Origin of the sequence: Mycobacterium liflandii (assembly GCF_022354805.1) — a bacterium.
Lineage (GTDB): Bacteria > Actinomycetota > Actinomycetes > Mycobacteriales > Mycobacteriaceae > Mycobacterium > Mycobacterium marinum.
This window is the reverse complement of record NZ_CP023138.1, coordinates 4322815-4380485: the sequence shown is the minus strand read 5'-3', so window position 1 is coordinate 4380485 and position 57671 is coordinate 4322815. Positions and strand designations below refer to the sequence as shown.

Below are 57671 nucleotides of genomic sequence, written 5' to 3'. Positions count from 1 at the left end.
CCGCGCGCAACAGCTGCACACCCAGGTTGCCCACCTCGTCGCGCATCCAGGGCCGGTGGTCGGCGCCGACGGCGTGGTGGTGCGTGATGGTTGCGCCGGTGGCCATCATCGCATCGGATGCGGCCTTCTTGGCGGCCATCCATTGCTCGATCGGATTACCCCGCTGCCCGGCGACGACGGTGAAGTACAGCGATGCACCGGTGGGGTAGACGTGCGAGACGTGGCACATCACCAGCGCCGGGGTGCCCGACTCCGCCAACGATGTGGTGAGTGCCTCGGTAACCGCGGCTTTGACCGCGGCAATGTTGGACCAGTCGGTGGCCGTCTCGAGGGTTTCGCAGAGCGCACCGGCGGCCAGCAATGAATCGCGCAGGTAGGGAGCGCTGAACCGGCCATGCTCCCAGCTCTGGGCCGGGCCTTTACCCAGCGACTTGCCGCCATGGGCCTCCAGCGACGCGCGGGTCTCGGCGTGCCTGCTTTCGGTGTGTTCCTTGGTGCCCTCGAACAGGGTCAGCCCCAGACATCCGCCGGTTACCTGGTTTTCGCCGATCGACTCGTGGGTGGCCAGGTTGATCCCGGTTTCGGCCTCATCGGAAAGGCGCACCACGGTCGGGCCGGTGCCGGTCTGGGTGATCGCGCGCAGGGCTGCGACCCCGGTGCTGAAGTCCGGAAACGACCACGCCTCATATCGGGTGGTTTCGGGCACCGGGTGCACCCGCAGCCGCACCTTGGTGATGACACCGAAAACACCTTCCGAGCCGATCGCCAGCTGACGCAGGTCCGGACCGGCGGCGGAGGCGGCCACCCGACCAAGATCCAGCACGCCTGCCGGAGTGATCATGCGCAATCCGATGATCATGTCGTTGAAGCGGCCATACCCGGCCGAGTCCTGGCCTGAGGACCGGGTCGCCGCGAAGCCGCCGATGGTTGCGTATTCGAAGCTCTGCGGGAAGTGCCCGAGAGAGAAGCCGCGCTCGCCGAGCAGCCGTTCGGCGTCCGGGCCGGCGACGCCGGCGCCCAGTTCGGCGATGCCCGAGACTTCGTCGAGGGAGTGCAGTTCGTTGAACCGGCGTAGGTCCAGCGAGATCACGGCGCTGAACTGGCCGCGGTTGGGGTCCAGCGCACCGGTCACGTTGGTGCCGCCCCCGAACGGGACGATCGCAATGCCCTGATCCGAGCAGTACCGCAGGATCTCGGCAACGGCCTGGTCGTCGCCGGGCAGCAGGACCGCGTCTGGCGCATCCTGGATGCCGGTGTCCTTCCGTCGCAGCATGTCGGGGGTGGACTTGCCGCCAGCGCGCAGCAGCCGGTCGCGGTCGGCGGTGCGCATGTATTCGGGCCCGACAATCTTGGCCAGCGCATCCTGATCGCTTTGCGACAACGCGCACGGGCGCAGCTTGACCTGGTCGGCGCCGAGTTCGGCTTCGCCTGAATCCTCAAGGCCCACAACCTGCTTCAGGAGGGCCCGGATGCCGTCGGAGAGCGGCTTGGCTGCGGCGGGATCTCCCCACGCGTTCCATTTCATCGGTGGAAGGAGTTCCTCAGGATGCGCCATGCGTTACAATATTACACATGCTGTCAATGAGTAATGCTCCCGAAGATATTGGGGACCGCATACTTCAGGCGGCCGCGAGCTGCGTTCGCGACTACGGTGTCGACCGCGTGACCCTCGCCGAGATCGCGCGGCGTGCGGGCGTGAGCCGCCCCACCGTGTACCGCCGCTGGCCGGATACGCGGTCGATCATTTCGGCGCTGCTGACCAGCCATGTCACCGACGTGGTGCGCGCGGTGTCCCTCGACAGCCATGACCGACAGACCGTGGTACGGCAAGTGGTCGCCGTGGCCGATCGGCTCCGGGGCGACGAATTAGTCAAGGCACTCATGCACTCGGACCTGGCCCGGGTGTACATCACCGAGCGTCTCGGCGCCAGCCAGCACTTCCTGCTCGAAGGACTTGCGGCGCGGCTGCAAGTCGCCCAAGGAACGGGCAGCGTCCGTGCCGGCGATCCCCGCAAACTTGCGGCCATGGTCTTGCTGATCACCCAGTCGACCATCCAGTCGGTGGACATCATCGATCCGATCCTCGACTCCGAGGCCCTGGCCGCAGAACTCACCTACTCACTGAACGGATACCTGGCCTAATGCCTGACTCGACCGCACTCAACGCCGCTCGCCGCAGCACCGAACTCACCGCACTCGCTGACGGCGAAGCGCTGGACGTCCTCGTCATCGGCGGCGGCATCACCGGTGTCGGTATCGCCTTGGATGCCGCGTCGCGGGGCCTGCAAGTGGCCCTGGTAGAAAAGCATGACCTGGCCTTCGGCACCAGCCGGTGGAGCTCGAAACTGGTGCACGGCGGGCTGCGGTATCTGGCGAGCGGGAACGTCGGCATCGCCCGCCGCAGCGCCATCGAGCGCGGAATTCTGATGACGCGCAATGCCCCGCATCTTGTTCACGCGATGCCGCAACTGGTCCCGTTGCTGCCGTCGATGGATCATCTCAAGCGTGCCCTGGTGCGGACTGGGTTCCTGGCCGGTGACGCGTTGCGGATGCTTGCGGGCACGCCATCCTCGACATTGCCCCGGTCGCGGCGAGTTTCAGCGCAGCGTGTGGTGGAGCTGGCGCCGACCGTGCGGCGTGACGGGTTGGCCGGCGGCCTTCTCGCCTACGACGGGCAATTGATCGATGACGCCCGGCTGGTTACCGCGGTCGCGCGCACCGCGGCCCAGCACGGTGCGCGCATCCTGACATATGTTGGGGCGTCCGAGGCCACCGGTACGTCGGCTCGGTTGACCGACCAACGTAGCGGAGAGTCGTTCGACGTGTCTGCGCGCGCGGTGATCAACGCCGCTGGAGTGTGGGGTGGCCAGATCGACCCCGCGCTGAAGCTGCGTCCGAGCCGCGGCACCCATCTTGTGTTCGATGCGAACGCCTTCGGCAATCCGACTGCGGCGCTGACTATTCCGATTCCAGGTGAACTCAACCGGTTCGTGTTCGCCATGCCCGAGCAGTTGGGCCGCGTCTATCTCGGGCTTACCGACGAAGACGCCCCAGGTCCGATTCCCGATGTGCCAGAACCTTCTTCGGAAGAAATCATGTTCCTGCTCGATACGGTCAACACCGCGCTGGGCACCGCGTTGCAGACTTCTGACGTCATCGGAGCCTACGCCGGTCTGCGACCGCTGATCGACACCGGCGAAGGTCGCACCGCTGACGTCTCGCGCGACCACGCGGTCATCGAGTCGCCATCGGGTGTGATCAGCGTGGTCGGTGGCAAGCTGACCGAATACCGTTACATGGCAGAGGATGTGCTCAATCGCGCCATCAGCTTGCGGCAGTTGCAGGCCAACCAGTGCCGAACGCGAGACCTGCCGCTGATCGGGGCGCCGGCCACCCCCGGGCCGGCCGCCGGTCCGGGTGGCCTGCCCGAGTCTCTGGTCGCGCGCTTCGGAGCGGAGGCGGCCAACGTCGTCGTGACCGCAACATGTGAGCGGCCTACCGACCCGGTCGCCGAAGGCATCGACGTGACCAGGGCCGAGTTCGAGTACGCGGTCACCCACGAGGGCGCACTGGACGCCGAGGACATTCTCGATCGCCGGACCCGCATTGGGTTGGTGCCCCATGATCGGCAGCGCGTGGTCGGCATCGCCGAGGATTTTCTGGCGGGGGTCTGCTCGCGGGGGAGTGCGGGGCCGTCAGCTGGCTGCGCGCAGGCGATCGAGGTGGTTGCCGATTCTCTGCACGAGACGGCCGCGCTCGCGTCTGACGTCATCGACGACAATCGGGATGATCGTCCACCCGAGGTCTTGGATCTTGGCCCAGCGGGTCTTGTCCCGCAGCATTTCCACTCGTCCGGCGTGCCAGTCGATGCTGTCGTATTCGGCGGCCAGGCGCAGGTCGGGCCAGGCGAAGTCCACTCGCCACAGCTCGCCATCGGAACCGTGGATCAGATACTGCAGCTCCGGACGCGCCAACCCGCCATCAATCATGACCAGCCGGGTCTCACTTTCCATGGCCGACTCCGCGCGTGGGTCGGCAAGTGGCAGGAGTTCGCGTACCGCAACGATCCCGCGCCGGCCGTGCTGCTCGGCAACCGCGGATTCGATTTGATCGCGAGTGCACTGTATTGACCGCAGCGCGGCATCAAGTGTTGCCAGTGCTCGCGGACGGCGCAGCGCTCTGGCGACCTCCACGGCCGTCCATGCCGGGGCGGTCGCCAGCCGCCCGGCCACCCGCTGCAACCGCGCGCCAATGCGTTGATGAACCATCAGGCCGATCGTGGGGCGCATCCGGACGCCGGGGTCCAGTACGTGGACGGCGGAGCTGCACTCGGTGTCGAACCCGTACAAAGTGGCTGCCGTACCCATGCACGCCACGACCGGCCGGCCCATGAATACGTCGAGTGCGGTCAAGCGGCCCAACAGATTCGGTTCCTCGGCCGCGTAGACGCCATGCCATACCCGCACCAGGCTGCCGTTTCTGACCCGAACATCGAGCTGTTGGCGGGTCATGACCGTCAACAGCTGCGCGGTCGTGGCGAACCCGCCGGATTTCTGCAACAGCGCCTGGGCATCTGTGGGCACTGACCGAGGATGCGAGCAGGGCCTCGGCTTGGCCAGTCAGGCTGGGGATAACTGCGGCGAGCAGACGCAAAATCGCACTGCGCGAAGCACGCGCAGTGCGATTCCGCGTCTGCTCGCGGGAGAAATCAGAGCGGGATGTTCTTGTGGCGACCGCGGCGTGCGGGTGCCTGCGCCAGCGCCTCGGTGAGCCTGCTGCGAGTGTGCGCGGGGTCGATCTTCTCGTCGACCACACCGATGTCGACGGCGCTATCCACACCACCGGCGATCCGCTCGTGCTCGGCGGCCAGCTCGTCGTGCAGAGCCTCACGCTCGTGCTCGGCCGCAGCGGCCAGCTTCTTCTTGTGCAGGATGCCGACCGCGGCCTTGGCGCCCATCACCGCCACCTCGGCGTCCGGCCAAGCGAACACCTTGGTCGCGTTGAGCGAACGCGAGTTCATGGCGATGTAGGCCCCGCCGTAGGTCTTCCGGGTGACCAGCGTGACACGCGGAACGGTGCACTCGCCGAAGGCGTGCAGCAGTTTGGCGCCGCGGCGCACCACGCCGCCCCACTCCTGGTCGACGCCGGGCAGATAACCCGGAACATCCACAACCACCACCAGCGGGATGCCGAACGCGTCGCACAGGCGCACGAAACGTGCTGCCTTCTCGGCGCTTTCGGAGTTCAGGCAGCCGCCCAGTCGCAGCGGATTGTTGGCCAGTACCCCGACGGTGCGGCCGGACAGCCGTCCCAGGCCGACCACCATCGACGGCGCCCAGTTGGCCTGGAACTCGTCGAAAGGCGTGTCCGCATCAAGGATCGCGGTCACGATCGGATGCACGTCGTAGGCCCGCCGAGCCGACTCGGGCAGCAGCGCGTGGATGTCGGTGTCGCCGCCCTCTGCCTTGCTGCGGTCGAAATGCCCCTGCTGGCAGAACAAGCCGACCAGGCGGCGGCCCCGCTCGTAGGCGTCGAGCTCGTCGTCAGCGACGATGTGGCACACCCCGGACTTCTTGTGGTGGGTCTCCGGGCCGCCCAGCGAGGCCATGTCGACGTCCTCGCCGGTAACACTGCGCACCACGTCGGGCCCGGTGACGAACACCCGGCTTTCCGGTGCCATGACGACGACGTCGGTCAGCGCCGGCCCGTAGGCGGCGCCGCCGGCGGCGAAGCCCACGACCACCGAAACCTGCGGGACATAGCCCGACGCGCGGATCATGGCTTCGAATACCTGACCGACCGCGTGCAGTGCCCGCACGCCCTCGGCCAGACGGGCGCCGCCCGAGTGCCAGATACCCACAATCGGGCTCTGCTCGTCGATCGCCGTGTCATAGGCGTTGACGATGTGCGCGCAGCCTTCGACACCCATCGCGCCACCCATTACGGTGCCGTCGGTGCAGAAAGCAATGGTGCGCACACCGTTCACGGTGCCCGATGCGGCCAGCACTCCGGACCGGTCACGCTCGTGCAAAAGCACCACGGTGCCGTCGTCGAAGAAGTTGCTCAGTCGCAACAGCGGGTCGCGGGGGTCGAGCGACTCGCCAACCGCCTCGGGGGCCATGATTGTCATCGCAGGTCTCCTGTAGTTAACGGGTGTTGCTTGGGTGTTAATACCGCCCAAACGTGATTGCCACGTTGTGTCCGCCGAATCCGAACGAGTTGTTGACCGCGTACCTGTAATTGCCAGGCCGCGGCTTACCCGCTACCACGTCTAGGTCGATTTCTGGATCGAGGTTGACAAGGTTCAGTGTCGGCGGAACGACCTGGTCCCGCAACGCGAGGACGGTCAAGATCGATTCCACCGCACCGACTGCACCAACCGAGTGGCCCAGAGCGGACTTGGGCGCGTACACCGCCGGCTTGTGGGAGCCGAGGGCGTTGTTGATGGCCCTGCCTTCGGCGACGTCACCGACCTGGGTGCCGGTCGCGTGGGCATTGACATGATCGATGTCGCTGGGCTGCAGGCCCGCGAGCTGGACGGCCCGGGTGATCGCATGTCCGGCGCGTTCCCCGTTGGGGTCCGGCGCGACCATGTGGAAGCCATCCGAGGTGATGCTGGCGCCCATGATGCGGGCCAGGATGTTGGCGCCGCGAGCCTTCGCATGCTCCTCGGTCTCGATCACCATCAAGGCGCCGCCCTCGCCGAACACGAAGCCGTCGCGGTCCTTGTCGAATGGCCGACAGGCACCGGCGGGGTCGTCGTTGTTGGTGGACATCACGATCCGCATGTTGGCGAATCCGGCGATCGGCACCGCCTCGATCCGGGTTTCCACACCACCGCAGATGGCGATGTCGGCCTCACCGAGCACGACTTGCTGCCAGGCGCGGGCGATGGCCTCGGAACCGGACGCACACGCCGACACCGGTGTCATCACACCCGCTTTGGCGTGGCGTTCGAGACCGACGGCCGCCGCGGCTCCGTTGGGCATGTATTTCTGCACGGCCAATGGGGAGATCGCGCGAAACCCACGCACCCGCATTTCGTCGTACCCGAAGACGAGCTCCTCAGCTGAGCCCAACCCGGTGCCGATCGATACCGCCAAACGGTTGGTGTCGACCTCGGGGGATCCGGCGTTCTCCCAAACTCGGCGGCCGATGACGGTGGACATTCTTTGCAGGTAAGCCGTCCGACGCAGTTCGACCCGGGTGAGTTGGTGGTCGAACTCTTCGAGCAGGTGCCCGCCGATGCGAACCGGCAGGTTGAACTCCTCAACGAACGGGTCGTCGAGCGTGCGAATCCCGCTTTGGCTGTCCAACAACAGCTTCCACGTGGTTTCAGCGTCGGTTGCGAGTGCAGTAGTCATGGCAATGCCGGTGACGACTACATGCGGGAACGCTTTCCCGGTAACCAGCTCTGTCATGGGTGTTGCGAAGATTCCTTCCGTATCTGTCCGGCTCCTCTTCGGGCCGTTAGGGGCCTGCTTCGTTGCCGGACACCGTGCTTAGTAGCGCCCGAAAGCGAGCGCCACGTTGTGGCCGCCGAAGCCGAACGAGTTGTTGATGGCGTACTGGAATTCGCCGTAACGCGGTTCGCCTGCCACAACATCTAGATCGATCTCGGGATCGGGTGTCTCGTAGTTCAAGGTGGGTGGGATGACTCCGTCACGCAGCGACAGCACGGTGAGCGCCGACTCGAGCGCGCCGACCGCGCCAATGGAGTGACCCAGTGCCGACTTCGGCGCGTAGATCGCCGCGTTCTCGCACCCCGCCACCCGGATGGCGTTGGCTTCGGCGGAATCACCGATCGGTGTCGCCGTTCCATGCGCGTTGACGTGGTCGATGTCCTTGGGGACAAACCGGCCAACTCCATGGACCGCTGCATCGCCCGGCCGGCACGCACACCGTCGGCGGCAGGAGCCACCATGTGGAACGCGTCGGAGGTGATACCTGCACCCATCAGCCGGGCCAGCGGCTTGGCGCCACGGGCCTTGGCGTGCTCCTCGGTCTCGATGAGCAGGAGCGCACCGGCCTCGCCGAACACGAAACCATCACGGTCCTTATCGAACGGCCGCGAGGCGCGCTCGGGTTCGGCGTTGCGGGTGGACATGGCCCGCATCATGGAGAACGCCGCGATGGGCAGCGCCTCGATGGGGCCTTCGACGCCACCGCAGACGGCGACGTCGGCATCACCCATGACGATCTGACGCCATGCGTGGGCGATGGCCTCCGAACCCGACGAACACGCCGACACCGGAGTGATCACCCCGGCGCGGGCGCCCAGCTGCAGACCAACGACCGCCGCGGCACCGTTGGGCATGATCATCTGAACGGCCAGCGGGGACACCTTACGGGGCCCGCCCTCGTTCATCAGGTCGTAGCTCTCAACGATGCGCTCGGCGCCACCCAGACCGGTACCAACCACGACGGTAAACCGGTCCGGATCGACCTCGGGGCTGCCGGCGGACTCCCAGAGTTGCCCGCTCAGGAACTTGGCCATGCGCTGGACATACGACATCCGTCGCATGTCCAGCCGGCCCATGTGGTTGTCCACCGGATCCTTGAGGTGCCCACCGATCTTGACCGGCAGGTCCCACTTGGTGAGGTATTCGTCATCAAGGACGTGGATGCCGCTCTCGCCGGCCAACAGGCCCTTCCACGTGCTTTCGATGTCCGGCGAGATCGACGTCGTCGCTGTGACGGCGGTTACCACAACGCTGGGGTAACCGCCATTAGCAGTGGAAGGCTTGGTCACTTGCTCTCTGCTTCCAGCCTCGCCTTGACGTTGGCGGCAGCCTCGGGGTTCTCGGTCTCGAGCTTGGCGCGCAGGGCCTCGGCAGCCTCGGGGTTCTCTTCCTCGAGCTTCTGGATGTAGGAGACGACGTCACCGACGGTACGCAGACCGGCGAGGTCCTCGTCGGGGATCTTCACGCCGTACTTGTCCTCGGTCTGCACGGCGATCTCAACCATCGACAGCGAGTCGATGTCCAGGTCGTCGACGAACGACTTCTCCGGGGTAACTTCCGACGGATCGATACCGGTGACCTCTTCGATGATCTCGGCGATACCGGCGATGATTTCTTCCTGACTGACGGCCACGACTTGTTTCCCTTCGTAATATGTTGTGTGTAAATCGAATTGACGTGCTTTGGTTCTGGACGTAACCGGTGGCTAGAGGTTTGCCAATTCGTCCAGATCTGCGGGTGACTTGACGGCGTGCGTCGGAACCCCCCGAAGTTCGCGTTTGGCGATGCCGGTGAGGGTGCCCGCGGGGGGAACTCCACGATCGCCGTGACACTGTGCTCGCGGATGGTCGCGGTACACAGGTCCCATCGGACCGGCTGAGTGAGCTGCGAGACCAGAGGCTGCATCGCCGCAGCCGCAGATGTGACCGGCTTGCCGTCGCGGTTGGACAGCAGCGTCGCGGTGGGCTCAGCGGTGGCGATGGCCTCGGCCGCCGCGGCGTACCCCTCGAGCGCGGGAGCCATGAACTGGGTGTGGAACGCTCCGGCGACCCCCAGGGCGCGTACTCGGGCCCTCGCTGGTGGGTCCTCGGCGAGCTTCTCCAACGCGGTTAGGCGACCGGCGGCAACGATCTGGCCGGCGGCGTTGCGGTTGGCGGGGACCAAGTCGAGTTGTTCGAGGCGGCTCAGCACCTCGTCCTCGGTGCCGCTCAGCAGGGCGGACATGCCGGTCGGCTCGGTGGCGCACGCCTTGGCCATCTCCGCGCCGCGGGTGGCGGCAAGCGAGACAGCATCGTTGGCGGCCATCACGCCGGCGATCGCGTAGGCCGCGATTTCGCCGACCGAGTGCCCGGCCACGATCACTTCTTGGTCGTTGAGCAAGCCCCGCCTGATCAGCTCTTGGTGGGCCAGCAGGGTGGCCGCAACGATCAAGGGCTGAGCAACCGCGGTGTCGGTGATCTCCTCCGTCGTCGCGGTGGTGCCCAAGCGGGCGAGGTCCAGGCCGCTGGCCTGCGACCAGGAGGCGATCTGGTCCGCCGCGCCTGGCAGTTCCAGCCACGGCGACAGCATTCCCTGGGTCTGGGAGCCTTGTCCGGGCGCAAGCAACGCAATCACGTGTCTAAGAGAACACTGTGAAGACGGTTTTGCGCGGTGTAACAGATTATGAACCTCGTCTTAGGTTTTTGTGGGAACCCTACAAAACAGCTCGGTAAGCTACATGTTTGAGATCGCCCCGCGACTTGTGCTCTAGGTCACTATTGGCTCAGGTCGGGTCTTTATGGCCCTTCCGTACCCCTTCTGACCGGGAGTGGAACCGGCGTGATGGTGTTGTTGGCGGCGCCCGACGGCGGCGTTGGGTAGTTCAGTTGGCCCACCGTCGCGGCCACTCGAAGGACATAGGCATCGCGTGGCTGAGTCGGATCACGCCCGGTGAAATCGGTGATCCGCTTGAGTCGGTAGCGGATGGTGTTTGGATGAACGAACAACTTCCTGGCACAGGCCTCAATAGCACCGCCACAATCTAAGTAAGCGTCCAGTGTCTCGATCAGCGTTGGACCGGCATCGGCCAGCGGTCGCATCACGTCGGTGTGCAGCGCCACGATGGCCGACGCGTCACCCATCAGGGCTCGTTCGGGCAGCAATTCCCGGGCCAGCACGGGGCGCGGGGCTCCGCGCCAGCCGGCCACCGCATTCATGCCGGAAATTGCCTCGCTGGCGCTGTGATAGGCCGCCGTCAGCATGGGGGCGGTGGGGCCGATCACCACGGGCCCGTCGGAAAAGGCCTCCAATAGGTCTTTAAAGACCTTGTCGGTGGGGGACAGGTGGCCGGACACGATCGCCACCAACCAGGTGCCGTGCACGTCGGTCAGCGCCGCTCGGCCGTGCTGGGCGGCGGCGTCCCGGACGTCCTGGATGGCCCGTTCGCTGCCGTCGGAGCCGTCGCGCGCCGATGCCGGCGTGCCCACGACCACCGTCGCCGGAGCGGTCGTGTCCCAGTTCAGTGCCGCCGCCCGCGACAGTAGTTCGGGACCCGTGTCGCCGCGTACCACCGCGTCGACCACGCTGGCCTCCATCCGGCTGTCCCAGGTGCCGCGCGCTTCGGCGGCGTCGGCATAGGCCGAGGCGGCGGTGAAGGCCAGATCCCGGCTGTATTTCAGGATGCCCACCGTCAGGGCGGTCAGCTGCTCTTCGGATCGAGCCAGCAGCGGCACCACTTCCTCGAAGAACTCCATGGTGACGCGCACCATGTCCACGGTGTGGCGCAGCGCGATGCGTCGGGTCAGGTCCTGGGGTACCAGTTCGAACGCCTGCGCTGTGTAGCTGACGTCGCTGCGCGGATTCTGCATCCACTCGGCGAAGTTCACTACTGCCGTCTGCACCACCAGTGCCACGCTGGCGCGCTGGGAGGCTTCCAGGTCAGCGAAGAACGGCAGCCGCTCCTGCATGGCCGAGACCGCCTCGGTGGCCAGCCGGCCGGAGTACTGCTTCAACCGCCGCAGCAGGGAATCGGGCACGGTTTCCAGGAGTTCCAGCGGCGATCTTGCAGACCCAAGTCGCGCGATCGCGGAAAACTGGTTGTCGTTCACGCCTAAAAGCTACGCCTGATTTCTAGAAGAACCTGCTAAAAGTTTTGCGAGCCGGGCGTCGATCGTCACGCCAGCGTGGCGGTCGCCGCCGTGCGTCACACTGGCGTGACGCACGGCGACGAACGGCCGGGGGTTATGCGACGCCGGAATCCGAGGTCTGCTTCGGCGCGGCCTGCACATCATCGATCCGGTACTGACGGGCGGCGGTGACGGCCACCGACTCATCGATCTCACCGTCGCGGGCCAGCGCCTCGAGCACCGCGACCACCTGTGACTCGGCATCGGTGTTGAAGTAGCGGCGGGCGGCGGGCCGGGTGTCGGAGAAACCGAACCCGTCGGTGCCCAGGGTGACGTAGGTCCCGGGCACCCAGGGCCGGATCTGCTCGGGCACCGCGCGCATCCAGTCCGATACCGCGACCACCGGGCCGCTGGTGCCTTCCAGCGCCGTCGTCACGTAGGCGACACCGGCGGGTTCACCGGGGTGACGCAGCCGGTGACGTTCGACGGACACCCCGTCGCGGTTCAGCTCGCTCCAACTGGTCACCGACCACACGTCAGTCGCGACGTCCCACTCGTCGGCCAGCATCTGCGCCGCCTTCAGCGCGTCGGGCATCGACACCCCGGAGGCCAGCAGCTGAGCCTTGTGCGCGCACTGTTTGGTCGCCGCGCGGTAGCGGTACATGCCGCGCAGCACGCCCTCGGGATCGAAGTTCTCCGGCTCGGCCGGCTGCACATACGGCTCGTTGTAAACGGTGATGTAGAAGTAGATGTTCTCCGGGTTCTCCCCGAACATCCGAGACAGGCCATTTTCGATGATGTAGGCGAGCTCGTAGGCAAACGCCGGGTCGTAGGAGACCACCGCCGGATTGGTCGCGGCCAGCAGCAGCGAGTGGCCATCGGCATGTTGCAGACCCTCACCGGTCAGCGTGGTGCGTCCAGCGGTCGCACCCAGCACGAACCCGCGTGCCATCTGGTCGGCGGCGGCCCAAAAGCTGTCGCCGGTGCGCTGGAACCCGAACATCGAATAGAAGATGTAGATCGGGATCATCGGCTCGTTGTGGGTCGCATACGAGGTGCCGGCCGCGGTGAAGGAGCCCACCGACCCGGCTTCGTTGATGCCCTCGTGCAGGATCTGGCCGACGTGGCTTTCCTTGTACGCCAGCATCAGTTCCGCGTCGACGGCGGTGTACAGCTGCCCATTGCGGTTGTAGATCTTGAGCGACGGGAACCAGGAGTCCATCCCGAAGGTGCGGGCCTCGTCGGGAATGATCGGGACGATCCGATTCCCAATGTTCTTGTCGCGCAACAGTTCTTTGAAGGTACGGACCAGGGCCATGGTGGTGGCGACCTCTTGTTGTCCGGACCCCTTCTTGAGCACCTTGTAGGCGTCGGGGCCGGGCAGGGTCAGGGTCTTGGCCTTGGTCGGGCGCTCGGGCAGGAACCCGCCCAGGGTGCGGCGCCGGTCAAGCATGTACCGGATCTCCGGGGCGTCCGAGCCCGGGTGGTAGTAGGGCGGCAGGTAGGGGTCCTCGTCGAGCTGGGCATCGCTGACCGGGATGCGCATCGAATCCCGGAACCGCTTGAGGTCGGCGAGGGCAAGCTTTTTCATCTGGTGCGTGGCATTGCGGCCCTGGAAGTGCGCGCCAAGCGAATAGCCCTTGATGGTCTTGGCCAGGATCACCGTCGGCTGACCCTTGTGGTCGACGGCGGCGCGGTAGGCGGCATAGACCTTGCGGTAGTCGTGGCCGCCACGCTTGAGGTTCCAGATCTCCTGGTCGCTCATGTTGGCCACCAGGGCCTTGGTCCGGGGGTCGCGGCCAAAGAAGTGGTCGCGCACGTAGGCGCCGTCGTTGGCCTTGTAGGTCTGGTAGTCGCCGTCGGGGGTGCTGTTCATCAGGTTCACCAGCGCGCCGTCGCGGTCGGCGTGCAGCAGCGCATCCCATTCGCGGCCCCAGACCACCTTGATCACGTTCCAGCCCGCGCCGCGGAAGAAGGACTCCAGCTCCTGGATGATCTTGCCGTTGCCGCGGACCGGGCCGTCCAGGCGTTGCAGATTGCAGTTGATCACGAAGGTCAGGTTGTCCAGGCCTTCCAGCGCGCCCATGTGGGCCAGTCCGCGGCTTTCCGGCTCGTCCATCTCGCCGTCACCCAGGAAGCACCACACGTGCTGATCGGAGGTGTCCTTGATGCCGCGGTCGTGCAGGTAGTGGTTGAACCGCGCCTGGTAGATGGCGTTGAGCGGACCCAGGCCCATCGACACGGTCGGGAATTCCCAGAAGTCGGGCATCAGCCGTGGGTGCGGGTAGGAAGGCAACCCGCCACCGGGGTGGCTGTGCTCCTGCCGGAAGCCGTCAAGCTGATCCGCGCTGAGTCGTCCCTCCAGGAACGCGCGGGCATAAATGCCGGGGGAGGCATGGCCCTGGATGAACACCTGGTCTCCGCCGCCGGGATGCGATTTGCCGCGGAAGAAGTGGTTGAAGCCGACCTCGTAGAGGGCCGCGGACGAAGCGTAGGTCGAGATGTGGCCACCGACGCCGACGCCCGGGCGTTGTGCGCGGTGCACCATGATTGCCGCGTTCCACCTGATCCAGGTCCGGTAGCGGCGCTCGACATCCTCATCGCCGGGAAACCATGGCTCCAACTCGGTGGGGATGGTGTTGACGTAATCCGTTGAGGTCAATGACGGGATGGCGACGCGTTGTTCGCCCGCCCGCTCGAGCAGTCGCAGCATCAAATAGCGCGCCCGCGCCGGTCCGGAGTGCTCCAAGAGTGCGTCGAATGACTCCAGCCATTCCGAAGTTTCCTCGGGGTCAATATTGGGCAGGTAGGACGCCACGCCTTCGCGAATGACCCGAACGCGGTCGGGTTCGCTTGCGCTGCTTGAGGTTTTGGCAAGATCGTGGCGGACGAACTCGGTGGTCAAACTTCCGCTCCTGTAGTCGGCGGGCTATCGGGTGGGGTGATCGTCTTCCTATCGTGCCGCACCGACGTTTCGAGTAGATAGCCGCCGTCCGGTCGATGCCGTGAGATGGCTCCGATGGCCGCTGTGACAACGAATTGGATGCGTTGAAGCCAGTCCGAGCCCCGACCCGGTAACGTCACTAGCCGTGCTCATCGGATGGCGTGCCGTTCCTCGCCGGCACGGGGGGCTTTCTCTGGTTCGCGCGCCCGGCGAGGTGCCCAGGCACTCGGTTGCATCGCGGTGCTGCTGATGGGCATCGTGGGATGCACCAGCGTCACCGACGGCACGGCCACCCCGGACACCAAGGTGGCTCCGGCCTACCGCTCATCGGTATCGCTGTCGATTTCGGCCTCCGCGGCGACTTCGAGCGTGCGCGAGTCCCAGCGGCAACAGTCGCTGACCACCAAGGCGATTCGCACCTCGTGCGAAACCCTCGCCACCACCAGCAAGGAAGCCATCGACAAGGTGAACGAGTTCGTCGGCGCGTTCAATGCCGGACGCAGCACCGGCCCGACCGAAGGCCCGGCCATCGAAGCGCTCAACAACAGCGCTTCTTCGGTTTCCAGCGCACTCAACGAGGCGCTGTCACCGGATATGCGCGACGCGTTCAACGCCTACACGGACGCGGCGCGTTCGGTGGCCAACGCGATCGGCACGCATGCGCCGACGGGGGAGTTCAACAGAAGAGTCGATCAGCTCAACGACACCAAGACCAAGGCTTTGAAGCTTTGCATGGCTTCCTACTGAGGTAGCCGTATTGGTTCGATCATGTTTGTGCGACGATAGTGCGAATCGCACTTTGTGTGAAGGAAAAGGGAGGTTCCACGGTGGTCGCGGCGGATCACGCCCCGAGCTACGCTCGCAAACTGGACATCCAACGAGACCAAGTCGTCCAGGAGTGGGGCTGGGACGAAGATACCGACGATGAGATCCGCGCTGCCGTCGAGGAAGCCTGCGGCAGCGAAATGCTCGATGAAGACACCGATGAGGTGGTCGACGTCGTGCTGCTGTGGTGGCGAGACAGCGACGGGGATCTGGTCGACACTCTGATGGACGCAATCAGCCCGCTTGCCGAGGATGGCGTGATCTGGGTGTTGACACCCAAGACCGGCCAGCCCGGCCACGTGCTGCCGGCCGACATCGCGGAGTCGGCCCCCACCGCGGGGCTGATGCCGACGTCCTCGGTCAACCTGGGTAACTGGGCTGCCAGTCGGCTGGTCCAGCCCAAGTCGCGGGCCGGGAAGCGCTGATGCTTGAAGTCGGAGCCACCGCTCCGGACTTCACGCTGCGCGACCAGAATCAGCAGCCGGTCACGCTCAGCGACTACCGCGGCGCCAAGAACGTGCTGCTGGTGTTCTTCCCGCTGGCCTTCACCGGGATCTGTCAGGGCGAGTTGGACCAGATACGTGACCATCTGCCGCAGTTCGAGAACGACGACACCGCGGCGGTCGCGATTTCGGTGGGGCCACCACCCACCCACAAGATCTGGGCCACCCAAAGCGGATTCACCTTCCCGGTGCTGTCGGATTTCTGGCCGCACGGCGCGGTCAGCCAGGCCTACGGTGTGTTCAACGACACAGCCGGCATCTCCAACCGCGGGACTTTCGTGGTCGACCGGGTGGGGATCATTCGGTTCGCCGAGATGAAGCAGCCCGGTGAGGCCCGCGATCAGCGGCTGTGGACGGATGCGTTGGCGGCATTACAGGCCTGAGCGGGCCAAGATTTTTGGGTGTTGACGTCTCGGGCGTGTATCCTGCGGCGTGCATAGGGCGCGTAGCTCAGTGGTAGAGCTCTGGTTTTACACACCAGCGGTCGGCGGTTCGATACCGTCCGCGCCCACCAAGTTCGTTCAGCGGGGGATCGCACCGGGTTTGGCCGTTGGCCGGCCCGTCGTACCCGTGGGTGCACCATCGGCCACCGGATTCCTCGGCGCGCCAACCTCGGCGGCCAGGGCACTCAGTTCGGCCGCCAGTTCGTCGGCGAGGTGCCAGACGTCGGGCAGCAATTCGCGATCGGCGGTGAGCCCGAAGTCAAGCCGGTCCTGGTAGCTGAGCAGGGTGATGCTCAGGCCCATCCCGTCGAGCAGGACGTTCACCGGGTGTTGGGACACCACCCGGGCTCCCGCGCAGTACAGCGGGTCCGGCGATCCCGGGATGTTCGAGATCGTCACGTTGAATGGCGGCCTTATCCAACCCGAGCCGGTGGTCATCGAGATCACCCGGGCGGCCCGGGTCAGCAGCGCCGGGGGAACGGTGTGGTTCGCCTCGGTGAGCAGCTTGGCGGGGATGGCGCGGTGCCGTTCCTTGGCCGCCCGCATGACCTGGTGGGCGGAGATCAGCCGGGCGCGGGCATCGGCCTGGTCGGTGGGAATCGGCACGATCATCGAGGAGATCTGGTTGCCGTACTGTCGCTCGCCGGTGCGCACCGACACCGGCACCATGGCAACCAGGGGAGTCGCCACGTCGTCGCCCCGAGCGATCATGCGTCGCCGTAAGGCCCCGGCGCACACGGCGACCACGACATCGTTGACGGTTGCGCCGGGCACGGCGAACTTGGCGGCCTTGATCTGGTCTAGCGGCAACGACCCGAATGCGAATCGCCGTTGTGCCGAAATCCTGCCGCCGAAGGAGACTTTCGGGGCAGCGGCCCGAGGGTGCTGCAGATTGCGACCGTCTTTGTTGCGGGTGGCGAGCCGTTCGGCGCGGTCGGCGACTTTGGCGATCACGGCGGCACCGGGCAGGTGGCGCATGGTGGGGAGTTGATCGATATGGCGCAGCATGGGCGGCAGACCCCGCACCATTCGCGCGGGCTGAACGGGCAACGAGGCGAGCGCGCGCGCCAGCAGCCCGGCGTCACTGGGTGCGTCGCCGATCGCGGTGCCGGTCGGGGGTTTTTCGAGGTCCGGCCCGGCGTCCGGGAAGGGAACGGTGTCCAGCAACGCGCCCAGCAACTCCATGCCCGAGACCCCGTCGATCACGCTGTGGTGCAACTTGGTCACCAGCGCGACGCGGTCGCCGGCCAGGCCGTGGATCACGTGGAGTTCCCACAGCGGTCGAGCCCGATCCAGCGGCCTCGACGCGATATCGGCGACGGCCCGGCCGAGTTGTTCGTCATCCCCGGGTGCGGGGAGCGCGCTTTCCCAGAGATGCGAATCCAGATCGAATGTGTCGTCCTGCACCAGCACGGGATAGTCGATGCCGAACGGGACCTCACGCACCCGCCAGCGCAACGGCGGCATCAGGTCGATGCGCTGGGCCAACAGGCCGCGGATCCGCTGCCCGTCCAGTCGCAGGCCATCCGTGGTGGTGGCCTCGACGATGGTGAGCTGACAGACGTGAGAATGGTTGCGGCCGTCCTCCATCGCGAAGAATTGGGCATCAACGCTGCTGAGCCGTCTCATTTGCGGCCTCCTCGGGGCTTGCGCACGCTCTGCTCGAGCACAGCGAGTTTCGCGCCGAACGCATCGGCGAGGCGGTCCAGGTCCTTGACCAGATAGCGGTCACCCACCAAGCCGATTTCCAAACGATCGGTGTAGCTGAAGACCGTGACGTTCAGGCCTAGGCTGTCGCTGATCGTGGACACCGGGTAGTGCTCGCAAACCCGTCGGCCCGCGCAGTAGAGCGGCGACCGGGGGCCCGGCACATTGGAGATGACGAGGTTGGCGACCGGAGAGAGCGCGTCGCTGGCCGCGACGGCCGTCATCGCGCGCATCGCCGGCCCGAACAGCACCGGCGGGACCAGATCATTGGCATCGCGCATCAACGAGGCCGGCACCGCCTCATTGCGGCGTTTGGCCGCACGCAGCTCCTTGCGGCACCGCTGCAGGCGAATCGCCGGATCGGTCACGTCGGTCGGCAATGCCGCCAGCATGGTGCCCACCTTGTTGCCATACGTTCCGAACTCGGCTTCGGCGCGAACCGACACCGGGATCGCCGCCACCAGCGGCTGTTCGGGAAGTTCACCGCGATCGGCGAGCCAGCGGCGCAGGGCACCGGCGCACAGGGTGACGACGACATCGTTGACCGTCGCCTCGAAGTGGGTCTTGATCTCCTTGACGTCCTCGAGCGGCAAGCTGGTCAGCGCCACCCGTCGATGCGGGGAGATCTTGCCGTTGAAACCCAGTCTGGGCGCGGTCACCGTCGCGGGGCTGGGTGCCGATGGCCCCCTGCGGATGGGTGCTTGGGCTCGTCGCATCGCGCTCCCCACCGCCGCCACGCCGGGTATCGAGCGCAGGGTTGCGATCTGATCCAAATGGGTCAGCGTGCGCCGAGCCGCGCCCGCGGACTGCCATTGGCGGCGTGGCATGCCCACGATGGTGCGCGCCAACATCCCGAGTTGGTCGGGCTCTTTCTCAGGTCGGTACCGCGGGGCCGGTGGCAGCACCCGCCCCTGCGGCGTGGTGTCGAACATTACGTTGAGCACCTCCCCGCCCGACATCCCGTCCACCGCGGCATGGTGCAGCTTGGTCAGCAGTGCGACCTTGTCGTCTTGCAGACCCTGGATCAGATACACCTCCCACAGCGGGCGGGAGCGGTCCATCGGATGGGCCGACAGCCGAGCGACCAACGTCTCGAGTGCGGCCCGGTCGCCCGGGGCCACCACCGCCGTCTCGCGGACGTGGAAGTCGAGGTCCACCTCGCCCTCCACCCACCACGGGTGGCCCAGATCGAGCGGAACGGTGGCCAGCCGCCAGCGCAGCGGGGGCAGTAGGTGCAGGCGGTCGGCCAACAGTTCGGCGATGTCCGCCCGGGTGAGTTCCTTACCGGACTCATCGGTGCGGTCCATGACCGCCAGGCTGGACACATTGGTGACGGTTCGACCATCTTCGGCGGCAAGAAACATGCTGTCGAGACTGGTGAGGGCGCGCATTTTGTCGGAGCTTTCTCGGGAGAGGGGACGGGGTGTTCAGCGCGTCGGGTCGAGCAGGATCTTCGCGTCGTGCGGGTTGTTCCGGAGCCGCTCGAAGGCGTCGGCGACGCCTTCTAACGCGACGGTCCCGGTCAGCAGCGGGGCCACGTCGAAATCGCCGACGGCCAGGTGTGCGAAGGTCTGCGCGAACTCGTCGAGCGTGTAGTACAGCGAGAAGCGGATGTCGAGTTCCTTGGCGATGCATTGGGCGGGCTCGAAGTGATCCGAGCTCATGTTGATGCCCGCCACGCCGATCCGAGTGCCGGGCGGGACACCGGCGATGAGCTGCTGGATCAGGCCGGGGACGCCGACGCATTCGAACGCGACGGTGGGACGAAACGGCAACTGTCCGAACACGGTGTGCGCGGGTGCCATTCGTGCCGGGTCGTCGGTGACTGCGGCCGCCATGAAGGCCTCGAACGGGGAGTTCTCGTTCGGGTCGAGGACCACGTCGGCACCGAGTTGTGCTGCCAGGGACCGCCTTTCGGGAGAGAAGTCCGACGCGACGATGGGGCCGACGCCTTTCATCTTGACCACCGCGATGACGGCGAGCCCGATCGGTCCGCACCCGACCACCAGGGCGACGTCGTCGGTGGTGGTGTCGACGCGGGCCACCGTGCGGTAGGCCACCGCCAGTGGTTCGGTCAGTGCGGCGACCTCGGTCGGCACGTGATCGGGCACCTCGATCAGCAGTGGTTCGGACAGCAGCATGCGCTCGCTGTAGCCGCCGGGTGCCGCAGGGCCGGCGAAGCCCAGGGTCACCTTCTGCTCGCGGAGCAGAAACGGTGCCGAGACCACGCGGCGGCCGACCGGGATGCGTTGGTCGGTGTCGGGTCCGTAGGCCGCAATGCGGCCTACGAACTCGTGTCCGAATACCACCGGACGGCTGAGATCCATCATGTCGAATCCACCCGCGGCCTGGGTGGCCGCGTTGAATTCCGGGCCGTGGGCCGCGCAGTGCAGGTCCGATCCGCAGATGCCACAGGCCAGCACATCGACCAGCACCTCGCCGGGGCCGGGCACCGGCTCGGGCACCTCGGCGACCTGCAGCTGGGAGTCCTGCATCAAAACCGCACGCATCACGCACCACCCGCGGTGATGCCGGCGGCGCCGCCACCGATGTAGGTGATCGGACCGAGCCCCTGCGCCTCGGCGAGTTGACCGGTCAAGTGCGCAATCAGGGCCGCGTCCAGGATGGAGTGGAACTGGCCGTCGTCGGTGAAGTTGACGTTGGCGCCGCTGACCCGGAACAGGACCACGGTGTCTTCGGTGTTGGTTGCCGGGCAGGCGAGCGTGTGCACCGAGGAGCCGGGCTCGAACAGGTAGGAGCCGGCGGTCTGCGGCTGGTCGGCGTATTCCATGTAGTGCCAGGAGCCGCTGATGGTCCAGGCGTCGACGGTGCCGGTGTGGTAGTGCAGCTGGATCCGCGCACCGGGCGCGAACGTCGCCAGCACCACCCACTCGCCGTTCTCGATGTCCAGGCGCAGCGGCTTGAAGTGCACGCCGTCACCGAGGGCATCGCGAACCAGCGGAATGTCGTTGGCGTTGACGGTGAGCAGCTCACCCTGGGGCAGAGCTACCAGCGGCAGCGGTGCGCCGGTGGCGGTGGCAGCCGGAGCGGGGGCGGTCATGAGGGTCATGGTGGAGCCTTTCGGGAGTGTTGGGCTTGATGACTCCAACTGTGCCCGCCAGGAGACCCCAAATCTTGACGCCAGGGGACAAGTGCTTGACAGCAAGGGACATATCGGTGATCCGGGGCACATCCGCCCGGCAGCCTGATCAGCGTGGGTTCGCGCGCCGATCGAGATTGGGGTTGCTAGCCCAGCCCGTCGTTTCCGTCTGCGCCGAGCAGAATTCCGCCGTTGCCGCCGGCGCCGGGGCTGCCGGCGGGTGCGCCGGTGTCATCGGTGCCGCCGTTGCCGCCGTTGCCGCCGTTGCCGCCGTTGCCGCCGTTGCCGATCAGCACGGCGTCGCCGCCGGCCCCGCCGTCACCGCCGGTGCCTGTGCCGGTGCCGCCGACGTTGCCTTGGCCGCCTTGGCCGCCGGCGCCGCCGCCACCCGACAGCTGTCCGGCGGCGCCGCCCGCCCCGCCGGCGCCGCCGTCATCGCGCTGGGCAATTCCGCCGGTGCCCCCGGCGCCGCCATCGCCTAGCCAGCCGGCGTCACCGCCACGCCCGCCGGCACCGCCGGGGCCGCTCACGCCGAACCCGCCGGCGCCACCGGCTCCGGCGCCCGAGAGCAGCAGCCCGGCGCTTCCACCGTGCCTCCGTCCCCGGCGCTGGCGCTCCCAAATCCGCCCGTGCCGCCGATGCCGCCGCTGCCGAACAGCAATCCGGCATTCCCACCGGCCCCACCCGCTCCGCCGTGAGCTTGGCTATAAGGGCCAGGCCCGCCGGTGCCGCCGGCCCCACCCGGCCCGCCGAGCAGCCCGGCATCGCCACCGGCCCCACCGGCACCACCAGCCTCAGAATTACCTATTGTCATTCCGCCGGCGCCGCCGTGGCCGCCACCGGCGCCGACCAGCCCGGACAACAATCCACCCGCTCCACCGGCCCCACCGGCACCCCGGTGGAAACTGAATGTGCCGTCCCGCCGGCGCCGCCGACCCCCCCGCCCCCCAGAAGTCCGCCGGTCCCGCCGGCCCCCCCGACCCCACCCGTTCCGGGGGCTAAAATCCCGCTGAATCCGCCGGCTCCGCCGGCGCCACCGGTGCCCAGCAGCCAGCCGCCGGCCCCGCCCGCACCCCCGGCCCCAGCAACTCCGCTGCTGGTACTGCCGCCGGCCCCGCCGGCGCCGCCGGAGCCCCACAACCCGGCCGCCCCACCGGCCCCGCCGGCCTTACCGGGCGCACCCGAGCCGCCCGCACCACCGTCGCCGAGCAGCCAGCCGCCCGGGGCGCCGTTGGCGCCGTTGCCGATCAACGGGCGCCCGGTAAGCGCCAGCACGGGTGCGTTGATCGCCCCTAGCAGATCCTGGGGCACCACTTGGGCCGGGTTGGCCAACGCCGCTGCGGCGGCGGACTCGGCGCCTGCATACGAGGTCGCCCCGGCGGCCAGGGCCCGTGCGAATTGCCGTTGAAAAACCTGGGCTTGGGCACTGGCGGCCTGGTAGGCCTGGGCATGCCCGGAGAACACCGCCGCGATCGCCGCCGACACCTCGTCCTCTGCGGCGGCCAGGATGTTCACGGTTGGGGCTGCCGCGCCCGCGGTGGCCTGACCCAGTGCCGAGCCGATTCCGGCCAGCTCGGTTGCCGCAGCCTCCACCAGTTCGGGTACTGCGATCACCAACGACATTCGAAACCTCCAGAAGATCATCACAATCCGGTGTGCGCTTCGACGACCACCATGAGCCGGGCACCGTCACTGTAACTTCAGGCGATATACCGCGTCGCGGTTATAGCCAAAGTTCTTTGCTTACTTGCTGATTGCGTGTGGTGACGCGCCTAGTGGATGACCATTTCGTGCACTGCCGGCCGGTGATCATGTGCATCGGATATGCAGATGCTATGTGGTTAAACCTGTTTGGCACGCCGCTAGGGTCGTGCGGACAGGCCCGGCGTGAATTGTCCTGATCTGCATTGAGATTGCTCGAATTCGTAACGTGAGCACCGAGCGGTGATCGTGGCCGGACCGCCCACGGTGAATCCCGGCGCGGCTCGAGTGGCTCGGCCGCGCCGGGATCTACGGTTCGGGTCTGGCGGGAGAACTGCTGGGTGTCAGGCCTCCTTGGTGGTGTGGCCGGCGGCGCCGCCGCCGATGTAGTTGATCGGTCCGAGGTTTTGCTCTTCGGCCTTCAGTTGGGTCACGTGGGCGATCAGGGCGGCGTCGAGGATGGAGTCGAACTGGCCGTCGTCGGTGAAGTTGATGTTGGCGCCTTGCACGCGGACCAGGAAGACGGTGTCTTCGGTGTTGGTGGTGGGGGTGACGAAGGTGTGCACCGACGAGCCCGGCTCGTAGAGGTAGGAGCCGGCGGTTTGCAGCTGGTCGGGGTACTCGAGGTAGTGCCAGCAGCCGGAGAGCGTGTAGACCTCGGCGGTGCCGGTGTGGTAGTGCAGCGGCACGGTGGCGCCGGGTTCGAAGGTGGCCAGTACCAGCCATTCGCCGTTCTCGATGTCCAGGCGCAGGGGTTTGAAGTGCACGCCGGGGCCGAGGGCGTCGTGCACCAGGGGTACGTCGTGTTCGTTGACGGTCAGCAGTTCGCCCTGCGGCAGGGCCACCAGGGGCAACGGGGCGCCAGTTGCGGTGGTCGCCGGTGCGGGTGCGGTCGCCAGGGTCATGGTGGGGTCCTTTCGGGATATGGCGGGGCTGTCGACTCCAACCGTGCCTGCGGCGCTCCCTGATGTCTTGACGGTAAGGGACAAACGCTTGACCGTAAGGGACGTTCGGCGATCGGAAGCCCGCGGCGGAACCCGCACGCCTGGCCTAGGGGTGGGGTGTTTGCGGCCGCCGGGCATCGCCGTGGTGCCGGTGGTGATCCGCGGGTTTTCGATGGCCGTGCTCGGCGCCTCATCGCTGGGTGGCAGGTGCCTCGATCGCATGTGCGTCCCCTCGGGTCAAGTAGGCGTCCCTTGCTGTCAATACATCGACGGCCCGGACGGGCAGGCTAAGGGCTAACAACAACGTCCACAGCGAATGGAAACCCATCGTGAGCACCGACCAATCTGCGCGTCCCGCACCGTTTTTCGCCCAGCGCAAGATCTTCATCACCGGAGCCAACGGCTTCATCGGCGCAAACCTCGCGGCCCGGCTACGCCAGCTCGGCGCGAGGGTGACCGGCGTCGACCTGGTCGCAGATCCCGCCAACGGAATCATCGCCGGCAGCACTGCCGACCCGGCCGCTTGGGCATCGGCACTGGACGGCGTCGACGCGGTCGTGCACCTGGCGGCGTTGGTGAGCACCGTGGTTGCGGTCGAAACCGCTTGGGACGTCAACGTGCTCGGGACCAAGAAGGTCATCGACGCCGCGGTCGACGCGGGGGTGCGCCGGTTCGTGCACCTGAGCTCGATCGCCGCGTACGGGTGGGATTTTCCCGACCACGTGACCGAGGATTACCCGACCAGGGTGACCGCCGGCCTGAGCACTTACGTCGACACCAAGACCAACTCCGAGTTGGTCGCGCTCGCCAACGCCAACCGCGGCATGGAGATGGTGGTCGTGCGTCCCGCCGACGTCTACGGCCCCGGCTCGGTGTGGATCCGCGAGCCGATCGCGATGGCCAAGGCCAACCAGCTGATTTTGCCGGAACGGGGCTCCGGCGTGTTCGACGTGATCTACATCGACAACTTCGTCGACGCCATGGTGCTGGTCCTGGCCACCGAGGGCATCGCCGGGGAGGTTTTCAACCTCGGCGAGGAGCTGGCGGTTAGCTGCCAGGAGTACTTCGGCGAGGTCGCGTCCTGGACCGGCGCAAAGGTCCGCTCGGTGCCGATCCGGATCGGTGCACCGGCTCTGGGAGCCATCGGCCGCATCCAGCGTCGACTCGGTATGAGCAGCGAACTCGGCCCGGCCCTGCTGCACATGCTCAACCGCCGCTATGTCGTCTCCAACGACAAGGCCCGTGACCGCTTGGGATTCAAGCCGGTCGTCTCCTATCACGAGGGGATGGCCCGATCCAAAGAATGGGCCCGCCATGAGGGCCTCATTTGAGATCCGAGCCTAGGCACCAACGGATTCCACGAAAGACACGAAAGAAAGGAACGCGCAGAATGAGCCCCATCGACGCCGCCCGCGTCTACCGGATGATGGTGCGGATGCGTCTGGCCGAAGAGGCCCTGGTCGAGGCGTGGCAGGAGGGGCTGGTTCCCGGCGAATACCACTCCGCCATCGGCGAAGAGGGCATCGTCGCCGGCATCCTCACCCAGCTATTCGAATTCGACACCCTGGCGTTGGACCACCGCAACACCGCGCCGTTGGTGGGTCGGGGCATCGACCTGCAGGCCCTGATGCTCGAAGTGCTGGGCTCCGACCAGGGCATCGCCAGCGGCATGGCGGGGCACATGCACATCTTCGACCCCGATCTGCGCGCCGGAGCTGGCGGCATCGTCGGTGCCGCCGGCCCGCTGGCTGTCGGACATGCGATCGCGCACACCCGGCTGCACCCGGGCAGCGTCGCGATCGCCTTCCACGGGGAGGCCGCGATGAACCAGGGAATGCTGATGGTGGCCTACAACATGGCCGTGGCGTGGAACCTGCCCGTGGTGTTCGTCTGCAAAGACAACAAATGGGGCATCACGACCTACTCCAAGGACCAGACCGGTGCCGACCCGATCAGCCGAGCACGCGGCTTTGGACTCGAGGTCGCCAGCGCCGCCGGACACAAGGTCGCCGACGTGCACGCAGCGGCGGGGCGGCTCATCGAGCGTGCCCGCTCCGGCAACGGATCCGGCTTCCTCTACGTCACCTGCCACCGGCCCGGCGGCCACTTCGAAGGCGATCCGCTGGTCGGCCTGCTGCGTGCCCCCCGCAAGCAGCTGTCGGTCTGGGTGCCGGAGCTGCGTTCCGGGCTGACCGCCACCGAAAGCGGTTCGCGCACAGACAAACTGAGCGCCATGGCCGGCATCGGCAAGCGCGCCGCGCGGTTCGCCTACGACGTGGGCCGCACTGCCGGCAAGGATCCCGTCCGCCGGGGCCGGTCCTTGATCAGCGCGGACGCCGCAACCGCCATCGAAGCCCAGGAGCGAGCCGAGGTGCTCGCCGCCATGACCGAAGCACGCGCCCGCGTCGGCAAGCGGGCCGGCTTCGGCATCAAGACAGGAGCAGACCGATGACCATCATGCGCTACGACGAGGCCGTCGACCACGCACTCGGGCAGGCGATGGCCGCCGATCCGCGGGTGCTCACCTGGGGCGAAGACGTCCAGATCCTGCGCCGGGTGCTGCTGAGTCGATTCGGACCCGACCGGGTGCGCGACACCCCGATCTCCGAACAGGCGTTCATGTACGCCGGAGTCGGTGCGGCGATGGCAGGGCTGCGTCCGGTCGTCGAGCTGTACATGATCGACTTCGGCACCGTCGGCTGGTCCGCGATCATCAACGCGGGCTCGAAGTTCAAGGACTTCTCCGGTGGCCGCTGGAACGTGCCCATGGTGCTACGGGCCGGGGTCGGCGGCTGGTACGCCGACGGCGGCGAGCACGAGCAGACGCTGTGGGGCACCCTGGCGTCCTACCCGTCGACCGAGGTCGTCGTGCCCTCCACGCCGGCCGACGCGGCGGGCCTGATGCTGTCGGCCGTGCGCAGCGACGAGTTCACCGTTTTCCTCACCCCCAAGCTGCTCGATCAGCAGATCCTGGACTACCTCGGTGGTGACCAGCGGTCCACGGTCGACCTGACCGACGTGCAGCCCGCAGCCGGTGTCCGCGGCGAGGTGCCCGACCGGGTCGAGCCGATTCCGTTCGGCCAGGCGGCAATTCGACGCGACGGGTCAGACCTGACGCTGGTGTCGGTGGGCGTCGGCGTGCATCGCTGCCTCGAGGCGGCCGAGCGACTGTCCGCCGACGGCATCGAGGCCACCGTGCTGGACCTGCGCACCCTGGCCCCACTGGACAAGGAGGCCATCGTCGAGCACGTGAGCCGGACCGGCCGGGTGGTCGTCGCCGACGAGGACTACCTTCGCGGCGGGCTCACCGGCGAGGTCGCCGCGCTGCTGCTGGAAGCCGGGACCAGCGCCCGTTACGCGCGGGTGGCGGTCGAGCAGACCATCCCATTCGCGCCACACCTGGAGTACGCCGTCCTGCCCAACGCGGAACGGATCATCGCCGCCGCCAAGTCATTAGCCTGAGGACCCCGAGATGACCACCACCCTTCCCCTTGTCCAGATCGCGCTCAGCGTTCGCGACATCCAGCACTCCCAGCGCTGGTACCGCGACATCTTCGGCCTCACCGAGGCCGGCGGTACCCACATGTTCATCCCGGCGCTGGGCTCCGAGGACGTCCAGGGCGTGCCGGGCGCCACCAGCGTGTGCTGGTGGCTGCTGGACGGCAAACCCGGCTTCCAGCTGGAGCTGTTCGAGTTTTCCAAGCCGCACCCGCGTCCGATTCCGCAGGACTGGCGCCCGTGCGACATCGGCTACACGATGCTCGGCTTCCACGTCACCGACTTCGACGCGACGCTGGGGAATCTCACTCGCCGCCGCGTGCCCCCGCTCACCGAGCCCATGGGGGAGCCCGGTTCTCGCCGGGTCTGTGTCAAGGATCCCGATGGAACCCTGCTGGAGATCCTGGAGGCGGACCCTGTGGTTGCCGGCATGGCGGCGCGCCCCACCGGATCGCCGGCGGTCGCCCGCTTCGCCACCCTGTCGGTGCCGGACCTGGCCGAGGCGCGGCGAACCTGGGTGGACGTGATGGGGCTGCCCGAAGTCGACTACCGGCTGCACTACCCCGAGCACGAGCAGCTGTGGGGCTTGGCCGGGGCAGATCGCGAATCCTTCGTGGTGCGCGCCGGTGACAGCCTGCTCGAGGTGGTGCAGTACCTCGACCCGGTCGGCAAGCCATGGCCGGCCGGCTACCACATCAGCGACATCGGCATCCTCAACGTCGCGCTGGGACCTCAGGACCGGGCGAGCCTCGACGCGCTCGTCGCCAAGGGGCAGCACCACGGGATACACCCGAACAGCACCAAGTCCACCCTGCTGGACCGCTGGTGGCATGCCAGCTATGTCAATGATCCGATGGGCTTCTCGATCGAGCTGCTGTTTCATGGGAGCAAGGGGCATCGGCACCGCGCCGACCCGTTCAACCTGATCGAACTCGGCTTCACCGAAAAAGAACCACCCGTTACCCGGGCCCGCGCGGTCGCCCGCTGTGCGGCGTCGCCCGAACAGGTGTGGACGGTGTTGGCCGACCACGAGTCCATGGCCCAGTGGACTCCGTTCCAGCGCTCCGAGGTGCTCAGCACCGGCGATACCGACGGTGTCGGCCTGGTCCGGCGGCTCAGCGGCGGCCCGGCCGGGATGTCGGTGGTCGAGCGGGTGGTCGCCGCCGAGGCGCCTTACCGCTTCGAATACCGCGCCAAGGGGGCGCCCGGTCTGAACCGCTACCACGCGTTCGTCACCGTCGAGCCGGACTCCTCCGGAGGCTGCACGATCACCTGGGAGGCGCAGTACCGTTCCCAGCTGCCCGGCTCGACGTTGATCACCACCAGGATGCTGCGCATTCTGGTCCGCGGGCTGGCCCGCCGGGCCGAGCGGACCGGTGCCCGGATAACCGCGTAGTCGATTTCGCGGTCGATCCGCTGGGGCCATCGGGCCTTGACGGCGGGGAACGGATGCTTGACTGTAAAGGACGTGTCGGTGATCCGTGGCACCGCGTTGACCGGTTATCCGGCGCTGGTGAGCGAACTCGGGGCGGATCCCGAGGCGCTGCTCGCCCGCGCTGGCGTGAAGCGGTCCGATGTCGGCCGATTCGACGCATTTATCACCTATCTGGCGCTGATCCACGCGGTCGAATCCGCTGCGGCAGTGACGAAAACACCTGACTTCGGCCGTCGGCTGGCCGAACGCCAAGGCATCGAGATCCTGGGGCCGGTCGGGGTGGCGGCGCGGACCTCGAAATCGGTTGCCGAGGCACTCGACACTTTCGAGCACTACCTCGCCGCCTACAGCCCCGCGATCGCCGCGACGATGAGCCGCGAGCCCGGCGGTGAAGCCTCATTCCTGGAGTTCAAGATCCTGATCGCGCACCCGCCGGCGCACCCACAGACCACCGAGTTGTCGCTGGGAGTCATGTTGCGGGTGCTGCGCTTTCTGCTGGGTGCCGGGTATGCGCCCACCGTGGTCGACCTTCCGCACCCGGCGCTGACCCCGCGGGAAGACTACCTGCGCTACTTCGCGTGCACACCTCGCTTCGGGTCGCACAGGGGCGGATTCCGGTTGCCGAGCGAGGACCTGCAGCGCCCCCTGGTCAGAGACGAGCTGGCGCATCGTGTCGTGCTCGAATATCTCGACACCGTCATCGACCGGCAACGGCCGACAATGGCCTCCTCGATTCGGGAACTGATCCGCCAGCTGTTGCCGACCGGCGCGGCGACGGTTCCGGTGATTGCCGACCAGTTTCGGCTGCACCCCAAGGCATTACGGCGCCGACTCGCCGCCGAGGGGACGAACTTCAACGCGGTTGTCGACGACGTTCGGCGGGAGGTGACCGAACGCTACTTGCGCGACAGCGACATGACGCTCACGCATCTGGCCCGGCAACTGGGTTATGCGGAGCAAAGCGTGCTCTCCCGGTCGTGTCAACGGTGGTTCGGTGCGAGCCCGGCGTCGCTGAGGGCGCAGTGGCAACGGACCGCATCGCCGATCACGCTGCAGTCCACCCGCTGATCGTCCGTTGCGGTCAAAGTCATGTCCTTTGCTGTCAAGACACCGGTGAATTCGGTGAGCATGCTGGTTTGAGACGACCACACCCACAACGAATGGAATCGCAATGAGCGAACACGAATTCGACCGTCCCGCGCCCTCGCTGTCCGGTCGCACGATCTTCATCACCGGAGCCAACGGCTTCATCGGCCGCGCCATGGCGGCCCGGTTCCGCGCCCTCGGCGCCGTGGTACGCGGTGTCGATCTGGCGGCCGATCCGGCAGGGACGTGGTCGCAGGTGACATCACGCGTCCCGAGACCTGGGCGGCGGGGCCGACGGGGCTGGAGGGGGCGGACACCGTGATCCACACCGCCGCGCTGCTGGGGGCGGCGTTCCCGCTGAAACAGGCCTGGCACGTCAACGTCCTGGGCACCAGCCGGGTGCTGCGCGCGGCGATCGACGCCGGGGTCCGCCGGTTCGTGCACTTTTCCTCGGTGGCGGCCTACGGCTTCGAGTTCCCCGACGGTGCGGATGAGACCTACCCCGTGCATGTCAACGGCGACGTCTACACCGACACCAAGGTGAACTCCGAGGCGGTCGTGCTGGCCGCGCACGGCGCCGGCGAGATTGATGTCACCGTGATCCGGCCTGGCGATGTCTGGGGTCCCGGCTCGGTGTGGGTCCGTTCGCCGATCGCCGAGATGCGCAAGAGGACCGGCTTTCCGCTGCCCAACGGCGGAAACGGCATCTTCTCCCCGGTGTACATCGACAACTTCGTCGACGGCATGGTGCTCGCCGTGTCATCCGATGACGCGGTGGGCCAGATTTTCAACATCACCGACGGCAAAGGTGTGCGGTGCGCCGATTTCTTCGGCCGGATGGCGAGCATGAGTGACGGCACGATCCACACGCTGCCGATCCGGGTGGCCGCACCGGCCGCCGAACTCCTCGGCTCGCTGCTGCGCCGTTTGGGCCAGAAAACCGATCTGTCGGCCGGAACGATGTGGCTGCTCAATCGGCCCGGCACCTATTCGATCGAGAAGGCCCAGAAGATGCTGGGCTACCAACCGCGGGTTTCGATCGAGGAGGGGATGGCCCGCGTCCACGAGTGGGCACGGGCCGAACGTCTCATCTGAGCGCCGGCGCCAGCACCGCGCAACGGACCCCAATGCCTCCGATGGTCCCCGTGACAAGGCAATACGGTGACTGACAGCCCATTCGGGGTGGGTTTCGTTGTCGCTGGCGAGCCGGTTGTGGCAGTCTCTGGGGCGTGGACGAGCGACCTGGGACTCAGAGCGACAGCGCGTCGGTGGGAAAGACGGCGCCGCCTGTGCGGCCGCTCTCGTCAGACCAGCAGCCGGCGACCAAGGCAGACTTGTACGCCGCGGTCGATGCGATGCGCGCCGATATGCGTGAACTGCTAGAACAGATCAGCACCCTGATCAAGGAAGCAAATCAGAAATAGGCCGCCCGGCCAGGCGGCATGATGAACGGGTGAGGCCGTTTCGCATCGATGTTCCCGAAGACGTTATCGATGACCTGAAAGCCCGTCTGGCGCGCACCCGTTGGCCGGAGGCCGAGTGTGCCGACGATTTGAGCCAGGGCATCCCGCTGAGCTACACGCGGGACTTGGCCGCCTACTGGGCCAACGAGTACGACTGGCGGGCGCGCGAGGCCGCGCTGAACCGCTTCGACCAGTTCATCACCGAAATCGATGGCCTGGATCTGCATTTCATCCATCAACGCTCCCCGCACGAGGACGCGTTTCCGCTGCTGATCACCCATGGCTGGCCCGGCTCGGTGGTGGAGTTCCACAAGGTGATCGAGCCGCTGACCAACCCCACCGCCCATGGCGGGCGCGCCGAAGACGCCTTCCACGTCGTCTGCCCGTCCCTTCCCGGATACGGATTTTCCGGCAAGCCGAGCAGCACAGGCTGGGGAGTGGACAGGATCGCGCGGGCCTGGGAAACGCTGATGCAGAACCTGGGCTATCAGCGATACGGCGCCCAGGGCGGCGACTGGGGCGCCGCGGTCACCACCCAGATCGGCCGAAACGGCGGGCGCTGTGTGGCCATTCATCTCAATATGCCGATCGCCATGCCCACGCGTACAGCGCTGACCAACCCGACCGCGGCAGAACAAGAGGTGCTGGCAGCGTTGGCGTACCACCGGAAATGGGGAACCGGCTACTTCAAACAACAGTCCACCCGACCCCAGACCGTGGGCTACGGCCTGACCGATTCCCCGGTGGGACAACTGGCTTGGATCGTGGAGAAGTTCTGGGCATGGATGGACTGCGCGGGAAACCCGGAGAACATCCTCACCCGCGACGAGCTACTGGACAACGTCATGATGTATTGGGTAAACGCCGCCGCGGCGTCGTCGGCCCGCTTGTACTGGGAGAGTTTCAAGGTCTGGGGCAGACCGAGCGGGTCGAACTGCCCACCGGTGTGGCGTCGTTTCCCAAGGAGGTGCTGCGTGCACCGCGCGCCTGGTGTGAACCGAACTACAACATCACCCACTGGACGACGATGCCGCGCGGTGGTCACTTCGCCGCGTTCGAACAGCCGGAATTGTTCGTCGGAGACGTCCGTGCGTTCTTCGCCACGGTGCGCTGACGCGACCGCGGCACAACCGGGCCGGCTGCGTGAAAAAGTTGTGCGCTAGCCGGGCAGGTTGCACCGGGGGTGTGGCAGGCTAGGGGACATGCATCTGGTTGACGGTCAGCGGGATCCGGCCGCAAGCTTTCCCTTGGCCCTTGGCCCTTGGCCCTTGGCCCTTGGCCCTTGGCCCTTGGCCCTTGGCCCTTGGCCCAGGCCGTCGACGACCAAGCCGAACGCCGGCGGGCCAATCGTGCGGTCGCCGTCAGCGCGGCCGGGCTGGGGTTGACAGGTCTGATCGAACTGGCGATAGCCCTGGTGTCCGGCTCGGTGGCCTTGCTCGGCGACGCACTGCACAACCTGTCCGATGTCTCCACGAGTCTGGTTGTGTTCGTTGGGTTTCGGAGCTCGCGCAAGTCGGCGAGCGAGCGCTACCCGTACGGTTTGGAGCGGGCCGAGGATCTCGCCGGGATTGGTGTGGCGCTGGTGATCTGGGCCAGCGCCGCGGTTGCCGGGACCGAAAGCGTCGGCAAGTTGCTGCGGCACGGCTCAACCCAGCATGTGGGCTGGGGGATCGCCGCCGCGGCGGTTGGCATTGTCGGCAATCAGCTGGTGGCCCGTTACAAGCTCGTTGTCGGGCGCCGGATTCAGTCATCAACGATGATCGCCGATGCGAAGCATTCCTGGCTGGACGCGCTGTCCTCGGCGGGCGCGCTGCTGGGATTGTGTGGTGTCGCGATGGGGTGGGGATGGGCCGACGGGGTTGCCGGGCTTGCGGTGACGGGATTCATCTGCCATGTGGGTTGGGAGGTGAGCTCCGAGATCGGGCATCGCCTGCTCGATGGGGTAGACCCGGGCGTGGTGGACACCGCCGAAGCGGTCGCCGCCGCCATACCGGGAGTCGTTCACGCGCACGCGCGGGCCCGCTGGACCGGACGCACGCTACGCGTGGAGGTCGAGGGCTGGGTGGACCCCGCCATGTCGGTGGCCGACGCGGACGACATCGGCCGGCGGGCCGCCGACCAGCTTGGGGCCAGGTTGCCGCAGATGCGCAGTTTCAGCTGGGCCGCACGCGGTGTGCCGCTCGGCTAGCACCGCTGGTCGGCCTCGATCTAGACGACGCGCCACCCGCGGCGGGCGCGAAACCGCATATCCCACAGGTAAAGCTGATAGATCAAGATCCACGCCCGATGGGGGATGAGCCGGTCGGCCAGCCGTAGGGCGGCCAACAGCCACTCGAATCGGCTCTGCTGGGATTGCGACCAGTCCAACCGCATCATCGCGCGAAACTCCGGCGCCAAGAACCCCGTCGTCGCGAACAGGTTGAACGGCCCCGCCAGCGCCCGCAGCGGCCACGGCAGAAACGCCATCGAAGCCACCCCTCGGAGGTGTTCGCGCACCGGTGGGTCGATGTGCAGCTCATCGAGTGAGCGCTTCCAGTACTCGTCGAAGGCGATCCGGTCCGGCGGCCACATGCGCTCCGGCACTTGAAGGGTGGTGCCCAGCCGTTTGGCGTCGAGGTAGACCGAGTCGGCGGCGCCGTCATCGAGCGGTCCGTGCAGGAATTCGTGTTGCTCGACGAAGTAGCGGTACAAGCAGGCGGCCACCCACAGCTGCAATTTGGGATCGAAGGCGTTATAGGACACCGGACTCGACGAGGTGGACCGGACTTGCCGGTGTACCGAGTCCACCGCAGCGCGGATCAACGCGCGGTCGGACTCCGACCCGATGGTGGCAACCGCCAGGTAGGTGCCGGTGGTGCGGGCGCGCTTGAACGGATGCTTGTAGACGTTGCCGCTGTCCACCGGACTCTCCAGCACGCCATACCCGACGCCGGGCAACGACAGCTGCATGATCACGTTGGCGGCGGGCAGCAACAGCGCGGCCGGGTTCAACAGGTCGGCGACCCGGGTCGCGGGACGCTTCATCGGGATTCCTGACCCATGAGGATGAGTAGACCACGCGCCGGGGGGTGCCGTCATGGACTAGCCGAACGCGCGGGCCCGGTGGCCACCGGACGGCCATGTGAGACGCTGCCTGAGTGGTTGCGTCGGCACGGCAGGCCCGGACGGTCGGTGTCCTGGTGGGCTATCTGGCCGACCTGGTGCTGGGCGACCCACAGCGAGGTCATCCGGTCGCGGTGTTCGGGCGGCTGGCCGCGGGGTTGGAGCGGGCCAGCTATCGCGATACCAGGGCCGCCGGCGCGGTGCACGTTGGCGTGCTGGTTGGCGGGGTGGGCCTGCTGGGTGCGGTCTTGGGGCGCCCGGCCGGCAGGCCGTGGTCGGTCGCGGCGACGGCGATGGCGACCTGGGTATCGCTGGGCGGAACCTCGCTGGTGCGCACTGGCCGGGAAATGGCCGAGCTGTTGGACCGCGGCGACCTCGATGCCGCCCGGCGGTTGCTGCCGTCGCTGTGTGGTCGCGATCCGGCTCAGCTGGACGTGCCGGATTTGACCCGCGCGGCCCTGGAATCGGTTGCCGAGAACACTTCCGACGCGCAGGTGGCGCCGCTGCTGTGGGCGGCGGTCGGCGGCGTGCCGGCGGTACTGGTATATCGCGCCGTCAACACCCTGGATGCGATGATCGGCTACCGCTCGCCGCGCTACCTGCGATTCGGTTGGGCCGCAGCGCGGCTGGATGATCTGGCCAACTACTTCGGGGCCCGCGTGACCGCGGGGCTGGTGGTGCTGTGCGCGCCGCTGGTCGGTGGGTCAGCGCTGGGCGCGGTGCGGGCCTGGCGGCGCGACGCGGCGCGGCACCCCAGCCCCAACGCCGGGGTGGTCGAGGCCGCTTTTGCCGGGGCGCTCCGGGTGCGTCTGGGCGGGCCCACCCGGTACCACTTTGAGCTGCAGATTCGCCCCACCCTCGGGGACGGCGGTCAACCCACGGTCGATGACCTGCGCCGCGCCGTGACGTTGTCGCGGGCCGTGCAGGCCGCCGCGGCAGTGGGCGCCGGGCTCTTTGTCTACCGCCGGCGGCCGTAGCGGTCGGCGAGCTTTTGCTCGACGGTCATCGGTGTGTCCGCGGGCGGCGCATCCTCGCGGGCGCGTGTTTCGCGCCGGCGGGCCCGCAGTTCGGCGTAGGCGAAGTAGCCGAGTCCGATTGGCGCCAGAATGCCGAAGGCGATCCACTGGATGCCGTATGACAAGAACGGTCCGGAATCCAGATGCGGCAAGCCGATCAGACCCAGCCCGCCGGGTTGGTTTTCGACCAACTGCAGATAGGAGCCGGCCAACGGCACTCCGGTCAACGTGGAGATCTGCTTGGCGTTGATCGAGTACACCTGCTCGAAGCCGTCTCGGGAGAACGGCTCCTTGCCCGCCATGGTGGGCTCGAAGTCGCGCAGCCGTGCCGTGATGGTCAGGGTCTGGTCCGGGGCGCGGGGGATAGGCGGCACGTGCGAGCCCGGTTCGGGGCGGACGTACCCGCGGTCGACCAGGACGGTGGGTCCGCCGTCGACGGCGAACGGGGTCAGTACCTCAAACGCCTGGTCTCCGTCGACCACCCGCAGCCGGGCCAGCACCTGCACATCGGACAGATAGTGTCCGGTCGCCGTCACGCTGCGCCACTGCGCCTCGGGAGCTGACGAATCTTGCTGTGGCAGTAATGTTTTGACCGGAACCGCCGGCGAACTCAGGGCATGGTTGATCTGGCGGTTCTCCCGCGACGTCTTGGTGTTCTTTCCCAGCTGCCACGGCGCGAGCACCGTGAAGCACAGGTAGGTGAACGCGATGACCACCAGGGCCAGCGCTATCCACCCGGGCCGCAGCAGAAACGCCAGGCGTCGCATCACACCTTGCCGTCCTGCGCCAACTGTTCGTCCACCCAATCGTGCAAACCGGGCAGGGCGGCCTCGATGACGACGAGGACCTCCTCGAAGTCGTCATGGCCCCCGTAGTAGGGGTCCTCGACATCGAGAACGTAGGCCCCCGACCGTGGGTCAAACGAACGCAACATCCGCAGCCTGCTCTCCTCCACGCCGAGCTGACGCAACTGCCGGGCGTGGTTGCGCCCCAGCGCGATGACCAGATCCGCCTCCAGGTGGTCCGTGCCGACCTGGGCGGCGCAGTGATCGGTGGGGTAGCCGTGGGAGTGCAGCACCTGCCTTGCCCGTTCGTCGGCCCGATTGCCGACGTGCCAGTTGCCGGTGCCGGCGCTGGTCACCCGCACCGCCTCGCCCAGCCCGCGTTCCCGCAGCTGGTGGGCGAACATCTTCTCGGCCATCGGCGAGCGACAGATGTTGCCGGTACACACGAAAGTGACGTGCAGCGTTGAGTCAGACACCTAACGCCTCCCGCAATTCGTCGACCGTGCCGGCATGCAGGGCGGCGCCGCTGTGGGTACCGGCGGCGAAGTCGGCCTTTCCGTAACCCCAGCCAACCACGACCGTGTCGATGCCATGGGCGGCCGCGCCCTCCACATCGTGGCTGCGGTCACCGACCATGAGCACCCGTTCGGGCAGCGGGTGCAGCTGGGCCAGCGCGTGGGCGAGCACCTCGGTCTTGCTGCGGCGTGCGCCGTCGCCGGTCGCGCCGGCGATCACCTCGAAATGCGCGTCGAGCCCGAAATGGGCGAGTACCCGCCGCGCCGTTGGCTCCAGCTTGCAGGTGGCCACCGCCAGCCGAACCCCGGCGGCACGCAGGTCGGCCAGCAACGGCGCGATCCCGTCGAACAGGGTGTTCATCGCCCAACCACGGGCACCGTATTCGGCCCGGAAGGCGGCGATCGCGTCCTCGACGCGGTCGCCGAGCTCCATGGCGTGAAAGGTGTCGTCCATCGGCGGGCCGACGATCTGGGCGACCAGGTCGCCGTCGGGAACGGCGGCACCGATGTGGTTGAGTGCGTGGCGGAAGCTGGCCACAATCCCGTGGGCCGAGTCGGTCAGGGTGCCGTCGAGATCGAAGATCACCAGCTGCGGCGTCCTCTCCGGGCACCGGGTGTCCTGCGGTGTGGCGCCGGGGTCAGCCGGTGAATCGGCTGCAATCGAACCTGTCACCACTCCATTGTCGTTGATGCGGCGGTCGGCGGGGTCGGCAGGAGCTGGCGAGACCGGCTTGAGCAGCCGAGTTTGGTCGGACCCGGCCGGTGCCCGGGCCTCGCGGCCGCGCGGGTAGCCGTGTGCCAGGCAGGGGCGTAGTGCTCCGGATGCCTGGTTCTGTCACCGGCGCACTAGTGTTTTCTAGGTGGTGAGTCTGGACACGAGCCCGCTGGCGGCGGCGCGTTATCACGGGGATCAGGCCGCCACGCCCGGCATGCTGGATTTCGCCGTGAATGTCCGCCACCCGCACCCGCCGCACTGGCTGGTCGAACTGCTGGCGCAGCGGCTGACCACGCTGGCACGCTATCCCAGCATCGAGGACACCCAGCGCGCGCAGGATGCGGCGGCGCTGCGTCACCGCCGAACCCGCGCGGAGGTGCTGCCGCTGGCCGGGGCCGCCGAGGGTTTTGCCCTGTTGAGTAACCTGCGTCCGGTTCGGGCAGCAATCATCGCGCCGTCATTCACCGAGCCGGCCGCGGCCCTGAGCGCCGCGGGGATCCCGGTGCACCATGTGGTGCTGGCGCCGCCGTTCCGCCTGGATGAAGCCGCGGTCCCCGACGATGCCGACCTGGTCGTCGTCGGCAATCCGACCAACCCGACCTCGGTGTTGCACAGCCGCGAGCAGCTGCTGGCATTGCGCAGGCCGGGCCGGATCCTGGTGGTCGACGAGGCGTTCGCGGACGCTGTTCCCGGCGAGCCGCAGTCGCTGGCCGGCGACTGCCTGCCCGACGTGCTGGTGCTGCGCAGCCTGACCAAGACGTGGTCACTGGCGGGTCTGCGGGTGGGGTACGCCCTTGGCACGCCGGACCTGCTGGACCGGCTGACCCGGATGCGGGCCCACTGGCCGGTGGGCACCCTGCCGTTGACGGCCATCGCGGCCTGCTGCACGCCCGAAGCGGTGGCCGAGGCCGCCGCCGATGCTCGACTGCTGCTGGCAGCGCGGGCCGAGATGGTCAGCGGCCTCGGTTCGGTTGGTGCCAGCGTGGTCGATGGCTGCGCACCGTTTGTCTTGTTCAGCGTCCCCGATGCCGATGAGCTCCGCAAACGGCTGCATCAGCGCGGAATCGCGATCCGCCGCTGCGACACCTTCGTCGGCTTGGACGACGGGTATCTGCGCGCGGCGGTGCGGCCCGAATGGCCGCAGCTGGTCGATGCCATCGCCGAAGTCAGGCAGGCCGGCCGCAGCGGGAGGCGACGATGAGCGTTCGGCTCGCTGACGTCATCGAAGTGCTCGACGGCGCATATCCGCCGCGTCTTGCCGAGTCCTGGGACTCGGTCGGCCTGGTGTGTGGAGATCCCGGGGAGCCGGTGGAATCGGTGACGGTCGCGGTGGACGCCACACCGGCAGTTGTCGATGAGGTTCCGGAGCGCGGGTTGCTGCTGGCCCATCACCCGTTGCTGTTGCGCGGGGTCGATACGGTGGCCGCCAATACCGCCAAGGGTGCGCTAATCCACCGTTTGATCCGGACGGGTCGCTCGCTGTTCACCGCGCACACCAACGCCGACTCGGCATCGCCGGGGATGTCCGACGCGCTGGCCCAAGCGCTGGGACTGACCGTCGAATCCGTGCTCGCCCGGTCGCCAAGCGTGGCCGAGCTGGACAAGTGGGTTATCTACGTGCCGCGCGAGCACACAGAACCCGTGCAGGCGGCGATCTTTGACGCTGGCGCCGGACATATCGGTGACTACTCGCATTGCAGCTGGAGCGTTACGGGCATCGGGCAGTTCCTCCCGCTGGACGGCGCGTCACCGGCGATCGGCAGCGTCGGCACCGTCGAACGAGTCACCGAGGACCGGGTCGAGATCATCGCACCCGCGCGCGCCCGTGCCGCCGTGCTGTCGGCCATGCGAGCCGCGCACCCGTACGAAGAGCCGGCATTCGACATTCTTGCGCTGGTGCCACCACCGGCCGACGTCGGGTTGGGGCGCATCGGCACGCTGGACCGGCCGCAAACCTTGCGCGACTTCGTCTCTCGCGTCGGCGCCGTGCTACCGCAGACGTCCTGGGGAGTGCGCGCGGCGGGGGACCCCGAGATGCTGGTGACGCGGGTGGCGGTGTGCGGTGGCGCCGGCGATTCACTACTGGGCGCGGCGGCCGCGGCGGACGTCCAGGCCTACCTCACCGCAGATCTGCGCCACCATCCTGCCGACGAACATCGCCGCGCCTCCGCGGTCGCGTTGATCGACGTCGCGCATTGGGCAAGCGAGTTCCCTTGGTGCGGCCAGGCGGCCGAGGTACTGCGGTCCCATTTCGGTGAGGCGCTGCCGGTGCGGGTATGCCCGTTGCGTACCGACCCGTGGAACGTTGCAGCAAGCCGCGAGAACGACAGCTGAGAATAGGACCGGGAGATCAGACATGAAGGCCGAAGCGGCACAGCAGCGTTCGCTATTGGAGTTGGCGAAGCTCGATGCTGAGCTGTCACGGATCGCCCATCGGTCCACCCATCTGCCCGAGGGGTCCGCTTTCGAGCAGGTTCGGGTTCAGCACGAGGCGGTCAGTGACCGACTCGCTGCGGTGCGAATCGCGTTGGAGGACTTGGACGCCCAGGTTTCACGCCTAGAAGACGAGATCGACGCGGTACGTAAGCGTGAAGACCGGGACCGGTCATTGCTCACCTCGGGGCTGTGGATGCCAAGCAATTGGCTGACCTGCAGCACGAGCTGGAGACCCTGGAACGCCGCCAGGCCAGTCTGGAAGATTCGCTGTTGGAGGTGATGGAGCGCCGCGAGGAGTTGCAGGCGCAACAGAACACCGAGATTGCGGCGCTCGAAGTCCTGCAAGCCGAACTGACCGCTGCCCAGCAGTCCGTCGATGCCGCCCTGGCCGAACTCGACCAATCCCGTCAAGAACATTCATCGCGACGCGACACGCTGGCCGCATCGTTGAATCCCGATCTTGCCGCGCTCTACGAACGGCTGCGGGCCGGCGGCGGGCCAGGCGCGGGGCAGTTGCAGGGCCACCGTTGCGGTGCCTGCCGTATTGAGATCGGCCGCAGCGAATTGGCTCGTATCTCGGCGGCCGCCGAGGACGAGGTGGTTCGGTGTCCGGAATGCGCCGCGATCCTCTTACGGATCAAGGGACCCGAGCTGTGAAAGTCATCATCGAAGCTGATGGTGGATCGCGTGGTAACCCGGGGCCGGCCGGATACGGCGCAGTGGTGTGGACCGCGGACCGTTCGACCGTGTTGGCGGAGAGCAAACAGGCGATCGGCCGCGCCACCAACAACGTCGCTGAATACCGCGGTCTGATAGCCGGTTTGGACGACGCCGTCAAGCTGGGTGCCACCGAAGTGTCGGTCCTGATGGATTCCAAACTGGTGGTCGAGCAGATGTGCGGGCGCTGGAAGGTCAAGCACCCGGACCTGGTGGAACTGCACGGGCAGGCGCGCGAGCTGGCAGGGCAATTCCGCCGGATCAGCTACGCGTGGATTCCGCGGGCCCGCAATGCGCATGCCGACCGGCTGGCCAACGAAGCGATGGACGCCGCGGTTCGCACCAATCGGCGTGGCGAACCCGGTACCGTGGCAGTGGCCGCCGTCGCCGACCCCGCCAACACGGCGCCTGTCCAAACCCCGGCAGCTCCCGGATGGACCGGTAGACGCGATACGGCCACCAGGCTGCTGCTGCTGCGACATGGTCAGACCGAACTGTCGGTGCAACGCCGCTATTCCGGGCGCGGCAACCCGGCGCTCAACGAAGTCGGTTGGCGCCAAGCCGGTTTGGCCGCCCGCTACATCGCGCACCGCGGCGGAATTGCTGCGGTGGTGTCCTCGCCTTTGCAGCGTGCCTACGATACGGCGACGACGGCGGCCCGAGCCCTCGGGCTGGACGTGACGGTGGACGAAGACCTGGTCGAAACGGACTTCGGGGACTGGGAAGGCATGACTTTCGCGGAGGCCGCCAACCGCGACCCCGACCTGCACCATCGTTGGCTCAACGACACCAGCATCACGCCGCCGGGCGGTGAGAGCTTCGATGAAGTGCTGCGGCGGGTTCGGCGCGGACGCGACCGGATGATCTCCCGGTATGAAGGCACGACCGTGCTGGTGGTCTCACACGTCACGCCCATCAAGATGTTGCTGCGACTCGCGCTCGATGTCGGCTCCGAGGTCCTCTACCGGCTGCATCTTGATCTGGCGTCGCTGAGCATCGCCGAGTTCTATGCCGACGGCGCGTCGTCGGTGCGGCTGGTCAACCAGACCGGCTACCTGTAGCAGCGCCGCCGTCAACGATCGGGCCAGGCGGCTGGGTTCGACGGCGTCTGTTGGCCGCGATTTTGCGTAGCGGGTAGCGTATGTTCCGCGGACGAGTTGGCTGGGCGGCCGCGGCTCGGGTTGGGCTCGTGTTGTCACGAGTTCAGCGCCGAATCGAGGAAAGTCCGGACTTCACAGAGCTGGGTGATTGCTAACAGCAATCCGAGGTGACTCGCGGGAAAGTGCCACAGAAAACAGACCGCCACCCTCGCGGTGGTAAGGGTGAAACGGTGCGGTAAGAGCGCACCAGCACCCCGGGTGACCGGGGTGGCTAGGCAAACCCCACCCGAAGCAAGGTCAAGAAGGCCGTACCGTAGGTGCGGCCGCGCAGGCGTTTGAGGGCTGCTCGCCCGAGTCTGCGGGTAGGCCGCTCGAGGTACCCGGCAACGGTGTGCCCAGATGGATGGTCGCCGCCGCGCCGCCGCTGGTTCAGCCGCGGCGGTGTGGAACAGAATCCGGCTTACAGGCCAACTCGTCCGCCTTACGTTTACGACCTGCATATTCAGCTAGCCGGAGCCGCCTCCGTCCGCAGCAGATCCGAGTACCGAATCAATTGCGTCCCGCGTCCGGTTGTCGGAATCGGGCCGCAGGCGGCTGTAGGCGGGACTGTGGGACGGAGTTTGCTGATCCGGCGATGTGCACCGCTGGTCGCCAAGAAGGTCAGCGGCGACGACGGGCGCCGGTGCCTTGGGGGGCAAGCTTCGGTGGGTTGCCTTTCGCTGGTTTGCCGTTGGTTAATTAGCCTCACGAGTTAGTGACTTAGGTCCTTAAGAGCATGGGGCTTCTGTCACCGGACCGTGGATTTGCTGCGATCATCGGAATGGGCGGGCGTAGCGTCTCGGAAAAGTCGGAGAAGGCCGAAAATTGTTTCCTTCGGACTTGGGCCGCCCGGTCGTGATGGGGATTGACGAGTGTCAGCTTTTGTTTATGCCGCACCCGAGGAGTTAGCTGCAGCGTCTTCCAGCTTGAGCAGCCTGGGGTCGTCGATCAGGGAGGCGCATGCGGCGTCGGCGGGCTTGACGACATCGATTGCGGCGGCGGCTGAGGATGAAGTGTCGGCGGCGGTCGCAAAGTTGTTTGGTGGTTACGCCCAGCAGTTTCAGGCGCTGGGCGCGCAGGCGTCGCTGTTTCATGACCAGTTCGTGCAGGCGCTGAATGGCGGTGGGTTCTTGTATGCGGCCACCGAGGCCACCAGCGCGTCGCCGCTGCAAGCGGCAGCCGCTGCGGCCGTGGGGGTGCAAGACGCCATCAATGCGCCGTTCCTGCAGTTCACCGGGCGCCCGTTGGTTGGGCCGGGTACCGATGGGGCGCCGGGCACCGGGCAGGCCGGTGGGCCCGGTGGATGGTTGTGGGGCGATGGCGGCGATGGCGGATCGGGCACGCCGGGTACGGCCACCAGCCCGGCCGGTGGCGCGGGCGGGGCCGGTGGGTCGGCGTTCCTGTTCGGCTCCGGCGGTCACGGTGGATCCGGCGGGACCGCCTATGCGGGCAGCGGCGCGGTCGGCGGGACCGGAGGCAACGGTGGTGCCGGTGGGCTGATTTTCGGCGGCGGCGGGGCCGGTGGGGCCGGCGGCACCAACCACGCCAGCGGCGGCCGCGGAGGCGACGCCACCATCAGCACCAGCGGGGGCGGCACCATCACCGGCGGCACGGCGACCGGCGGCGTCGGGGGTGCGGGCACCACCGGCGGCAGCGGCGGCGGCGGCGGTAGCGGCGCCCTATTTGCCAACGGTGCCGGCAGCTCCGCCAGCGGCAGCGCCATCGGAGGCTATGGGGGCGTGGGCACCACCGGCGGCCTCGGCGGCGTTGGCGGCTACGCTCAGGTCAGTGCTTCTAACGGCGGCACCGCCACGGGCACGGTCAGCGGCGGCTACGGGGGTGCGGGCACCACCGGCGGCCACGGCGGAGGCGGCGGCAACGCCTTCCTCCGGGCTTACGGCGCGGGCAGCTCCGCCAGCGGCATCTCCATCGGCGGCGCCGGGGGCGCGGGCACCGCCGGCGGCTACGGTGGCAGCGGAAACTACGCCTCGATCAGAGGTTATAGCGGCGCCACCGTCACTGACGGCACGGCCACCGGCGGCGGCGGTGGCGCGGGCACCGGCGGCCGCGGCGGCTTAGGAGGTAGCGCCACCCTGTTTGCCAACGGGGCGGGCAGCTCCGTCGCCACTGGCGCCGCCACCGGCGGGGTCGGCGGGGCCGGCTCCACCGGCGGCATCGGCGGCGCCGGAAACATCGCCCGAATCACGGCCATCGGGGGCGGCACCGTCACTAGCAGCGCCACCAACGGCGGGGCCGGCGGTGATGGCATCACCGACGGCATCGGCGGCAACGGCGGGGATCCACCTTCACCGCAAACACCGGCGGCACCATCGACACCCGCACCGGCACTGGCGGCAACGGCGGTAGCGGCACCGGCCTGGGCAACACCGGCGGCAACGGCGGGGCCGCCGACCTCACAGCTCCCCCGACTGGATGGGAGTGGACCTTTTCGGTACGCCCGGCGCGAATGTGCCGTGACAGTTCGCCGCTGATCGAAACGCCACCACGGCCTGGTCGAGATGGCTGGGAGAGAGCAAACCTCACACGACCGTCAGCCCGGCCGGAATCCTCTCCGGGTCGCGCCAGAAGGCGTCGTGGGTGAAGCGGTTGAACAGATCCGGCGGTAGCAACGTGTCGCGCGGTTCGGCCGTGACCGTGGGGCGCACGGTGTGCAACCCCGGTGTCCCGGCGCGCTCGTCGAACTTGGTGACGTCGTACTCGACATGGCCGAAATCGTGCTCGAACACCGGCTCACCCAGAAACGCGTAGATGGCCTGCATCGCCTTGGCCGGGTCGGTGCTCAGGGTTTCGTACTGCAGCAACAGAAGTCGATCTCGTTGCGCGCCGTAGCACGCCTGCCGCAGGGCATCGTAGGGACCGCCGACCATGCCGTCGGGCGCCACCACACTTGTGGCGCGGCTAAACACCGTGCCGCCGGCGCTGTAGTTGAAAATCGACGACGGGCTAAAGACGTTGTGTTGAATCAACCGCTCGATGCTGTCCACCACCCACTGCAGTTCACGCACGCAGGCAATCACTTTCGCATCGGGAAACAGCCGCGCAATCGCGGGCATCCACGCACACCAGCCGCGGTTGGTGTCAAAGATCACCTCGACGGTGCAGTCCGCATAGAAGTCGTTGAACAACCCGCGCAGGATGCGCTCGCGCTTGGCGTCATCGATGAACACCGAAAACTCGTTGCGCCCACTCATTTCGTCGAGCAGGGCGCCGAACAGGCCGGCCAGCGGACCCGACATTCCGGCCTGGAACCGCGGGTTTTGCCGCAGCAACGCGGCCAGCAACGTCGAACCCGAACGCGGCAGACCGGAGATGAAATGAATGGCTTTCACGGCACACCCCCGACTTGGCTTCCGCACCATGACCTGCCCTGCGGACGTCTACCTCGTGTGATGCCGTCATGCTAACCGATCGCAAATTCCTTTCGTTGGATGATCGCGCATGAACGCGGCCGCCCGCCATGAGCCAGGCTCATCAAGATCGGTCTGCGGGAACACGGGGGCTGGGCCGGCGGAGGTTCTGGCTTCGGTGGGTGATGTTGCGCCGTCGCGGTGATGGTTGCGGTGGTGCTGGCCGCGGATTCAGAACCCGTGCCGCACGATTCAGTACCGCACCGACGTAATCCCCATCGCGCAGCCCGGCTTCGCCGGTCGCGATGCCCATCGGTGCCGGCAGCTCCAGCGCCCGCTGGGCAGCCACCGCCGACGTGATCGAGACGCCGGGATTGTCGGCCGACTCTGCGACAGCCGCGCGCGAGCTGGCGCTGATCCGTGGCGGTGCCACACCCGGCAGCTTCACCGTGACGCGGCCAGCTGTGCCCGCCTGATGACCAACGTGTTGGGCCTGCTCGCACTACTGGCCTTCGCTTTGTTCGTCGGAGCCCTGATGCTGCGCGTGGGATGGCGTTTGACTTGCCCACCCGCGCTCAGCGTCGGGTCTTGCGTACCGACTTGTCGAGCCGGTGCAGGGCGGCGTCGAGCCGCTGCCGGCAACCCTCGGCCAGATCGCTCTCCCGCTGATACAGCAGACCGTAGGTAAAGGTGTCCTGGCCCGCGGCGTGCGCCGCATCGGTCTCGTGGAGCAGGTGCTCTCGGCTGACCACGCTGTCCTGGTGATCGCCGAGCAGCGTCTGGATGGCCTTGGCCTGGCTGGAGACCTGGACGGCTCCGGTGGCCGCGGCGGTGTAGCGCAGCCTCTTGGCGCGCTTGCGGATTCGGTGCAGCGCCTCGTTGGGGCCGAGGTGGGCACCCGCGTCCACGGCGGCAGACTCGGCCGGCGAACTTGGCGCCTTGGCGGCCGCCTTGGCGAGTTTGGCGGCCTTGCGGACCCGTCGGTAGGCCGCCTCGATACTCGGGGGTGGGGCCGGCTCAGCCCCCGCGGCGGCGGTGTCGGCCGGATACGCGGCCGCGATGGCGTCGAGGGCATCGAGCAGGCGGAAGTAGCGCTTGGACCGCATGGCCACCAACGACCGCCGCAGCCCGGCGTGGTAGCGGTGCCGGGCCCCGTCGACCAGACGCTCGTAGACGGGTCCGCGCACCAGCGTCGGGTCTAGCCTCTCCAGGGCATGCTGGTAGCGCTGGCCAAGCACCTCGGCATCACGGGCCACCCCCAGCACGGCGGCGAGTTCGCGCAGCTCGTCGAGAACCCACGCCTTGTCGGCCAATCCGAACGAATCCTGCGAATCCGCGAGCAGGCTGCGAATCTTGCGCGTGGTTACCCGCATCTGATGGACGGAATCGTCGACGTCGGCGCGCACGGCGCGATCCCACACCAGCAGCTCCGCAACGTAGCGGGCCACCGCGCGGTGCACCGGATCCGCCGGTTCGGGCCGGCCCGCCCACGGCGAGGTCGAGCCCAGCACCCGAGCCAGCTTGGAGCCGTGCCCAGCCGGTGCCGCTCCGGTGTCAAGCAGCCGGTTGCTCAGCCGGTCCAGCAGTTCGCGACTGGCGCTCTGGCTCGGGTCCGAAAGCTCCAGCTCCCACTCGCGCCACTGTTGTTGCGCCGGTTCGGCATCCGGACCGGCACCAGCCGACCAGGCGGTGACGTGGTCATCGCAGAACTCCGCGAGCGGTGCTCCGTCAACGCCGTATAAGAACTGGCTCGCGCGCTGTGTGCTGATGCGCGCGACCGGCTGCAGCGGGCGATCACGCACGATCGCCAACACCACATCGAGCAGCTCCGCCGGAACGCGGTGTTGGGTCGGCGCCCCCAAGGACCCGGATGTGTCCGGCTCCGTGATCGGCGCATGCAGCTCGGTGCGGGCGTCACCACCGGCCGGCAGCTTGAGATGCCAGCCGGCGTCGGAGCCACCGGTGCGCCGCCGCAGGGTGATCCGATTGCTCGCGAGGTCCTGGTCTGCGGTGTCGAAATACACCGCATCCAGCGCCTGGACCGGCTTCCTTTCCACACGAGCCACCGCCGCAATGCCTTCGAACGAGGGCGATACCGTCGACTCGACGACGTCGAACTTGCGCTCGACCTCCAAGTGACGCGCCGTCTTCGGCGCCTTTACAGGCATTTTCGCCTCCGGTCAGGCCACAGATCCGCGGACATGAAATCGTGGATAGGCATCATAGAGTGCCACACCGAGGTGACGCGTGAGCCTCAAGGTTCGGTTGCCGACGCCACACACCATTCGGTTCCTGCGCCGGCCCGAAAGCACCTATCGTGTGCGATGCGGGCCGTCCCGGCGGCCTTCGGTTACTTGATGAAGGAGTCGTTCATGGTGTTGTTCGGTGCTGCCAGATCGCGCCTGGTCGCCGGTGGGATCGTTGCCGGCGCGATGTTCCTGGGCGCAGCCGGCTTCGCGTCCGCGGTCGCCGGGGCAGATCCGGATGATCCCGCTCCCGTTCCCGCACCGGCACCGCCGAACTGCACGGCGGCGGACCTGGCCGGGGTGTCTGCCGGGGTTGCCGCAGCGACTTCGGTGTACCTGTTCAGCCATCCCGAGGTCAACGACTACTTCACCGGTCTGCGAGGTCAGCCTCGCGACGACATCCGTGACCAACTGCAGCAGTACATGGACGCCAACCCCGGCGTACACGCCGAGCTACAGGGCATTCGCCAGCCGCTGACCGACTTTCGGGATCGGTGTCAGCAGTAGGGGAGAATCAGAAGCAGTGCTCCTCGGCGGGAAATACGCCACCGGCCACGTCTTGCGCGTATTGCACCGCGGCGCGGCGTAATTCGCCGCCGACATCCGCGTAGCGCTTGACGAATCGGGGGCCTTGCCGCTGCTGAGGCCGGCCATGTCCTGCCAAACCAGGACCTGGCCGTCGCAGCTCGGGCCGGCGCCGATTCCGATGGTCGGGATGGTGAGCTTGCCGGTGATCTGGGTGGCCAATTCCGCGGGCACCATTTCCATCACCACCGAGAATGCCCCGGCTTCGGCGACGGCGATCGCGTCGGCGATCGTTTGTTCCGCGGCGTCACCGCGGCCCTGCACCCGGAACCCGCCCAAGGTGTTCACGCTCTGTGGGGTGAAGCCGATGTGGGCCATCACCGGGATGCCCGCCGCGGTCAGGCACGCGATCTGCTCGGCCACCCGCTCGCCGCCCTCGAGCTTGACGGCATGGGCACCGGCTTCCTTCATGAATCGGGTGGCCGCCGCCAGCGCGGCCGAAGGTCCGGACTCGTAGCTGCCGAACGGCAGGTCGGCGACGACCAACGCGTGCGGGGCGCCGCGCACCACACCGCGCACGAGGGGAATCAGCTCATCAATCGAGATCGGCACCGTGGTGTCGTAGCCGTACACTACGTTGGCGGCGGAGTCGCCGACCAATAGAACCGGGATGCCTGCGTCGTCGAAGGCCCGCGCGGTCGAGTAGTCATAGACCGTGAGCATGGCCCACTTGTGGCCTTCGGCTTTCCATTTCTGCAGGTGGTGGGTTCGCACCTTGGTCCGCGGCGCGCTGGCCGCGGAAGGCGACGACTCACCGGCGGGCACCGGCGGGCACGCGCCATAGACATTTTGCTCAGACTGCTCAGAGATCTGCTCAGACATCATTGTCCCTAGCTGTTGGTCGGGTAGATCCTCGTGGCCCTCAGCACAAGCTGATATCCGGGTCCCCGGGTTCATCTGACCTGGCTAGTCTGCCATTTCTTACGCACGGATGCACTGTGAGCCCGCGCACGGCCTACCCATCGGCGGAATGCAGCGGCTTAGTGGCCTCGACGCCAGCTTCTTGTACCTGGAAACCTCGAATCAGCCGATGCACGTCTGCTCGATCATGGAGCTGGACACGTCGACGATGCCCGGCGGCTACACGTTCGACCGGCTGCAGGACGCGTTGGCACTGCGGATCAAGGCGATGCCGGAATTCCGCGAAAAGCTGGCCAACAGCGCACTGAACCTCGATCACCCGGTATGGATCACCCGGTATGGGTGGACGACGAGGACTTCCAGCTGCATCGGCATCTGCACCGTATCGGCCTGCCCCCACCGGGGGGCCGGGCTGAGCTCTCCCAAATCTGCGGTCACATCGCCTCACTGCCGTTGGACCGCAGCCGCCCGCTCTGGGAGATGTGGGTGATCGAAGGAGTGGCAGGCACCGACTGCCACCACGACGGGCGCCTGGCGGTCCTGACCAAGGTGCACCATGCCGCGGTCGACGGCGTGACCGGTGCCAACCTGATGTCGCAGCTGTGCACCACCGAAGCCGACGCTCCCGCCCCGGATCCGGTCGACGGGGTCGGCGGTGCCACCGATTGGCAGATCGCCGCCGGGGGCCTGCTCAGGTTCGCCACCCGGCCGTTGCAGCTGGCCAATGTGGTGCCCGAAACGGTGTCCTCGGTGGTGTCCACCCTGCTGCGGGCGCGCGAAGGCCTGACCATGGCGCGTCCATTCACCGCGCCGCGCACGGTGTTCAACGCCCGCGTCAGCGGCCGGCGCGCCGTTGCCTACGCGGAGCTGGATCTCGAGGACATCAAGGCGCTGAAGAATCACTTCGGCGTCAAGGTCAACGACGTGGTGATGGGGCTGGTCTCCGGCGTGCTGCGCAATTACCTGGCGGACCGGGACGCACTGCCCACGTCGTCGTTGGTGGCGTCGGTGCCGGTGCCGGTGCACGGCAAGTCCGACCGTCCCGGCCGTAACCAGGTATCGGCGATGTTTTCCAGCCTGCACACCGAGATCGCCGATCCGGCCGAGCGGCTGAACGCCATCGCGCACGGCAATACGGTTGCCAAGGGCCACAGTTCGGCGATCGGCGCCACGCTGCTTCAGGACTGGTCGCAATTTGCCGCGCCGGCGGTCTTCGGCGCCGCCATGCGTGTCTATGCAAGCAGCCGGCTGACCGAAAGCCTGCCCGTGCACAACCTGGTGGTCTCCAATGTGCCGGGCCCGCAGCTGCCCCTGTACATGCTGGGATGTGAGGTCAAGGCGATGTACCCGCTGGGGCCCATCTTCCACGGTTCGGGCCTCAACGTCACGGTGATGTCGCTGAACGGCAAACTCGACGTCGGGTTGGTGGCCTGCCCGGAGCTGCTTCCGGATTTGTGGCAAATGGCCGACGAATTCGCCACCGTAATGGAAGAACTGCTGGCCGAGACCGGATGACGGGCGCGGTGACGGTGGTTAACCAGCATTTACCGTGTTCTCTGGCACCATAGGTTGCCATGTTCCTGTCTCGCCGCGACAAGCTCGCGCGAATGCTGCTGATATGGACCGCGATCGCCAGCGTGGCGCTCGTCCTGACCGGCTGCATCCGCGTCGTTGGCGGGCACGCCCGCATGGCCGAGCCGAAGCTCGGCCAGCCGATCCAGTGGTCACCGTGCCGCAGCTCCAATCCGAACGTGAAGATTCCCGGCGGAGCGCTGTGCGGCAAACTCGCCGTGCCGGTCGACTACCGCCAACCCCGCGGCGATGTCGCGGCGCTGGCGTTGATTCGCTTTCCGGCCACGGGCGACAAAATCGGTTCCTTGGTGATCAACCCCGGCGGGCCCGGTGAATCCGGCATCGAGGCAGCGCTCGGCGTCTTCCAGACGTTGCCCAAGCGCGTCCACGAGCGCTTCGACCTGGTTGGATTCGACCCACGCGGAGTGGCGTCCTCGCGTCCCGCGTTGTGGTGCAACTCCGACGCGGACAACGACCGGTTGCGCGCGGAGCCGCAGGTCGACTACAGCGAGGCCGGCGTCGCGCGGATGGAGGAGGAAACCAAGCAGTTCGTTGCCCGCTGTGTCGGCAAGATGGGCAAGAACTTCCTGGAAAACGTCGGCACGGTCAACGTGGCACGGGACCTCGATGCCATCCGCGCGGCGCTCGGCGATGACAAGCTGACCTACCTCGGCTACTCCTACGGCACCCGGATCGGTTCGGCGTATGCCGAGGCCTACCCGCAACGGGTGCGGGCGATGATCCTCGACGGTGCGGTCGACCCGAATGCCGATCCCATAGAGGCGGACCTGCGGCAGGCCAAGGGGTTTCAGGAAGCGTTCAACGACTATGCCGCCGACTGCGCCGAGAACGACAGCTGCCCATTGGGTACCGACCCGGCCAAGGCCGTCGCCGTCTACCACAGCCTGGTCGACAAGCTCGTCGACCCGAACAACCTGCAGGTGAGCAGGCCGGCTCGGACCAAGGACCCGCGCGGGCTCAGCTACAGCGACGCCATCGTGGGCACCATCATGGCGCTGTATTCGCCCAACCTGTGGCAGCACCTGACCGACGGTCTCACCGAGCTGACCGAGGATCGTGGTGACACCCTGCTGGCCCTGGCCGACATGTACATGCGTCGCGACTCGCACGGCCACTACACCAACGCCACCGACGCGCGTGTGGCGATCAACTGTGTTGACCAGCCACCCATCACCGATCGCGCCAAGATCGTGGACGAAGACCGCCGCTCGCGCGAGATCGCGCCGTTCATGAGCTACGGGAAGTTCACTGGCCACGCCGCCCTTGGCACCTGCGCGTTCTGGCCGGTCCCTCCGACCAGCAAGCCCCACGCGGTGTCGGTGCCGGGCTTGGTGCCGACCGTGATCGTGTCCACCACCCACGACCCGGCCACGCCGTACAAGGCCGGGGTGGATCTGGCGAACCAGCTGCATGGTTCGTTGCTCACTTTCGCCGGAACCCAGCACACGGTGGTGTTCCAGGGCGACAGCTGCATCGACGACTACGTCACGGCTTATCTGATCGGCGGCACCACGCCACCGCGCGGCGCGAAGTGCTAGGCGTGCGATAACACCGGGTAACCAGCTCCGCGCCGGACGCCGCGGTTAGGGACTATTGGCCCTAGGGCGGTGCAGCGGCGGCCCGGAATACTTGGGCGGCTTGTCCAAAACTATTCGGTCACCGTTGCCTTTGGAGCTGATCAATGACCACCGAAGCGCCGCCTGCCCACGATCTCGAAGCCCGCCGGCCATTTCCGCCGCGAATGGGGCCCAAAGGCAGCCTGATCTACAAGATCATCACCACCACCGACCACAAGATGATCGGCATCATGTACATGGTCGCCTGCTTCATCTTCTTCTTCATCGGCGGCTTGATGGCGTTGCTGATGCGCGCGGAGCTCGCCACACCGGGGCTACAGTTCCTGTCCAACGAGCAGTACAACCAGCTGTTCACCATGCACGGCACCGCCATGCTGCTGTTCTACGCGACCCCGGTGGTGTTCGGATTCGCCAATCTGGTTCTGCCCTTGCAGATCGGCGCACCCGACGTAGCCTTCCCGCGGCTCAACGCATTGTCGTTCTGGCTCTTTGTCTTTGGCGCGTTGATCGCCTTGAGCGGATTCATCGTGCCCGGAGGCGCCGCCGACTTCGGGTGGACCGCCTACACGCCACTGTCCAACGCCGCTCACAGTCCCGGTGTGGGGCCGGACCTTTGGATTCTGGGCCTGGCGGTCGGTGGACTGGGCACCATCCTCGGGGAGTCAACATGCTGACCACCGTGGTGTGCCTGCGTGCTCCGGGAATGACGATGTTCCGGATGCCGATCTTCACCTGGAACATCATGGTCACGAGCTTGCTTGTGCTGATGATCTTCCCGCTGTTGACCGCGGCGCTGTTCGGTTTGGCCGCCGACCGTCACCTCGGCGCCCATATCTACGACCCCGCCAACGGTGGGGTCATTCTGTTTCAGCACCTGTTCTGGTTCTTCGGGCACCCCGAGGTGTATGTCATCGCACTGCCGTTCTTCGGGATCGTGTCCGAGGTGATCCCGGTGTTCAGTCGCAAGCCGATCTTCGGTTATACGACGCTGGTCTACGCGACACTGTCGATTGCGGCACTGTCCGTGGCGGTTTGGGCCCACCACATGTTCGCCACCGGGGCCGTGCTGCTGCCCTTCTTTTCGTTCATGACGTTTCTGATCGCGGTGCCGACCGGTCTGAAATTCTTCAACTGGATCGGCACCATGTGGCGGGGTCAGCTGACGTTCGAATCACCGATGCTGTTCTCGCTGGGATTCCTGGTCACCTTCCTGGCCGGCGGGCTGACCGGCGTGTTGCTGGCCAGCCCGCCGCTGGACTTTCACGTCAGCGACACCTATTTCGTGGTTGCCCATTTCCACTACACGCTGTTCGGCACCATCGTGTTCGCCACCTATGCGGGCATCTATTTCTGGTTCCCCAAGATGACCGGGCGCCTGCTCGACGAGCGGCTGGCCAAGTTTCACTTCTGGCTGACCTTCCTCGGGTTCCACGCCACCTTCTTGGTCCAGCACTGGCTGGGCAATTCGGGGATGCCGCGTCGGTATGCGGACTACCTGCCCACCGACGGCTTCCAGACGCTCAACGTCATCTCCACGATCGGAGCATTCACCCTCGGTGTCTCGGTGCTGCCGTTTGTATGGAATGTGTTCAAGAGCTGGCGCTTTGGCGAACCGGTGCTGGTCGACGATCCGTGGGGACACGGCAACTCGCTGGAATGGGCCACCAGTTGCCCTCCGCCTCGGCACAATTTCAACGAGCTGCCCCGAATTCGTTCGGAGCGACCGGCGTTCGAGCTGCACTACCCGCACATGGTGAAACGTCTTCGGGCCGAGGCCCACGTCGGTCGTCACGAAATCGAGACCGACACTTCAGAACTGGCGGGTAGTCCGACGTAGTGAGATACGAGACCAAGGCGTAACCATTTCGCGGCGCCACGGGTATCCGTGGGTGAGACGATGTCCGCCATGTTGCGCCTGAGAACGCTGAGCTCGGCGCTGCTGTCTTTTGGGCTGGTGCTCTGCGGCGCGTTGCCGACCACGCTGGCTGTGGCGGGCGCGATACCGGAACCCGATGTCGGTCAGACCCAGAGCCCGGGCATACCTATAGCAGCGCCGCAGCAGAACTGGGGCTCCTGTGGGCCGTTCATCGATAACGTCAGTGAGATTCCAACCGCACGGTGCACCACCGTAGGGGTCCCGATCGACTACGACAAACCCGGTGGGGCACAGGCCAAACTGGCCGTGATCCGGGTTCCCGCGACGGGCCAGCGAATCGGTGCGCTGCTGATCAACCCCGGCGGGCCCGGAGCGTCCGCGGTCGACATGGTCGCCGGTATGGCACCCGAGCTGAGGGGCACCGAGATCGCCCGCCATTTCGACCTGGTGGGATTCGACCCCAGGGGAGTGGGCCACTCCACTCCCGCGCTGCGGTGTCGCACTGACGCCGAATTCGACGTGTTCCGGCGTGACCCGATGGTGGACTACAGCCAGGCCGGCGTGGCTCACATCGAGCAGGTGTACCGAGAGTTGGCCCAACACTGTGCTGACCGGATGGGCCTGGGCTTCTTGGCCAACGTCGGCACCGCGGCCACCGCACGCGACATGGACATGATCCGCCGGGCGCTGGGCGACGATCAGCTCAACTACCTGGGCTACAGCTACGGTACCGAGTTAGGCACCGCCTACCTCGAACGGTTCGGTTCCCACGTCCGGGCGATGGTGCTCGACGGCGCCATCGATCCGATGGCCGGGCCGATCGACGAAAACGCCAAACAGTTGGCGGGATTCCAGACCGCCTTCAATGACTACGCCGCCGACTGTGCTCGCTCACCGGCGTGCCCGCTGGGCACCGACCCGGCCCAATGGGTCAACCGGTACCACGCTCTGGTCTATCCACTGGTCAGCCAGCCGGCAAAGACCTCAGACCCGCGCGGCCTCAGCTACGCCGACGCCACCACGGGCACGATCAATGCGCTCTATGCGCCGCAGCGCTGGAAGTATCTGACCAGCGGTTTGCTCGGCCTGCAGCGGGGTACCGACGCCGGTGACCTGCTGTTGCTGGCCGACGACTACGACGGCCGTGACCGCGCGGGGCGCTACAACAACGGCCAGGACGTGTTCAACGCGATCCGCTGCGTGGACGCGCCGACACCGACGGATGCCGCTTCGTGGGTCTCGGCCGACCAACAGTTCCGTCAGGCCGCTCCCTTCCTCAGTTACGGGCAGTTCACCGGGTTGGCCCCGCGTGATCTGTGTGCGTTGTGGCCGGTGCCGGCGACGTCGGTGCCACATGCGGCCTCGCCCGCGGCGCCGGGCAAGGCTGTCGTGGTGTCCACCACCCATGACCCGGCCACGCCATATCAGGCCGGCGTTGACCTGGCCCGGCAGTTGGGTGCTCCGCTGATCACTTACGACGGGACTCAGCACACCGCCGTATTCGACGGCAACGACTGTGTTGACGGCGCGGTGGTGCGGTATTTGCTCAACTTGACGCCGCCGCCGGCCAATTTGCGCTGCGGGTCCTAGCCGGTCGCGCGCTCGCCCGGGCACTCCGCAACGTGCCTGGCCGGGCATCGGTAACACGCATTTAACACATCTTGCATACTGTTCGAGTCATGGATCGGCAGAAGGAATTCGTCCTCCGCACACTGGAAGAGCGTGACATCCGCTTCGTCCGGCTTTGGTTCACCGACGTGCTTGGTTTTCTCAAGTCGGTTGCGATCGCACCTGCCGAACTCGAAGGCGCCTTTGAGGAAGGCATCGGCTTCGACGGATCGTCGATCGAGGGCTTTGCCCGGGTCTCGGAATCCGACACAGTGGCGCACCCGGATCCGTCCACCTTCCAGGTGCTGCCCTGGGTCACCGACGCCGGCCATCACCATTCGGCTCGGATCTTCTGCGACATCACCATGCCGGACGGCTCGCCGTCGTGGGCCGATCCGCGCCACGTGCTGCGGCGTCAGCTGACCAAGGCCAACGAACTCGGCTTCTCCTGCTACGTACATCCCGAGATCGAATTCTTCTTGCTCAACCCCGGCCCCGAGGACGGGACGGAACCGGTGCCGATCGACAACGCCGGCTATTTCGACCAGGCGGTGCATGTATCGGCGTCGAAGTTCCGCCGGCACGCGATCGACGCCCTGGAGTTCATGGGAATCTCGGTGGAATTCAGCCATCACGAAGGCGCGCCGGGCCAGCAGGAAATCGATCTGCGGTTCGCTGACGCGCTCTCGATGGCCGACAACGTGATGACCTTCCGCTACGTCATCAAGGAAGTGGCGCTGGAAGAGGGCGTGCGCGCCACGTTCATGCCCAAGCCGTTTGGCCAGCACGCCGGTTCGGCGATGCACACCCACATGAGCCTGTTCGAGGGTGACGTCAACGCGTTCCACAGCCCCGACGATCCGCTGCAGCTGTCGGAGGTGGGCAAGTCGTTCATCGCCGGGATCCTCGAGCACGCCTCTGAGATCAGCGCGGTGACCAACCAATGGGTCAACTCCTACAAGCGGCTCATCCTGGGCGGTGAAGCGCCGACCGCCGCCTCCTGGGGGGCGGCCAACCGCTCCGCGCTGGTGCGCGTGCCGATGTACACGCCGCACAAGACCTCGTCGCGGCGGATCGAGGTGCGCAGCCCCGACTCCGCGTGCAATCCGTATCTCGCGTTCGCCGTGCTGCTGGCCGCCGGGCTGCGCGGGGTGGAGAAGGGCTACGTGCTAGGCCCGCAGGCCGAGGACAACGTGTGGGACCTGACGCCCGAAGAGCGCCGCACCATGGGCTACCGCGAGCTGCCGACGAGCCTGGACAGCGCGCTGCGCGCGATGGAATCCTCCGAGCTGGTCGCGGAGGCATTGGGGGAGCATGTTTTTGACTTCTTCCTGCGCAACAAGCGTCGTGAATGGGCCACCTACCGCAGTCACGTCACCCCATACGAACTGAGCACATACCTGTCGCTGTAGCCCGCGGGGCGCGGTGAAATCAATCTGATGGACCAGACGGTCCGATCAGTGGTCGGCTTGCGCTACCGTCATGAACGTGACGAAGCCCGCGACGCAGCGACCAAAGCTGCCCAGCGTCGGCCGTCTGGGATTGGTGGATGCTCTGGCCGGGGCGCGCCTGGCGGAGCTGGGTTGGACCGAACACGATGACCAGGCGCATGTGGATCTGCTCTGGTCGTTATCACGCGCACCGGACGCCGACGCTGCCCTGAAGGTCTTGGTACGGCTCGCCGAGAACCCCGACACCGGATGGGACGAGCTGAACGCGGCGCTGCTCAACGAACGCAGCCTGCGCGGGCGACTGTTCGCCGTGCTGGGTTCCTCGCTGTCGCTGGGGGACCACCTGGTCGCCAATCCGCAGTCGTGGAAGTTGCTCAGGGGCAAGGTCGCACTGCCATCACACGCGGCGCTGCTCGAGTCGTTCGTGGATCTGGCCGAGGAGGTGGCCGCGGCGCCGGCCTCGGCCGTACATCGATTGCGCGCCCTGCACCGTGACCACGTTCTGGTGCTGGCCGGGCTGGACCTGGCGGCGACGGTCGAAGACGAACCGGTGCTGCCGTTCACCGTGGTGGCCGCGCACCTGGCCGATATCGCCGACGCCGCGCTGGCGGCGGCTTTGCGGCTGGCCGAAAAGACGGTGTGCCGCGACCGCACACCACCGCGACTGGCGGTCATCGCGATGGGCAAATGCGGCGCCCGCGAACTGAATTACGTCAGCGATGTCGACGTCATCTTTGTGGCCGAGCGCGCCGACCCGATCAGCATCCGCGTCGCCGGCGAGATGATGCGGGTGGCGTCATCGACGTTCTTCGAAGTGGATGCCGGACTGCGCCCGGAGGGCCGCAGCGGCGAGTTGGTCCGCACCG

39 protein-coding genes, 1 tRNA gene, 1 other RNA gene and 12 pseudogenes (2 of these 53 only partly in view) are annotated in these 57671 nt (G+C 67.1%); 31 read left to right on the top strand and 22 right to left on the bottom strand.

Annotation, left to right across the window (positions count from 1 at the left end):
• Window positions 1–1525: the 5' portion of an FAD-binding oxidoreductase gene (locus CKW46_RS19475; protein ID WP_117435307.1), read on the bottom strand. Its footprint begins 56 nt before the window's first position; the window shows 1525 of its 1581 coding nt (coding positions 1–1525); its start codon is at window positions 1523–1525; its stop codon lies beyond the left edge, outside the window.
• Window positions 1526–1572: 47 nt separating this feature from the next.
• Between CKW46_RS19475 and CKW46_RS19470 the strand changes: the two genes are divergently transcribed.
• Window positions 1573–2142 carry a TetR/AcrR family transcriptional regulator gene (locus tag CKW46_RS19470; protein ID WP_117435304.1) on the top strand — a complete coding sequence of 190 codons (570 nt, stop codon included), beginning with the start codon at window positions 1573–1575 and terminating at the stop codon, window positions 2140–2142.
• Window positions 2142–4130, top strand: a complete 1989-nt coding sequence (locus tag CKW46_RS19465) for a glycerol-3-phosphate dehydrogenase/oxidase (RefSeq protein ID WP_117435303.1) — start codon at window positions 2142–2144, stop codon at window positions 4128–4130. The genes CKW46_RS19470 and CKW46_RS19465 overlap by 1 nt, the downstream gene beginning before the upstream one ends.
• Here the strand turns inward: CKW46_RS19465 and CKW46_RS19460 are convergent.
• A pseudogene (locus CKW46_RS19460) lies at window positions 4098–4367 on the bottom strand (type IV toxin-antitoxin system AbiEi family antitoxin); the annotation flags it as partial. The gene CKW46_RS19465 and the pseudogene CKW46_RS19460 sit on opposite strands and share 33 nt — an antisense overlap.
• Between CKW46_RS19460 and CKW46_RS19455 the strand changes: the two are divergent.
• Complete coding sequence (locus tag CKW46_RS19455; RefSeq protein ID WP_041299365.1) at window positions 4260–4586, top strand: hypothetical protein; 327 nt, start codon at window positions 4260–4262, stop codon at window positions 4584–4586. The pseudogene CKW46_RS19460 and the gene CKW46_RS19455 overlap by 108 nt on opposite strands.
• Window positions 4587–4708: 122 nt before the next feature.
• On the opposite strand, the gene CKW46_RS19450 is transcribed toward CKW46_RS19455, so the two are convergent.
• From CKW46_RS19450 to aceE, 7 genes and pseudogenes are all read right to left on the bottom strand, one after another.
• On the bottom strand, window positions 4709–6130 hold the full coding sequence (locus tag CKW46_RS19450) for an acyl-CoA carboxylase subunit beta (RefSeq protein WP_117435302.1): 1422 nt from the start codon (window positions 6128–6130) through the stop codon (window positions 4709–4711).
• 37 nt (window positions 6131–6167) lie between these two features.
• A complete protein-coding gene (gene kasB / locus CKW46_RS19445; protein ID WP_011739484.1) occupies window positions 6168–7421 on the bottom strand; it encodes a 3-oxoacyl-ACP synthase KasB in 1254 nt (417 codons plus the stop codon).
• A gap of 81 nt (window positions 7422–7502) precedes the next feature.
• A pseudogene (gene kasA / locus CKW46_RS19440) lies at window positions 7503–8752 on the bottom strand (3-oxoacyl-ACP synthase KasA).
• A complete protein-coding gene (acpM, locus tag CKW46_RS19435) occupies window positions 8749–9096 on the bottom strand; it encodes a meromycolate extension acyl carrier protein AcpM (protein WP_015356260.1) in 348 nt (115 codons plus the stop codon). The pseudogene kasA and the gene acpM overlap by 4 nt, the downstream one beginning before the upstream one ends.
• Before the next feature lie 72 nt (window positions 9097–9168).
• A pseudogene (locus tag CKW46_RS19430) lies at window positions 9169–10076 on the bottom strand (ACP S-malonyltransferase).
• A gap of 161 nt (window positions 10077–10237) precedes the next feature.
• Window positions 10238–11548, bottom strand: a complete 1311-nt coding sequence (locus CKW46_RS19425; protein WP_012394986.1) for a PucR family transcriptional regulator — start codon at window positions 11546–11548, stop codon at window positions 10238–10240.
• 133 nt (window positions 11549–11681) lie between these two features.
• Entirely contained in the window at window positions 11682–14471 is a 2790-nt protein-coding gene (gene aceE / locus CKW46_RS19420; protein ID WP_015356258.1) for a pyruvate dehydrogenase (acetyl-transferring), homodimeric type, read from the bottom strand.
• Window positions 14472–14655: 184 nt separating this feature from the next.
• Between aceE and CKW46_RS19415 the strand changes: the two are divergent.
• The 4 genes and pseudogenes from CKW46_RS19415 to CKW46_RS19400 all read left to right on the top strand — a co-directional run bounded on the left by CKW46_RS19415 (window position 14656) and on the right by CKW46_RS19400 (window position 16352).
• A pseudogene (locus CKW46_RS19415) lies at window positions 14656–15257 on the top strand (Rv2240c family protein).
• 80 nt (window positions 15258–15337) lie between these two features.
• On the top strand, window positions 15338–15760 hold the full coding sequence (locus CKW46_RS19410; protein WP_499018117.1) for a DUF3052 domain-containing protein: 423 nt from the start codon (window positions 15338–15340) through the stop codon (window positions 15758–15760).
• Entirely contained in the window at window positions 15760–16221 is a 462-nt protein-coding gene (locus tag CKW46_RS19405; RefSeq protein WP_015356255.1) for a peroxiredoxin, read from the top strand. The genes CKW46_RS19410 and CKW46_RS19405 overlap by 1 nt, the downstream gene beginning before the upstream one ends.
• Before the next feature lie 56 nt (window positions 16222–16277).
• Window positions 16278–16352, top strand: a tRNA-Val gene (locus tag CKW46_RS19400).
• A 7-nt stretch (window positions 16353–16359) separates the two neighbouring features.
• On the opposite strand, the gene CKW46_RS19395 is transcribed toward CKW46_RS19400, so the two are convergent.
• The 6 genes and pseudogenes from CKW46_RS19395 to CKW46_RS19370 all read right to left on the bottom strand — a co-directional run bounded on the left by CKW46_RS19395 (window position 16360) and on the right by CKW46_RS19370 (window position 23694).
• Entirely contained in the window at window positions 16360–17910 is a 1551-nt protein-coding gene (locus tag CKW46_RS19395; RefSeq protein WP_117435300.1) for a WS/DGAT/MGAT family O-acyltransferase, read from the bottom strand.
• Window positions 17907–19379, bottom strand: a complete 1473-nt coding sequence (locus CKW46_RS19390; protein WP_117435299.1) for a WS/DGAT/MGAT family O-acyltransferase — start codon at window positions 19377–19379, stop codon at window positions 17907–17909. The genes CKW46_RS19395 and CKW46_RS19390 overlap by 4 nt, the downstream gene beginning before the upstream one ends.
• 36 nt (window positions 19380–19415) lie before the next feature.
• A complete protein-coding gene (locus CKW46_RS19385) occupies window positions 19416–20453 on the bottom strand; it encodes a zinc-binding dehydrogenase (protein ID WP_482052277.1) in 1038 nt (345 codons plus the stop codon).
• Between the two features lie 44 nt (window positions 20454–20497).
• Window positions 20498–21058: a 2,4'-dihydroxyacetophenone dioxygenase family protein gene (locus CKW46_RS19380; RefSeq protein ID WP_012394980.1), complete on the bottom strand. Its 561-nt coding sequence runs from the start codon at window positions 21056–21058 to the stop codon at window positions 20498–20500.
• A gap of 176 nt (window positions 21059–21234) precedes the next feature.
• Window positions 21235–22711 (bottom strand): annotated as a pseudogene (locus CKW46_RS19375) (PE family protein).
• 422 nt (window positions 22712–23133) lie between these two features.
• Complete coding sequence (locus tag CKW46_RS19370) at window positions 23134–23694, bottom strand: 2,4'-dihydroxyacetophenone dioxygenase family protein (RefSeq protein WP_012394978.1); 561 nt, start codon at window positions 23692–23694, stop codon at window positions 23134–23136.
• 368 nt (window positions 23695–24062) lie between these two features.
• Between CKW46_RS19370 and CKW46_RS19365 the strand changes: the two genes are divergently transcribed.
• The 9 genes and pseudogenes from CKW46_RS19365 to CKW46_RS19325 all read left to right on the top strand — a co-directional run bounded on the left by CKW46_RS19365 (window position 24063) and on the right by CKW46_RS19325 (window position 33403).
• Window positions 24063–25064 carry an NAD-dependent epimerase/dehydratase family protein gene (locus CKW46_RS19365; RefSeq protein WP_015356221.1) on the top strand — a complete coding sequence of 334 codons (1002 nt, stop codon included), beginning with the start codon at window positions 24063–24065 and terminating at the stop codon, window positions 25062–25064.
• A gap of 59 nt (window positions 25065–25123) precedes the next feature.
• The gene (locus tag CKW46_RS19360) at window positions 25124–26185 is read left to right on the top strand and encodes a thiamine pyrophosphate-dependent enzyme (RefSeq protein WP_482052276.1); all 1062 of its coding nucleotides are present in this window, start codon (window positions 25124–25126) and stop codon (window positions 26183–26185) included.
• Window positions 26182–27195 (top strand): alpha-ketoacid dehydrogenase subunit beta, encoded by a 1014-nt coding sequence (locus tag CKW46_RS19355; RefSeq protein WP_015356219.1) that lies wholly within the window; start codon window positions 26182–26184, stop codon window positions 27193–27195. Before CKW46_RS19360 ends, CKW46_RS19355 begins: the two co-directional genes overlap by 4 nt.
• A gap of 10 nt (window positions 27196–27205) precedes the next feature.
• Window positions 27206–28627 (top strand): SRPBCC family protein, encoded by a 1422-nt coding sequence (locus tag CKW46_RS19350; protein WP_015356218.1) that lies wholly within the window; start codon window positions 27206–27208, stop codon window positions 28625–28627.
• A gap of 72 nt (window positions 28628–28699) precedes the next feature.
• Window positions 28700–29734 (top strand): AraC family transcriptional regulator, encoded by a 1035-nt coding sequence (locus CKW46_RS19345; RefSeq protein WP_012394973.1) that lies wholly within the window; start codon window positions 28700–28702, stop codon window positions 29732–29734.
• 103 nt (window positions 29735–29837) lie between these two features.
• Window positions 29838–30847, top strand: a pseudogene (locus tag CKW46_RS19340) (NAD-dependent epimerase/dehydratase family protein).
• Between the two features lie 173 nt (window positions 30848–31020).
• Entirely contained in the window at window positions 31021–31176 is a 156-nt protein-coding gene (locus tag CKW46_RS19335; RefSeq protein ID WP_482052275.1) for a hypothetical protein, read from the top strand.
• A 29-nt stretch (window positions 31177–31205) separates the two neighbouring features.
• A pseudogene (locus CKW46_RS19330) lies at window positions 31206–32329 on the top strand (epoxide hydrolase family protein).
• 88 nt (window positions 32330–32417) lie between these two features.
• A pseudogene (locus tag CKW46_RS19325) lies at window positions 32418–33403 on the top strand (cation diffusion facilitator family transporter).
• A 20-nt stretch (window positions 33404–33423) separates the two neighbouring features.
• Here CKW46_RS19325 and CKW46_RS19320 read toward each other — a convergent pair.
• Window positions 33424–34239 carry an oxygenase MpaB family protein gene (locus CKW46_RS19320; protein WP_011739495.1) on the bottom strand — a complete coding sequence of 272 codons (816 nt, stop codon included), beginning with the start codon at window positions 34237–34239 and terminating at the stop codon, window positions 33424–33426.
• Window positions 34240–34352: 113 nt separating this feature from the next.
• Between CKW46_RS19320 and CKW46_RS19315 the strand changes: the two genes are divergently transcribed.
• Window positions 34353–35294, top strand: coding sequence for a cobalamin biosynthesis protein (locus tag CKW46_RS19315; RefSeq protein ID WP_240274737.1), 942 nt, complete (start codon window positions 34353–34355; stop codon window positions 35292–35294).
• Here CKW46_RS19315 and CKW46_RS19310 read toward each other — a convergent pair.
• Genes CKW46_RS19310 through CKW46_RS19300 form a run of 3 tightly spaced genes read right to left on the bottom strand, consistent with a single transcriptional unit; the run spans window position 35276 to window position 37306 of the window.
• Window positions 35276–36100, bottom strand: a complete 825-nt coding sequence (locus CKW46_RS19310) for an SURF1 family cytochrome oxidase biogenesis protein (RefSeq protein ID WP_011739497.1) — start codon at window positions 36098–36100, stop codon at window positions 35276–35278. The two genes, CKW46_RS19315 and CKW46_RS19310, sit on opposite strands and share 19 nt — an antisense overlap.
• A complete protein-coding gene (locus tag CKW46_RS19305) occupies window positions 36100–36534 on the bottom strand; it encodes a low molecular weight protein-tyrosine-phosphatase (protein WP_420873298.1) in 435 nt (144 codons plus the stop codon). The genes CKW46_RS19310 and CKW46_RS19305 overlap by 1 nt, the downstream gene beginning before the upstream one ends.
• A gap of 52 nt (window positions 36535–36586) precedes the next feature.
• Complete coding sequence (locus tag CKW46_RS19300) at window positions 36587–37306, bottom strand: HAD-IA family hydrolase (RefSeq protein WP_167470903.1); 720 nt, start codon at window positions 37304–37306, stop codon at window positions 36587–36589.
• Between the two features lie 187 nt (window positions 37307–37493).
• Between CKW46_RS19300 and cobC the strand changes: the two genes are divergently transcribed.
• From cobC to CKW46_RS19270, 6 genes and pseudogenes are all read left to right on the top strand, one after another.
• Window positions 37494–38549: an Rv2231c family histidinol phosphate aminotransferase CobC gene (gene cobC, locus CKW46_RS19295; RefSeq protein WP_036426494.1), complete on the top strand. Its 1056-nt coding sequence runs from the start codon at window positions 37494–37496 to the stop codon at window positions 38547–38549.
• Window positions 38546–39682, top strand: a complete 1137-nt coding sequence (locus CKW46_RS19290; protein ID WP_015356210.1) for a Nif3-like dinuclear metal center hexameric protein — start codon at window positions 38546–38548, stop codon at window positions 39680–39682. The genes cobC and CKW46_RS19290 overlap by 4 nt, the downstream gene beginning before the upstream one ends.
• Before the next feature lie 22 nt (window positions 39683–39704).
• A pseudogene (locus CKW46_RS19285) lies at window positions 39705–40441 on the top strand (zinc ribbon domain-containing protein).
• Window positions 40438–41562: a bifunctional RNase H/acid phosphatase gene (locus tag CKW46_RS19280; RefSeq protein WP_012394957.1), complete on the top strand. Its 1125-nt coding sequence runs from the start codon at window positions 40438–40440 to the stop codon at window positions 41560–41562. The pseudogene CKW46_RS19285 and the gene CKW46_RS19280 overlap by 4 nt, the downstream one beginning before the upstream one ends.
• A gap of 92 nt (window positions 41563–41654) precedes the next feature.
• Window positions 41655–42080, top strand: an RNA gene (gene rnpB / locus CKW46_RS19275) — RNase P RNA component class A.
• 432 nt (window positions 42081–42512) lie between these two features.
• The gene (locus CKW46_RS19270; protein WP_499018107.1) at window positions 42513–44132 is read left to right on the top strand and encodes a PE family protein; all 1620 of its coding nucleotides are present in this window, start codon (window positions 42513–42515) and stop codon (window positions 44130–44132) included.
• A gap of 48 nt (window positions 44133–44180) precedes the next feature.
• Here CKW46_RS19270 and CKW46_RS19265 read toward each other — a convergent pair whose 3' ends face one another.
• A complete protein-coding gene (locus CKW46_RS19265; protein WP_499018105.1) occupies window positions 44181–44990 on the bottom strand; it encodes a sulfotransferase family protein in 810 nt (269 codons plus the stop codon).
• A 323-nt stretch (window positions 44991–45313) separates the two neighbouring features.
• Between CKW46_RS19265 and CKW46_RS19260 the strand changes: the two genes are divergently transcribed.
• The gene (locus CKW46_RS19260; protein WP_015356207.1) at window positions 45314–45484 is read left to right on the top strand and encodes a hypothetical protein; all 171 of its coding nucleotides are present in this window, start codon (window positions 45314–45316) and stop codon (window positions 45482–45484) included.
• Window positions 45485–45583: 99 nt separating this feature from the next.
• On the opposite strand, the gene CKW46_RS19255 is transcribed toward CKW46_RS19260, so the two are convergent.
• Window positions 45584–47176 (bottom strand): CYTH and CHAD domain-containing protein, encoded by a 1593-nt coding sequence (locus CKW46_RS19255; protein WP_015356206.1) that lies wholly within the window; start codon window positions 47174–47176, stop codon window positions 45584–45586.
• A gap of 156 nt (window positions 47177–47332) precedes the next feature.
• On the opposite strand from CKW46_RS19255, the gene CKW46_RS19250 reads away from it, so the two are divergent.
• A complete protein-coding gene (locus CKW46_RS19250; protein ID WP_020787057.1) occupies window positions 47333–47761 on the top strand; it encodes a heme-binding protein in 429 nt (142 codons plus the stop codon).
• A gap of 7 nt (window positions 47762–47768) precedes the next feature.
• Here CKW46_RS19250 and panB read toward each other — a convergent pair.
• Window positions 47769–48661: pseudogene (gene panB / locus CKW46_RS19245) on the bottom strand (3-methyl-2-oxobutanoate hydroxymethyltransferase).
• A gap of 148 nt (window positions 48662–48809) precedes the next feature.
• On the opposite strand from panB, the pseudogene CKW46_RS19240 reads away from it, so the two are divergent.
• From CKW46_RS19240 to CKW46_RS19215, 6 genes and pseudogenes are all read left to right on the top strand, one after another.
• Window positions 48810–50215, top strand: a pseudogene (locus CKW46_RS19240) (WS/DGAT/MGAT family O-acyltransferase).
• Window positions 50216–50274: 59 nt separating this feature from the next.
• Window positions 50275–51831 (top strand): alpha/beta hydrolase, encoded by a 1557-nt coding sequence (locus CKW46_RS19235; RefSeq protein WP_117435375.1) that lies wholly within the window; start codon window positions 50275–50277, stop codon window positions 51829–51831.
• Between the two features lie 143 nt (window positions 51832–51974).
• Window positions 51975–53707, top strand: a pseudogene (ctaD, locus tag CKW46_RS19230) (aa3-type cytochrome oxidase subunit I).
• 60 nt (window positions 53708–53767) lie between these two features.
• Window positions 53768–55336 carry an alpha/beta hydrolase gene (locus tag CKW46_RS19225; protein ID WP_083866464.1) on the top strand — a complete coding sequence of 523 codons (1569 nt, stop codon included), beginning with the start codon at window positions 53768–53770 and terminating at the stop codon, window positions 55334–55336.
• 89 nt (window positions 55337–55425) lie between these two features.
• A complete protein-coding gene (gene glnA / locus CKW46_RS19220) occupies window positions 55426–56766 on the top strand; it encodes a type I glutamate--ammonia ligase (RefSeq protein ID WP_012394948.1) in 1341 nt (446 codons plus the stop codon).
• A gap of 70 nt (window positions 56767–56836) precedes the next feature.
• Window positions 56837–57671, top strand: partial view of a bifunctional [glutamine synthetase] adenylyltransferase/[glutamine synthetase]-adenylyl-L-tyrosine phosphorylase gene (locus CKW46_RS19215; RefSeq protein ID WP_015356201.1) — the start only. Its footprint extends 2153 nt past the window's final position; the window shows 835 of its 2988 coding nt (coding positions 1–835); it begins with the start codon at window positions 56837–56839; its stop codon lies off the right edge, out of view.

Excerpts from the sequence above, each read along its gene's own strand:
- CKW46_RS19470 (WP_117435304.1), top strand. The coding sequence starts at position 1,573 with ATGCTGTCAATGAGTAATGCTCCCGAAGATATTGGGGACCGCATACTT.
- CKW46_RS19465 (WP_117435303.1), top strand. The coding sequence starts at position 2,142 with ATGCCTGACTCGACCGCACTCAACGCCGCTCGCCGCAGCACCGAACTC.
- CKW46_RS19455 (WP_041299365.1), top strand. The coding sequence starts at position 4,260 with ATGAACCATCAGGCCGATCGTGGGGCGCATCCGGACGCCGGGGTCCAG.
- CKW46_RS19450 (WP_117435302.1), bottom strand. The coding sequence starts at position 6,130 with ATGACAATCATGGCCCCCGAGGCGGTTGGCGAGTCGCTCGACCCCCGC.
- kasB (WP_011739484.1), bottom strand. The coding sequence starts at position 7,421 with ATGACAGAGCTGGTTACCGGGAAAGCGTTCCCGCATGTAGTCGTCACC.
- CKW46_RS19405 (WP_015356255.1), top strand. The coding sequence starts at position 15,760 with ATGCTTGAAGTCGGAGCCACCGCTCCGGACTTCACGCTGCGCGACCAG.
- CKW46_RS19395 (WP_117435300.1), bottom strand. The coding sequence starts at position 17,910 with ATGAGACGGCTCAGCAGCGTTGATGCCCAATTCTTCGCGATGGAGGAC.
- CKW46_RS19390 (WP_117435299.1), bottom strand. The coding sequence starts at position 19,379 with ATGCGCGCCCTCACCAGTCTCGACAGCATGTTTCTTGCCGCCGAAGAT.
- CKW46_RS19380 (WP_012394980.1), bottom strand. The coding sequence starts at position 21,058 with ATGACCCTCATGACCGCCCCCGCTCCGGCTGCCACCGCCACCGGCGCA.
- CKW46_RS19370 (WP_012394978.1), bottom strand. The coding sequence starts at position 23,694 with ATGACCCTGGCGACCGCACCCGCACCGGCGACCACCGCAACTGGCGCC.
- CKW46_RS19360 (WP_482052276.1), top strand. The coding sequence starts at position 25,124 with ATGAGCCCCATCGACGCCGCCCGCGTCTACCGGATGATGGTGCGGATG.
- CKW46_RS19355 (WP_015356219.1), top strand. The coding sequence starts at position 26,182 with ATGACCATCATGCGCTACGACGAGGCCGTCGACCACGCACTCGGGCAG.
- CKW46_RS19350 (WP_015356218.1), top strand. The coding sequence starts at position 27,206 with ATGACCACCACCCTTCCCCTTGTCCAGATCGCGCTCAGCGTTCGCGAC.
- CKW46_RS19320 (WP_011739495.1), bottom strand. The coding sequence starts at position 34,239 with ATGAAGCGTCCCGCGACCCGGGTCGCCGACCTGTTGAACCCGGCCGCG.
- CKW46_RS19310 (WP_011739497.1), bottom strand. The coding sequence starts at position 36,100 with ATGCGACGCCTGGCGTTTCTGCTGCGGCCCGGGTGGATAGCGCTGGCC.
- CKW46_RS19305 (WP_420873298.1), bottom strand. The coding sequence starts at position 36,534 with ATGGCCGAGAAGATGTTCGCCCACCAGCTGCGGGAACGCGGGCTGGGC.
- CKW46_RS19290 (WP_015356210.1), top strand. The coding sequence starts at position 38,546 with ATGAGCGTTCGGCTCGCTGACGTCATCGAAGTGCTCGACGGCGCATAT.
- CKW46_RS19260 (WP_015356207.1), top strand. The coding sequence starts at position 45,314 with ATGCCCATCGGTGCCGGCAGCTCCAGCGCCCGCTGGGCAGCCACCGCC.
- CKW46_RS19255 (WP_015356206.1), bottom strand. The coding sequence starts at position 47,176 with ATGCCTGTAAAGGCGCCGAAGACGGCGCGTCACTTGGAGGTCGAGCGC.
- CKW46_RS19250 (WP_020787057.1), top strand. The coding sequence starts at position 47,333 with ATGCGGGCCGTCCCGGCGGCCTTCGGTTACTTGATGAAGGAGTCGTTC.
- CKW46_RS19235 (WP_117435375.1), top strand. The coding sequence starts at position 50,275 with ATGTTCCTGTCTCGCCGCGACAAGCTCGCGCGAATGCTGCTGATATGG.
- CKW46_RS19225 (WP_083866464.1), top strand. The coding sequence starts at position 53,768 with ATGTCCGCCATGTTGCGCCTGAGAACGCTGAGCTCGGCGCTGCTGTCT.
- glnA (WP_012394948.1), top strand. The coding sequence starts at position 55,426 with ATGGATCGGCAGAAGGAATTCGTCCTCCGCACACTGGAAGAGCGTGAC.